Origin of the sequence: Enterococcus ratti (assembly GCF_001886195.1) — a bacterium.
Classification (GTDB): Bacteria; Bacillota; Bacilli; order Lactobacillales; family Enterococcaceae; genus Enterococcus_B; species Enterococcus_B ratti.
Genome location: NZ_JXLB01000008.1, coordinates 1 through 57,671, shown reverse-complemented (window position 1 = coordinate 57,671; position 57,671 = coordinate 1). Strand labels below are relative to the sequence as shown.

Sequence of the window (57,671 nt, the reverse complement as noted above, 5' to 3'; positions counted from 1 at the left end):
GCACCTTTTGCAGGGTGAATTAATTGCTTTTGCTGTTGTGCGGAAAGTCGAAACAAAGATGAAAGTTCATCAAGATCGCTTTTTGCTTGCTTTAACATAATAATAAATTCAGTGTTACTAAGCATTCTTCGTGCTTTATCTGAAAGCAATAACGTCTCCACGTTTTGTGTGATCCCCGTAGGAATTGCCCCCCATTTTCGAATACGACTCCATAACTCAAAAAAATAATTTTCACAGTAAGGGTCACTTAACATCAACTGCATTTCATCAATATAAATCCATGTTGTAATTCCTCTGTCCCGATTTCGCACCACGCGATTCCATACCTGTTCTAAAACGACCATCATTCCAAATGTTTTTAACTGACTGCCTAGTTGTTTCGTATTATATACGATAAACCGTTTATTTAATTCAATATTCGTTGTATGGGAAAAAACCGACAGTGAACCTTCAATGTATAACTCTAAATCTAATGCCAATGCTTGTGCTTCTTTTTCTGGCTGACTTTTCAATAAGCTAAACCATTCTTTTGCTAATGTCGGCATTTTCTTTTCTTGAGAGTTGAAATAGTTAAAATAAGTGAAACGAGTGACACGATCAATAATGGAACGTTGTGCAGAATTCAATCCAGATTGCCCGCCTATCAATGCTTCAAATGCAGTTAATAAAAAATCAGACTTTAATTTTACTGGATCTACTTCATTGCTTAAATCATCTGAAATATCTAATAAATTGATAAATGTGTCTGTGTTGGGTGCGATTTTAACAATCTGAGCATTGAAGGCTTGTCCTATCAGTGTATCTTCGTCTTCCGGATCAATAGAAAGGATTTCGTCGGCTGGATTTCCTAATAGTGTAGTAATTTCTTCATATTTTTTAGCTACGCCTTTTCCTGAACCCGAACTTCCTAAGATCATGCCACTAGGCGTATTTAACCGTTTTCGATTAATTCTTACAATATTTTTCGTTAACTCGTTCATACCATAGTATTTCCCATTTTTATGGTTAAGTTCTTGTGCAGTAAAAGGAAGAAAAATGGCCGTACTGGCTGTTGTTAAAGTTCGTCTTGTCGTCAACCAATTTTTTCCAAAAGGAAGAACCGAATTCATTCCTTCTAATTGTAAATAGTTTAAATAGTGAAAGCTACACCCGTTTTTTCTGCCGATACTTAAAATTTGCTCCGCAATATCGGTTAATTTTTCTTTTTTTTTAGTTCTAAAATAAAGAAAGAAGGAAACAAAAAATAATTTCTGTCCTTCTTTTATAAGAGCATCCAGCAATAAATTTGCTTCATTGATACTATTAGTTAATTCATATGGAATATTCGTATAAGGATCATATCCTTTTTGTGTCGCTTTTCGTTGTGCGGCTACTTTATCTCCTTCCATGTAGGCCTTTTTTGTTTGGACTAAATGGTTGGCTTTATCAGGATTAATTGGATCAATATGAAGAGACAGCGTAATTTCTTCAGGAATTTCCATCAGATCTGCCATGAGTTTATCAGTCAATTTTGCTGGGTAATCTTTTAAATAAATGACTTGTGCATATTCCTCACCGATTTCAAAATAGTTTTTCTTTTTGAAATTAAAACTAGAAGGTGCAATAATCGCTTTTGTTGATAACCCGCTATACACCAAATCTGCATAACTAAAATGAAAATTTTTTTCTGATTTCAATAATTGATTGATCATTTTTAGCCGACTTAAACCATCCATTTTCATGCCGATTGAACCAAGTTCGGAAAGATTTCCTAGCAGATTGTGTTCAATCCGTTCAAGTAACTGCTGTGCTTGTTCAAGATGATTTGCTTGGGTGGTAAATGTTAAATAATTTTCTTTCGTAAAACGATTTTCACCTTGATTTATTTTTTGAAAAAGCATCTGATTGATTTCTTCTCGATAAATATCAGAATGTTCTCCTCTTTTTTCATAGAAAAGTTTTTCAGTAATTTCCTCAATATCTATTTGTTTTTTTCGTAATGTAATCGTTAAATGAATGGTATCATCCAAGCTGTTCAACAGCTCACAATATTTATTGAATATCATTACTTGATCTTCTTGTTGTGCAATTTGATAATTGATATCTGAAAACTTAATGCTCTTTGAATAATGATTAGGAATCACTTCACAAATACCACTTTCAAACATTTTTTCGTAACACAATGCCTCTTGAACATTTTTTTTTGGCGCTTCTTTTTTTTGGTAATGTCTTCTTTTTTTCTTTTGCTTTTTCATTAAACGAATAATTTTTTTATGATTAGTTTCCATATTCATTTTGTTTTTTTTGATGCCTTTTTCTCTTTCCAGCAACCACACCATTTATTTTTGTCTCCTCCATCATGAGATAAGTATAATATTTTGGTAGTTTAAAATAATTCCATCGAATCTGTAAATACTTTTCCAAAGGTAAATGATTGGGTTTAAGCCACCCGATGGATAAAATAGGTGCACTGATTAACATAAAAAACAGTCCTATATCATCAACAGACATTTTCCAAATCATGTGATTTAAAATACCTAATGGAACTACAAAAATGAAAGATACTACACCAGATAGAAATTGTCTTAAAGAAAAACCAAAAAATAGTTTTTCTTGATAAGCTAAAATTTCTTTTCTAACAGGTACTTCAATACTCACATTTATTTCCTCCATACAAAACGATAACTAAGCAATCGCTATAATAGTTTTAGCCCACTTACTGGTATAAAATAAGCTAGCACATAGTATTATGCAATTGCCTGATATCCCACTAATCACAACAATCAATCCTTGCGCTTCATCAATTGAAAAAACAGCGTGAGTTAACAGTGGGTGAAAACTCAAAATAATAAATAATAAAATCCCCTGTAATGAAGAGGCACAAACTAATCGAAAAAAATTTTTACCTACTTGACTAATTTCTTCATGAAGAAAAGTAACAAGTGGCAACGGTGAAATACTAAAATACAAGTACATTTCAAAAAAACGCAAAAAAATCACTATTTTGGCTAATACACTTGTTAAAATAGATAGCATCAAAGGAATTAACAAAATAATCAATAATATGAGCTTTTCAAAAAATTCTAAATGATGAATTTCTTCCATTAATGAAAGAAATTCAATTGCTTCTCCTTTTCTTTCTTGAATGCCTATTTTGCTGATTCCTTGACTGATCATGGTACTAATTTCCATAATCGTATGAATAAATACCGTTAAATGGCGCATCACTAGCATACTTATTCCTAACTTTAGAGATAAAGGAAGAAATAAATCAATTCCACCAAAACCAGAATAGTTGCCATAAACTTTTTGAGCGATTTGTTGAAATTCCAATAATAATAAAAAACCTAATAAAGAATAAGCAACTGGTTTTATCACTATATTCATAATAAGTTCACTGTATTGATAAATATCTGGTAGATATGTTTCTAAGTTTTGCAATAAGCTATTTTTAGGATCATTTGAGAAATTTAATTGATCCGCAATTATATGCAATAAAAATTCAATTGCTTCATCCAGCTTAGTCACTTCCTTAAATTGAAATAGTTGCTACCCAAGCACCAGCTGCAATGATCACGCCCCCTCCAACAATTTGAAAAATAGCATTTTGCATTCCCGGACCATTGTGTTCTTTGATTGCTGTACCAAGTTGAATAATCCCCCATACAGTGAGCAAACTGCCAGAAGCAAGAACTCCTTTTGAAAATAATGCCATGGCTTGCTCAAAATAGTCCATCTTTTCTCTCCTTTTCTTTCATTTCTTGATTATCGGTGACGGTTAATTGATAACTAGTAGTAACTCGTTCAAAGGAATCATTTATACTCAAATTTATGGTATAAATTCCAGGAGTGTTAACATCAACTGTCTCAGTTACATCAACGTCAGTTAAAAACAACGATTCTTCTTTATCATAAATGCTGATTCCCGCCAAAGGATCAAATTTTTCTCCGATTGTTAATTTTCTGTCTACCACTCCGATAAATTTAGGAGACTCATTAACAATCGTTATTTCCCCGCTGCTGCTTGTTGTTTTGCCATTTGTATCTGTTACCTTAATAGGAATAACATGCCTTTGGCATTTAGTAGTATCCAATTGATTCCATGCAAATTCGTCTAATTCTATTTTTAAACGCTCTGCTGAATCTTCACGATCTGAAACAATCAACTGTGCAAGGTAATCTTCTTTTTTCAAAGAAGAAAAAACGTTGACTTGCATATTAGCCTGTTGTATTTTTGGTGCTTCATTTGTTATTTGTACAATAAACGTTCGTTCTTCTGCAAATTTTCCATGACTGTCTTTCACGTTACCAATTTTAAAAAAGTATTCCCCTTCTTTTTTTAAATTTAAATTTGTTTCTAAAAGATTGGATTCATCCAATTGAATATTCCCGTCTTCAGTATCTGATGCTTGAACATAATCAAAAACATTCAAAAACTGATTAATTTGGTGTTCAATTAGCTCTGATACATGAAGTACTGGTGCCTTATTTTCAATCTTAACGGTTCTATTTACTGACGTTTGTGCTCCATGGCGATCAATGATCGAATACATCACATCGTATGTTCCTTCTACTTGAATATCTAAATTTGTATTAATCTGAACTTTTGAAGTTAAGACACCATCTTCTTGATCAAAAGCCGAGACTCCTTTTAACAAATCAAGAGGTTTACCAATAGGATGATGTAAGCTGGAATCGTTTAGTGAAAGAATTGGAAGACTATTGATAAAAAAATGGATTATCTGATGAAAAACCGCACCTGAAGAATCCGTCATTTGAATAAAAAATTTCTGTTCACCTAATTTAGAAGTATCAATAAAATTATATGCTACTTTCGGTGAAGGATCGCTACCGGAGATGATTTTAAAATAATCTAAAGGATCAAAATGATCGTGCTGATTGATAATTATAGATGATGAAGCAATTACTAGTTGTGGATGACGCCAAATTTTTTGTTGGTTATGAAATGAATTTTCTTTTTCGGCCGAATCTACTGGGTGGAAATTTGAATGCTTTTTTTCAGATGTTGAAATTTTTTGAGAATTTTCTAAAGTAGTTACGGCTTCTTTTTTATTTTTTTCTTTTGCAAAAGTAACGACTAATTGATCTACTTCCTCTTCTAATTGTTGGATTGTTGCATCCATTGATTCATTTATTGAACTTGAATAATTAAATTGCTCACATACTAAAGCAGCCGGATCATGGTTAGCTTCTAAAAAATAGTTATTTTTTATTATTCGTTTTTCAGTGTCTTTTTCTAGTAAAATATTAGCTACTTGATGTTGTTTACTATTTTCTCTTTCTTCGTTTGGTTTATTCATATGATAGCTAATACTTCCTATGATCCCTCCACCTACAAGTAAAACAAAAAAACCATACGTGATTCTAGTTCTATTCTTTTTTAAAAAGTGTTCTTTAAAAATCAATTTTTTCATATTTGATCACGCCATCCTTTCTTCTCTCATTTAAATTGCCAAATACTTTCATTGATTGGGTATAATTTTTCTTTTATTCCTGTTTCTTTTTGTACAACGATAGATACCGCTAATGGCAAGAATAAATAAACTCAATCCTATACATATAATAACCATCGACTCTTTACTTCCGGTTTTTGGTAATTCTTGCTTTTGGATTGGTTGTACGGGTATTTTAAAGGTAACGGTCTGTTCTTTATTAGATAGGTCATCTTCACGCCCTGCTTCATTTTCTTGTTCTTCTTCATAGTACAAAATATGTGTGGCAGTCATCTGATCACCCTCTTTTAAAGTGTTCGCAGCCAAATTTAAAAAGACTTCAAATTCATCTTCTTTGCTCTTCGCTGTATAAGTGGATGTGTCTTCACTCACAACTTCTCCGGTTTTCGTGTTTTTGTACTGAGTAACTACGGTATAGGTATGGCCGATTTCAATGGCTTCACCTTTTACCCAAACCATGTCCTTCAAACGATGATCGATGGTTGGATCAATTTCTTTTTGTCCGTTCACATCCGCAAAGCAAGTGGTAATATCTAGCATTTCTCGTTCGTTATAAGCTTCTAGCACCAGCAATTTCCCATCATTTTCAACCTTCACAGAAAAATCAAGTGGTTTTTCCAAAGGTAAGTACCCCTCTAGTGGTTCTTTCTCAACAAATCTATATTCACCGTAAGGAAGAGCCTTAATGCTGATCTTTCCCTCTTGATCTGTCAAGTAGTCACCAACTAAGGTTTCCTTTTCTTTCCCCTGTTCCTCTTTTTCAATTTTGTATAGCTTAAATGGCACTTTCGCTAAGGGATACTCATTCAAATGATCTTTTTTAATTAATTGGATATCTTGACGAGCAAGACGATTCGGTACTTCTAGACGAATCAGTGCCCCGGCATCTTCTTCAGTCACACTAAAAACAAGCGGTTTTTCTAAAGGCACATAGCCTTCTGGTGCTTTGATTTCACGCAATTCATAGCGATCCACCCCCCATGGCAAGCTTTCCGTTGTGACGATTTCCCCTTTTTCATTGGTTTCAAAAACATCCGTACTTTCGGTATCATTCGGACGAGTCATGGAAACAAATGCCCCGTTTCCTTCATTAGCCCATCGATCAAAGATTTTAAACTGAGCACCGGCATAAGGAATACTTTTCCCCGTTTCCTCATCTACTTTTACAATGTGCAGCTTCGATTCAATGACCTTGTCTTCTAATAAAAAGAAGTGCGTATAACCTTCTTCAGTAATCGTGACCTCAAATGGTTCAATCAATAAATACCCATCGACGCCTTTTGTTTCTTCAATGGTATACGTATCATAAGGAAGGTTTTCAAATTTAAAGTACCCATTCTTTCCTGTTTCTTGTACGTATTTTCGCCCTGTTGTATGCGATGTAGCCGTTAACGCTATCCCTTCTAAAGGTGGCTTTGTATCGTGAGGTGTTTTTGTCGTTCGCTCAAGCATGTCAAAAACAGTAGACGGGATTAATGGACGTGAGCCAAATTTATAACCTTCAATGTTTCCTTTAATCACACGATCTTTTACTGTTTTACTATAAAGTGCGACGGTTTCATTTTGTCCGGCATAAGTAAGCTCTACCGTATATTTTGTTGGATCAAGATTGTAGCCTTCTGGCGCTTTAATTTCTTGTAACGTGTATGTTCCTAGCTTCAAGCCTTTCAGTTCTGCTTGCGCCACGCCTTTGATCTCTTTCATGGTGAATTGCCCCACGGATTTTCCATTCTGATCTGTTAACTCATAAACGGCTCCCACTAGTTGTGCCGCCCCTTGTGAGGTATTGCCTGTTTCTTCGTCTTCTTTGATGACTTTGAGATTGGCAAGTTGTTCTTGATTATCCAAAGTCACCGTTGTCGTTTCATTGGCTTTAATCGTAATCGTTTGAGGTGTCTGATTTAACACATAGCCATTTGGCGCTTTGATTTCTTGAATGGTGACTTTCGTATCCACTAATAAATCATTCCACGTGGCATAGCCATCTGAGTCAGTCGTGATTTCTTTGGATTGACCAGTAGAGGCGGTAAAACGAAAAACGGCACCTGCCAGTGGTTGCTTAGTCGTTTGATCGACTTTACGTACACGGGCATTGCCATTTTTTAGGACGTTAATATTTAAAGAAACCTTCTTGCGATCACTCACCCTACCCACCATCATATTTTGTGTATAAGGATTTTTATAAATCAAAGGAACGCCTTGAAAAGATGAAACGATATCATATTCAAATTCAAGTCTACTGAAAGATTCAGCATCTTTTGTTGCAAGAATGGTTAATTTGCTTCCTTCTTTGTGAATGTTTATCCCCCGAGAAATCATTGAAGGAGAATGCTTATAGTTACTGAAGGCTCCTGTTGTATCAGTAATTGTTATACTTTTACCTGCTTTTATGTCAACCGTTTGATTGGCAAAAGAAGGCGTTGTATAGAATTTATCTACATTAACCATGACATCAGATTTAAACGCTTGATAATCTGCCATTGAAAATTCACCGGAAATACTAGTAGGTGTAATTCCTTGTTGTTCCCATGCTAAAAGTTGAGTCATTAGTTCTTTATGGAGAGTATGTCCAGTGAGGATTATTCCATAATATTTAATCAACGAAATTTTTTTCATTTGCTCTGTATTATGTTCAGTAACAGCGTACCCATGATTATTTCCAATATTAAGAGCTGCGCCTTGCTCTATACATAGTGCAATTTCATTATTTACACGTTTACCGTACCAACCATACTCGCGCCCGCCATTGGACAAATAAATGTCAATATTTGCAATATGCGCATTGGGATCTACATAAATGGTTTGATTTGCTTCTTGATTCTTCGTGTTGAGCTTTCCAAAAATATGGGCTATTGATGCCTCAATATAATTAGAGGGAGTTGACGTATATAATTTTCCGTTTTCTTTTTGGATCATCTGATTTTCTTGAATAAACACTTTTTTCTGATCTTGAAGTGACACATTTAAATCTAGCGAAAAAACAGAAAAAGTAGTATTAAAAGAGGTAATTAATAAACTAATAATAAAAAATATTCGCATGAATTGCTTTTTTTTCTTCATAAAAATTCTCCTGTTTTTTAATAATAAGCTTTAGATTTTAACTATGAAAATTACTTCTTAAACGATTCCTTTTTTGAATGATTTTACCGAATTAATCGAATAATGTACTTGTGTTTACAACATTCGTAATGTAAGATGTCGCTCTTTTGTATTTGGTTGATCAATTTTGCTTTACTTTCATTTGTCCAGCCTTCTTTACGAACAAAGTATTCATATTCTTTCAACGTGATCTGTTTACGTTTGCCACTACGCATGAAATGAATTAGTTGCTGAATTTCTGACATTTAATACTCACTCCTTGAAAATTTTAAGGCATAAACACTTTGAGGATAAATGCGAACCTGCTTTTTTAGGAAAAAGCTACCCCGTAACGCTATAAAAATTTGAAAAAAGCAAACGTAAGAAATCCTTCTTTAAACAAATAGCTACATAATTAGCAATTACTTGTTCCGTCTTCACCAAATGAACTATAACGATACCTTTGCTGTTAACATGCCACTGTTAACAGGACTGTCATTTTTTGAGCGTAACATGAACAGACAGCAAATCATTCATATTTATCACTATCATGAATCAACAGTGATGCTCGTTTATCAAATTTTCAAAGAACATTTTTTAAGTTACCAAGTCTTTACTTTAATTGGATGTTCCACGTACTGTAATATTTGTTTGGCGTTCATTCTTTTGGCAAAAAGAATTCCACCAGAAGAAACAGCAGTTTTTATTTTGGGATAAATTTTATCGCTTGAGATTTCTTTCTTTGTTGTTTGATTAATAAATTGGCCATTTCCTAAATTTGCCCAAGTCGAACCATCAAATAAACGAATTGTCAACGCTTTACTTCTAATTGCTTTTTTCGAACAAATTCTAAACACTTCAATCCCTCCTCACTCTATAGTTACGATTTATTTGAAATTTTTCCAAAAAAAAAATGAAAGACAGTAAATGGCTTCCGCTCATTTCTGTCTTTCATTTTTTAAATAACTAGATCAATACGGTGATTGTAGCCGCAGCTAAAATCATTACTAATCCAATAATTGTTACAAGCATTTCTTTTTTGGTTTTCTTTTGTCCTAAGAACCAAATTCCTGTTAATGTAGCTAATACTACTGAAGTTTGAGAAAGAATAAAACCAGTAGCTAATCCGTTCATGTTGGGTTGAGCTGAGATAAGATAAGTTAAGGCAGCAAAAGCAAAGAAAATGCCTGAAAAAATATGTTTATATGAAACGATTTCTGCAAATGCTGATTTTTCATTTCCTTTGAAACTTAAAATTGCTGTATACATCATTGCCACTAAAACCATACCGAATGCTTGTGGTAAAAAAGCCTGCATTCCATCAATTGAAGTTGCTTGCGGTGCAGCAGAGTAAGCCCAGTACCCGATTTCTCCTACTGCTAACAAAAGTACGGCTTTTTTCAATAAACTGTTGTTTTCTTTGTCTTTCTTTTCAGACCATACCGTCATCCAAGCACCTAAAATAATTAATACTAAGGCAAAAGCACCTAAAATTTTTGCAGTTACTCCCGGCCAATTTCCTAAAGCAAGTACGCCCCATAACGAAGCACCTAATAATTGAAAAGCGGTAGTAATAGGCATTGCACGTGAAGAACCGATTAAAGTAAATGATTGAAAGGTAATAATTTGAGCGATTGCCCAGCCAACGCCTGATAGGATCGAAAAGATCAGGTCCGAACCTGTAGGAAGTTCAATTCCTTTAAATAAAACAAAACCAATAGCAAAAATCAACGTTCCTAATGTTGAACCTAAAATTTGATTTACTGGACGTCCACCTATTTTAGAGGCAATGGTTGGATATAGCCCCCAACCTAATAAGGGACCTAAACCAATTAATAATGCTGTTATATTCATCTTCTGACCTTCCTCCTTCAGCTCTTCTTAAAATACAACGCCACTTTCTAAAATAACATTTGCATAAGGTGTCATTTCACCCGTACGGATAAACGCATGACATTGTTTTAAATTCGTTTTCATTTCATGATGAGCGATAAAAGTAATTGGTGTTTTAGGTAAGCGTTGTTGAATGTTTGCTAATATTATAGGGTTTTCTGTTTTAATTTCTTCAGCTAAATAAATACGTTGAACTTCTAGTTCTTCCAAAACATTATTTAATACTTCCATAAAACTTGGTATTCCATTATCTACAGCTAAATCAATCTTTTCAGTAGACATTGGTACAGGCATCCCAGCATCACCAATACTTAACGTATCAAAATGCCCCATTTGTGCGATTACACGAGAAATATCCGAATTAATAACTTTTGTTTTTTTCACAATAAAAATCTCCTTTCTTTAGTCCAATTCCTTTTTATAAGGGATTGAAGGTTGTGCACCAAAGCGTTGAACAGCTAGTGACGAAGCTTTATTTCCGTATTGAATTGCTTCTTCTATATTGCTAAAATCCGTCGCCAATATACTACACATTGCTCCAATAAATGTGTCACCAGCAGCTGTTGTATCGACTGCATCGACTTTAAACGCGGGTATGATACCACTTTTCCCATTTTTGACGGCATAAAAAGCGCCTTCGCTGCCAATGGTAATGATTACAACCTCAATTCCTAGTTGATGGAATTTGTCTGCTGCTTTATTTAAACTTTCATGGTCCATAATCGCAACACCTGTCAAAATTTCTGTTTCTGTCTCATTTGGAATAATCATATCAGTGACTTTCAATAATTCTTCGGGTACATTTTCTAGTGCTGGCGCAGGATTTAAAATTGTTTTTCTTCCTGCTTTTTTGGCTAATGTAAATGCCATTAACGTACTTTCTATAGCGCTTTCAAACTGAGCAATAATAAAATCGCTATTTTCGATAAGCGCTTGGTTTTTTTTCACTTGATCCGGCGTAAAAGCATTATTAGCACCAGCATGAATCATGATACTATTTTCGCCTTGATCATCTACAATAATATAAGCTTGTCCAGTTGCTTGGTTTTTTAACGTTTTTACTCCTGATAAATCAACTCCTTCTTGCTTCAAAAGTTCAATCATTGTTTTTCCCGCTTCATCCGTACCAACTGCACCAATAAAGTGAGTATCGGCTTTTGAACGACTTGCGGCTACTGCTTGATTGGCTCCTTTTCCTCCACCTGCTGAAAAAGTTTCTCTTGTATGAATCGTTTCTCCCGGTTTGGGCATGTATTTGACTCGGATAGTCCGATCTAAATTAATGCTACCGATAACTGTGATAGTATTCATAGGTGAATCACTCCCAAATATTATTTATTAAACTAATCGTCCTATAATCTTTAATTAAAACGTTTTAACTCAATGATAAAAATATAGCATATATTGAAAACCATTACAAGAATCTACTTTGATTACTTTCACAACTTCATATAACCCACACCACCGATTTCTTATTGTAAATAATGATTAAAACAAAAAAACTGAGAAAATCTCAGTTTTTTTGTAGTTCAGAAAACTATTCAGTTGTTTACTTCTCATCTAAAAAAGTAAGAGATTTCTTCATTGAACTATTTCCCCGGCTCAGAAGCAATAATCGTTAATTCTCCTTGAATCGTCCATTTTTGGACGTCATCTGGTAAAATAAAGCTTGCTCCTTTGACCAATGAATAAGAGTGTTCATTAATGACTAATTCTCCCGCCCCTTCAATTACTGTTACTAAAGTATAAGGTGCTTGTTTTTTAAATAAGGTGATTCCTTTAATATCCCATTCATAAACATTAAAGAATTTGCTTTCTAAATAAGTAATAATAGATGAATTGCCCTTGCGTATTTCTTTCACTTGTATTTGTGGAGTTTTAGCTGGAACGGTTGTTACGTCAATAGACTGTTGAATATGCACTTCACGAGTATGACCGTTTGCATCTTTTCGATCATAATCGTATACTCGATAAGTTGTATCCGAACTTTGCTGAGTTTCTAAAATCATGATTCCTTTACCGATTGCATGGATGGTTCCACTTGGTACATAGAAAAAATCCCCTTTTTTAACAGGAACTTTTTTCAATAAATCATTCCAGCGCTCTTCATGGATCATTTCAATTAATTCTTCTCTTGTTTTCGCATGATGTCCATAAATAATTTCTGCGCCAGGTTCTGCATCAATAATATACCAGCACTCAGTCTTTCCTAATTCACCTTCATGCTTCATTCCATAAGCATCATCTGGATGAACTTGTACCGAAAGATCATCCTCTGCATCTAAGATTTTAATCAATAAGGGAAAAACTGGTTCAGTTGGATTGCCGAATAATTCTTTATGGTCTTTCCATAAATCATCTAATTTATATCCTTTAAATTGACCATTTTCTACGATACTTACCCCATGAGGATGCGCACTAATTGCCCAATCTTCACCGATTTTATCATTTGGAATATCAAATCCAAAAACAGATTTTAAACGGCTTCCCCCCCAAATTTTTTCTTGAAAAACTGGTTTTAAAAACATTGGCTCTTGCATAAATCAATCTCCTCTCGCTATTCGTAGTTATTATAGCATCTTTTTTTTAATAACGATTTTTCTTTCAAAAAATTTTCAACAATTTCGTCACGACAAGAAATATAAGCAACTCGATCATCTACTGGATGGATGCGATTTGATAAGAAAATAAATGCCTCCTGTTCGCTTACATCAATTAATAAAAACGTACCAGTATATCCTGTATGAAAAAGAATAGGTTGCTGTTGTTCTATTCCTTTTTTCAAGTCCCATCCTAATGAACGATTGCCAGCCTGATTTGGCGTTTGATCTTTTAAAAGCGATTGGATCGTTTTTTCTTCTAAAAATCGACCATTTTTGGTTTTTCCTAAATTTAAATACATTTTTGCAAACTTGATACTATCTTCTAAATCAATAAAAAGTCCTGCATTTCCTGCATGCTCTGCCAATATCCTTGCTTTTGGATCATGAGTAATACCACGTAAAATTTCACCTGAAGAAAGCTGTTGCGTAGGAACAATTTTTTTAGACGGATAAGGTAAAAAAGTACTATTCATCATTTCTAGAGGAGTTAACACTTGATCTTGGAATAAGTCAATTGCTGGTTCTTGAAAAATTTCTTCTAGCATGAATCCTAGCAAAATGGTTCCGGCGTCGGTGTATTTTACAATTTGTCCTAATTGTTCTCCAGGTTGAAGCTTTAGGTAGGCTTTAATCAATTGGTCTTGAGAAAGTTGGTCTCGGTTAGGAATCCATGTTTGGATGTTTGAAGTATGGGTTAATAGATGACGCAGGGTAATTTCACGATTTTCAAATGCAGGTAAATAGTGGTGCAAAGGCGCATCTAAAGCAATTTTCCCATCCTCCCACAAACGCAAGACTAAACTTGTCGTAGCAATTACTTTAGTTAACGAAGCGGCATCAAATAATAAATCTTTTTCCATCAGTTGAACTTCTGGTATGATTTGTGCGTATCCTGCTGAAAAAGTTTCTACTTGATCCTGATTGATAAAAGCACCAACGACTCCCGGATAATACCCTTCTTCAAGTTTAGCTAAAATTAACTGTTTCGTTTTTGGATACATTATTTTCTCCTTTTCTGTCGAAGAATTTACTTTCTTTTTGATTTTATTAAAGCAAAGCATATCGCTTTCTCTTAACAAATGCAAATGCTTCCTTATTTACTTTATTTAGAAAGTTTTCTTTTTCATTTTAAGTAAATAAAATCGCTGCAACAATCAAATGTCATTAAAAAAAGCCCCTAAATATACATTGTTTAGGAGCCATTTTTTATTCACTTATATTTCACTTTATTTTTTACTTTTTTAGTGTCAATGACAAACCACCACTCGACACCAATTGAATCATAGATGGTTAGTACAGTGTGCCTTTGATCAAGAAAAAAGTCAACTTTAAATGATTTCAAATGTTGGATCAAACGTTCCATACTTTCTTGAGTAATCACAAATTTCAAAAAGTCCAATCCAAGTACTTCATGAGTAGGTAATGCCATTGCTTTACTTTTGGTTTCTGTTATTCCTACTTGGAAAATTCCTTCATTTAAAACATATATATCATTTTTTTCATCGTAAATTTTTAATCCAAGCAAATCATTTAAGAAATGACGTTCTTTCAGGCGATCAAACACATGCAAATGAATTTTTTCAAAGTAGGTGTCGACTGATAATTTTTTATACGTTTCTTTTGACTTATGCAACAGCGATTCTTGATCCATCACCTTTAACTGATTTTGCTCTTTTGTTTCTTCATGATAAATCTCTAATTCATTTCCTTCCGGGTCTTTAAGAAAGATGCCCATTCGACCTTGATCTTCTAATGCCCCTTCAATAGGGTAATTCGTTTTTCGAATTCGGCAAAGAATATCCGCCATTTCTTCTACACTTGGAATAACAAGTGAAAGACGTCTAAGCTTCTTTATTTCTCCGAAATAATCATTTGCTCTAGGACTTTCTTCCAACAATAACATTTCACTGTCTTGTTCTTGTGTACCCAAAATAGCTAATTCATTTTCTTCGCGTTTCAAATCAAAACCAATTGTGTTCTTGTAAAAGTCAATCATTTTATTTCTGTCTTTTACACGGATTGCTATACTTTTTAAGTAAATAGCAGCCCCTAGTTTAAAATCTTTCATTTTTTCTTGCTCCCCTCTACGTCCAGCTTTATTTTAACGATGCTGCTCATTTCTTTCAAGCAATAAATGGTTTTTTATTAAAAAAAATGTGAGAATTTTCGCATTTTACATACGATTTATTAAATATATTTAAACAACTTTCGTTATAAATAATAAAACACATGGAAGATTCTCATAACGGCTTCCATGTGTTTTATTATTTCATTGAGTTTAAGAGACAGCTTCTTCTGAGAATTGGCTGTTGTATAAATCAGCATAAAAACCGTTTTTTTCCATCAGCGTGATGTGATTACCCGTTTCAACAATCGAGCCATGATTCATCACAATAATATTGTCAGCGTCTCGTATCGTTGACAGTCGGTGAGCAACAACAAAACTTGTCCGATTTTCTAATAAACGATTCATCGCTTTTTGAATCAATATTTCTGTACGTGTGTCTACACTGGAAGTCGCCTCATCAAGAATTAATACGTCAGGATTAGCTAAAAATGCACGAGCGATCGTAATCAATTGACGCTGTCCTTGTGAAATATTGCTGGCCTCTTCATTCAATACAGTGTGATACCCTTCAGGCAATTTGCGGACAAAGTCATCTACATGCGCAGCTTTTGCTGCTTCGATCACTTGTTCTTGGGTCGCATCATCATTCCCGTATTTTATGTTGTCGTAGATACTCCCCGTAAATAACCATGTATCTTGGAGAACCATTGAAAATTGTGCGCGTAAATCATCTCGTGATAGGTCTCTTGTATCTACACCGACATAACGGATACTACCGCCGGAAACATCATAGAAACGTTCTAATAAATTGATCAACGTCGTTTTCCCTGCACCGGTCGGACCAACGATGGCGACCATTTCTCCGGGTTTTACGTCCAGATTAAAATCAGTCATAAGTAAGTTATCTTTTGTATAACCAAATTGAACATTTTTAAAACGTACTTTATATGGTGTATTTTCCTCAACGGGAAGCCCAGATTTTTTCTCTGTCATTTCTTCTTCATCCAACACCTCAAAAACCCGTTCAGCCGAAGCTACAGTTGATTGAATAGTATTCATCAAACTGGCCAATTGAGTAATTGGCTGTGAAAATTGAGTCGTATATTGCAAGAATGCTTGAACATCACCAAGCGTCATATGCCCATTCGCAACTTTCACTCCACCTAAAACCGCGACAAAAACATAGCCTAAATTTTTAACAAAATTCATCAAAGGCATGATAATAGCAGAAATAAATTGAGCTTTCCATCCTGCTGCATATAGTTTTTGGTTTTCTTTTTCAAAAACTTCTTGGTCTTTTTCTGTATGATTAAATGTTTTAACAATGGTATGACCGCCATACGTTTCTTCTACTTGATTGTTTAAAAGACCTAAACTTCTTTGTTGATCTGCGAAAAACACCTGAGATTTTGGTGCAATGATCATCACAACAATTAAGCTCAATGGAATCATTAATAAAGCTACAAGCGTCAATTGCCAGCTAATCGAAAACATCATTATTATAACGCCAATTAACGTAACGGCGCTCGTAACAAATTGCGTTAAGTTTTGTTGAAGTGTGCTAGCGATGTTATCCATGTCATTGATTGCTCGCGACATGATGTCTCCGTTAGTGTGTGTATCATAATAAGAAATAGGAACACGATTCATTTTTGCCTCTAAGTCATGTCGCAACTCATATACCGTGCGCTGTGAGACTCTTGTCATAATAAATTGTTGTAAAAAGTTGAATACTGCCGCAATCAAATACATCACAACGACGGTTGCAATGATTTGCGCAATCTTATCAAAATTAATCGGAAATTTTGTTACCTGTTGTCCCGCCTGCATTTGTTTTGCACCCGCCATGACACCGTTAAATATTTCAGTCGTTGCTTTTCCTAGGACTTTTGGCGTTTGTATTTGAAAGATAACTGCCGCAATAGCAAGCACAAAGACGGCGATAATTGCTACTAGCCGTTTTGACATATAGCCAAACAAACGTCTGACTGTTCCCCAAAAATTTTTAGGTTTTTCTCCTTTAGCACCAATACCGCGTCCTGGACCGTGCCCTGCGCCCATTGGTCTATGAGAAGGTTTCGTATTTCCTGTATTCATGCTAGATCCTCCTCTCTTAGTTGCGAATGAACAATTTCTTGATATGTTTCATTCGTTTTAAGTAATTCTTTATGTGTACCTTTTCCAACTAATTTTCCTTCATCGAGGACTAAAATTATGTCTGCATCCATTACAGTACTTACTCGTTGAGCGACTAATACTGTCACACTTTCTTTCATGTTTTGTTTTAATGCTTGACGCAGTTTGGCATCTGTTTTAAAGTCCAAGGCTGAAAAGGAATCGTCGAATACGTAAATATCTGCGGGTTTTACTAACGCCCGTGCAATAGCTAACCGTTGCTTTTGCCCTCCAGAGAAATTTCCTCCGCCTTGTTCCACGTGGCTGTCTAAGCCGGCTTCCAATTCTGAAACAAAGTCTTTTGCTTGAGCAATTTCTAAAGTTTGCCAAATTCTTTCGTCCGTTGCATCGGCTTTTCCGTATTGCATGTTTTCTCTGATCGTACCAGAAAATAGCATTGCTTTTTGGGGAACGAATCCCATTAGTTCACGTAAATTATGCTGTGTCATCTCTGTAATACTTACACCATTGATTTTAATCGTTCCAGATTCCACATCATATAACCGGGGAATCAAATTAACTAATGTCGATTTACCTGACCCGGTTCCTCCGATAATTGCAACGATTTCACCAGATTTTGCTGAAAAGTCAATATCTTCCAATGCTAATTTTTCTGCACCGTGGTAGCGATAGTTGACATGATTGAAAGAAATGGAGGCGTCTTTTCCGGCTAAGGCAATTTCTTTGGGATTTTCAGGGTCCGCAATTCCCACTTTTTCATTCAATACTTCATTGATGCGATCTGCAGAAGCTTGTGCTCGAGGAACCATGATAAAAATAGCTGAAAGCATCATAAAACTGATTAAAATCTGCATGGCATAAGTCATAAATGCAATTAGATTTCCAACTTCTAATGTCATGTCTGCTATGTAGTGTCCGCCGAACCAAGTAATGGCCACGTTTGTTCCACTCATAATTAGCGTCATCATCGGCATCATTAATGCAACGATTGTATTTACTTTGATGGCTGTATTCGTGTAATCTTTATTGGCTAAATTAAAGCGATTTTCCTCAAAGCGTGTTTTGTCAAAAGCACGAATGACCCTCACCCCTGTTAATCCTTCACGAAATACTAAATTCAAGCGATCCGTCTTTTTTTGCATGCTTTTAAATAATGGCACTGCAAAATACATGATTCCGCCAATAACTACTAGCATGATTGGGATCACCACTAAGAAAATTTTGGTTAGTTCGTGATCCTTTTGATATGCTAAAAAACTCGCACCAATTAATGTAATGGGAGCGTTGATCATCATTCTTAAAAACATTTGTGTGACCATTTGAATTTGAGTAACGTCATTTGTGGTACGTGTAATTAAAGAAGCTGTACCGTATTTGTCAAAGGCGTCTTTTGTTAAACTTTCTGCTTTTTTATAAACATCCGTACGTAATTGCTTTCCTAATTTTTGTGACTCACGTGTAGCAAAAAAAGTATTCGCAATCGCTGCGAAAATACTCACTAAAGAAAATCCGATCATGATAAATCCTGTATGCCAAATATAATCGACATCGCCTTGTGCAACTCCTTTATCGATAATATTTGAAGTAAGTGTTGGTAAATAAAGATCTGACAAAACTTGAATCACCATGAAGAACGCAGCTGCAATAGCTGAAAATAGTGATATTCGTCTGACAATTTTTAGCATGTGATCCCCTTCTTTCTATTTATATACGCCATCTTTCAACCAAGATAATTTTAATTTAAATTCTTCGATTGTTTGATCTATGGAGTAATCTTTTGACTTTGAAAATGATTTATAGGCATGTGCAACAGTAGTAAACACGATATTCATAATCAACTGGACTAGTAATTCCATTTCATGATCTTCTTTGGCTTTAAGTGTTGTCCGATCAATCAATTCAATCAACTCTTTAGCATCTTGTTTTTGTTTTACATGCGGCTCACGTGAATAGTCTTTAACACGGGGAATCACTCTACGTGAAGCTCGATAATCCATATTCATGAACAAATTTCGATAAAACGAAGCATTTTCTCCAACTAGGATTTCATGAATCAATTTAGTAAAATAAAGTTCAAAACCCTGAAATAAATCCCCATTTACTTCTTTCATCAACTGAATCATATCTCTTGAACTATCCCGTCTAAGCGTTTCAAAATAATAATAGTAAAGGTCTTCTTTATTTTCAAAATACTGATAAAAACTTCCTCGAGGAATTTCTGCAATCTTTACAATATTAGCAATGGAAGCATCTTTTAACGGAACTCTGGAAAATTCAATTTTAGCAGCTTCTAACAACCGTTTCTTTTTTTCTTCTGGTAGATGAAAAAAAGTCTGTGTAGGCATGTTTATCCTCCTTTCTTTCTATAAATATGACAGACTGTCATATGACACCTTGTCATTATAACACTAAAAAGTTGTTTTGCAAGATAATTGCATGATATTTTCATAAATTTGTTGAAAAAATCTACCTTAAAAAAACTTGATACTCTTTTTTCTTTCAAGTAAACTAGCTATGTTAGTCACATAACAATAATGATTAAAGGAGAGAGAGTATCATGACATCAGTTTTAGTAGTAAAAGCACACCCTTTAACAGCAGAGGAATCTCGTTCAGTTAAAACATTATCTACATTTTTAACTAGTTACAAAGAAAATCATCCCGAAGACGAAGTGACTGTCTTAGAACTTTATCGTGAGGATCTTCCAGAAATTGACGAAGACTTACTTTTAGGATGGGAAGCCCTTCGTGCAGGCGCTGAATTCACCACTTTATCGGAAAATCAACGACAAAAAATTGCTCGTTTTAATGAATTAACGGATCAATTTCTTGCATCAGATAAAATTGTGATTGCCAATGCTTTGTGGAACTTAAATATTCCAACAAAATTAAAAGCATGGTTCGATACCGTCAACGTAGCCGGCAAAACATTCCGCTACACAGATCATGGTCCAAAAGGATTAGTTTCCGGTAAAAAAGCATTGCATATTCAATCAAATGGTGGTATCTACAATGGACAAGACTTTGCTTCTCAATATGTTAAAGAAATTTTAAATTTTGTGGGAATTGATCAAGTCGAGCAGTTATTTATTGAAGGCATTGACTATGCACCGGACCGTGCAGAAGAATTGATGCAAGCTGTCTTAGATAAAGCGACAGAATTAGGTAAAAATTTCTAGTTAAAGTAGGAAGAAAAAATGAAAGAATAAATATTTAACTACAACAGTCAAGAAGTATGCTATACACACGTGAACTTTTTATGTAAAAGGCTTATTCAATGCAAATCTGTTACAAAATCATAAAAGTCCAAAGCCGTCTATCACATGATCGTTGTGATAAACGGCTTCTTTTTTGTAAAAAATCGATGTTCCAGTAAGTGTAAAGCTTCGCGTTCAGAATACTTGCAAAGTATATAGGATAGATTGAGCTATATTGATAGCACTTATTTTCCTACTAAAAAAGAAATCAATCCATTTATGGTATTTCCTATTCTCTCTCTTTATTTTCTTTATTTTCTTTTTTTCGTCCATTATTCTATTTTTATTATATTAAAAAAACAAATCCTCCTGTCTTTTTTCTTTGATCCTTGAAAGACCAAAGTAACTAGAAATTCTACTTATTTTTGTCAACTTCTGACCTTTTCATTGAATTACTGATAAACAAAAGAAAATTTAAACGTTTTACATGATTGATACCATGACTCATTAAATTTCAATAACCATTCCATCGTAAGCAGTGATTAATTGATGTCTTTTTCCTAATTCCTGCATCTCTTGATACGTTAAACCGCCATTATGGGAAAAATGATTAGTAATATAAATCGTATCATTTTGACAAAGTGAACGTTTTTTCAACTCTGAAATCAACCGTAAGTTTTCATTAACATTCATATGAATAGTGCCAGCTTCTTTTTGTCCTTGTCCTGTACAATCAAGAGAAACGGCATCAAGTATTAAATTATTACTTTCTAGGTAATTCAAGACATCCTCCATAGGAAATCCTGTATCGTGCATATAAAACAAGCGTTTTTCTTCTCTTTCAATCACATAAATAAAACAATCACTAACTTTTCTTCCATGGACTGCTGGCAAAGCATGAACAGTGTAAGATCCAATTTTATAGCTTTTAAAAGGCGCTAACTCTTGAAATTCAATACGTGAAGCTTCTGTCATGTTTTCTAATTTGAACGCTCTATCAAAAAATTGATGGACTGTAGCATTTCCGTAAACAGTCATTTTTTTATCCAAGTCATTTCCATAAGGACTCATACGAAAAGCTAAATCTTCCGCATATAAATGATCGCTGTGCCAATGAGTAATCAACAAATGTTCAATCGTATTAAAACTCAATTGATGTTCGCGCAGATGAAAATAACTGTCCCCAGGAAAATCAATTAACAAATCCCCATCATCTACCAACGTTTGCGTTTGCGTCCGTAAGTCTTTTCCTCCATGTTGACGTGCGTAACGACAAATGCGACAATTGCAAAAAATTGCCGGTACTCTCTCTGCAGCAGCTGTTCCTAAATAATGTAATTTCATTGTTTCTCCTCCTACCAATAAGTTGACCAACTACGATCCAATCTTGTCAATGCTTCAAAATAAAAATAATCGCCCCATATTGTACATTCATCAATCCCATTTCCACTCGGCTTTGAATAAACGCCTTGAACTAATAATCCATTAGAATTAGGATAATTTTTTGTCGTATAATTTTTTATTAAGCTGCTCATGATTTCTTGTGCTGCTTCTTCATATCTTTTTTTCCTATTATCTGTTAACGGCAAATGCTTTGCTAGTTCCAATAAACCGCAGACGACAATTGCCGAAGCCGAAGTATCCCGTTCTTCTTTGGAACCTTGTTGGAAAATCAGATCCCAATAAGCAATTTTATCTACAGGCAAATGCGCTAAATAATAATCAGCTAATTGACAAGCCGAATCTAATAAAGTAGCATCCCCGGTATGAGTATAGTTAATAGCAAAACCGTAAATCCCCCATGCTTGTCCTCTCGACCAACAAGAATCATCTGAAAATCCTTGTGCTGTTGCCCCAAAACGAGGCTTTCCCGTCTCAACATCCATATAATATGTATGAAAAGTTGAATAGTCTTTTCGAATCAAATATTTTTGTGCTTTTTTTATATGCGCTTTTGCCGCTTTTCGATAAACAAGGTTTCCCGTCTCGTTTGAAGCAAAATAAAGCAGAGGCAAATTCATATTACAGTCGATAATCATTCTTCCTTGCTGCTTTTTATCTAAAATATCGCCCCATGCTTGAAAGATACCCGCATTTTCATTGTATCGACGCATTAAAATATCTGCAGCTTTTAATGCTAATTTTTTAGAAGTAACGGTTTTGTTTTCACGATAATCTGCCACTGCCGACAAAGAATATAAGAAACCAATGTCATGATGATTTAAAACAATTTCCTGATCTAAACGTTGTTTAAATACTTCCAATTGCTTTACAATTACTTGTTTGATTTTTTCATTTGGTTGATATCCTTGTGCTAAATGCAACATACCGATCCAAAAACCATCCGTCCAATCGGCATTTTCAACTGCTGGATAAATATAATTAGTGGATACAGCAGCAGGTACCAACGTTTCAAATAATTTTAAATTGTTATTAATCTTTTGATAAACATTGTCTATTTCTTTTTTTATTTGTGCCTTCGTTAACATGGTTTGCCTCCTAATCAGGTAAAATCAATTCTTTATTTTCTACAATCACTTTTCTATCTTTTACTAACATTATTTATTCGGGCGCCTTCTTTTTTACGTTCTCACTAACGCTTTTTTGTTGAAAGTGATGGTTTCTTTAATACTTTTAGCTCTTTTACGGAAATTTATCTAAACTTTTCAATGAGACTTTACAGGTCAAGAAGGCTGTCAGTCCAAAACTACGTATCTTCACTATAAATTTTTTGTCTCTTTTTGAATGTATCTATGTGATTGAAATTGCGCTTTATCCGGATTTATTCCATTATAGGAAGCTGAGTAAAACGTAATTCATCAATTGCTATGCCTTCTGTTTCAAAAATAATGACTTCATTGGCGCCTTCTTGCCAAAAATAATCGGGAATGTATAACGTTTTAACAGGACCTATACTCCAATAACGACCCATATTTTGGCCATTCACGAAGACTACCCCTTTACCGAAGCGGCTACAATCCAAAAACGTATTAACCACTTGAGGTAAATGAATGACTGTTTTATAAAAACTTGGTAATTTCTCATTGGCAGCCTTAGAAAAATCGATTTTTGCAAGCTGTTCTGAAGTAAATTCCAAACAGTAATGTGCCCAATCAGAGATATAATGGATATCTTCCATTACACCACTTCGTATTCCTTTTCTTTGGGTATCGGCTACTAATTTAGGTCCATAATTATTTCTTCCCATGTTTTCAACCAACAAACTTAACTCATTTTGCTCTTTTTTTAATTCAAAAGAAATTTCTTGTCCTAAAGTTTCTTGATATTGGGTCGCTACTGCTTCTTGATTGATAAAAAATTGTACTCGATCTGAAGCATTGACTATCTTTAGTTTTTCTATGTACCGTTTATTTACTAATGAGCTTCGATAAAGGATGTAACCAAAATTTTGACCTAGTTGTTCCATAGGTAACGTATAGTCATGAATGATTGGTGTAGTGATGTCTTCTAAAACGGCAAATAATCCAACACTTTCTTGAATGGAGTAAGTTCCTAAATTTATCACTTCTGGATAGATGGGTTCTGCTATTTTTGCAGTTGGTACTTCTTCTTTGATTACTTTTTGAATGGCAAAATATTTGTCAGTAGGTGCCCCCCATTCAGTAAGCGGTGCATCATAATCGTAAGAAGTAATTTGGGGGTCATTGTCTCTTCCCGCATCTGAACAGCCATTGTAAAAACCGTAGTTAGTGCCGCCTTGAAACATATAAAAATTAATACTTCCTTTTTGCAAAACTGCACGTACTTCTTCGGCAGTTTCCTGCGGATTTCTACGAATAATTGGTTTTTGCCAAGAGTTAAACCAACCGTTCCAAAACTCCATACACATTAAAGGCTGCACCAACCCATTTTTTTTCTGATAAGCTTGCAAACTAGCGAAATTTCCTGCTGCATCTGAACCAAAATTAACAGTCGCTAAAAGATTTTCTTCGGTTAATGTGCCTGCTTCTAATGCCTCTTTCCAACCGCCATCCGACGTAAATAAAGGAACATTAAGAAATTTACGAAGCTCTTCTACTAAGAATTTCAAATAGACTTTATCCTCACTGTAAGAACCATATTCATTTTCTACTTGAACCATTAATAGTTTCCCCCCTTTTGTAAATTGATAAGGGACGAGTTTCGGTAAAAGTACCGCATAATAATCAGTAATTGCTTGCAGATAAAGAGGATGTTGGCTACGAACTCGCATATTCCCATCTCTTAAAAGCCAAGCAGGTAAACCACCAAAATCCCACTCCCCACAAATATAAGGACTGGGGCGAACAATGATAAATAATCCTAATTCTTCAGCGATTCCTAGAAATTTTATGACATCTGCAAGACCAGAAAAATTAAATTGTCCTTTCATGGGTTCATGTAAATTCCAAGGGATGTAGGTTTCTACACAGTTACAGCCCATGGCTTGTAAATTTTTCAGTGTTTGTCGCCATTGAGTGGGTGGAATCCTAAAATAATGAACTGCTCCAGAAATTAGCTTTACTGGCTGTCCATCAACATAAAATTTCTCTTTAATTTTAAAATCCATTTTATTGCTCCTCCTAAAAAATTTTATTTAATAGCTGAATCTAATCCATTTGATTTAAACTTTGATTGTAAAAACATGTACAATAAAACAATTGGAATGACTGATGTAGCTAAAATTGCCATTAGGGACCCATAATTTAATGGATCATAATTGTTTTGTGTCATATTTTGAATAATTAGTGGCACCGTAAATTTTTTAGAGTCAGACAATACAATCAATGGAATTAAATAAGAATTCCAATACCCCATAAATGTAAGCAGAGCCGTAGTAATAATGCTAGGAGTTAAAACGGGAACAGCAATCTTTAAAAAAATAGTCCACTCGCTTGCCCCATCAATTCTAGAAGCTTCCATTAATTCATTGGGAAATTTTTTCGCATATTGACGCATCATGAATACAGATGTAGTGGAAGCCATGCTAGGAATGATAACGCCTGTAAAGGTATTAGTTAACCCGAATTTACTTAAAATATAAAAAGTTGGAATCAAAGTGGCAAAACTGGGAATCATTCGAGAAACCATTACGAGGTTGAAAATCAAACGACTGCCTTTAAAACGATACTTTGCCATAACATATCCAGCTAGTGTAGTGACAAAAGTAGAAAGAGCTGTTCCGACAAAAGTAATAATAGCTGAATTAATTAATATGCGGATGTAATCATATTTTTCTTGAACTTCTTTGAGATTAGTTAAAAAATGTGGTCCAACCATAAAATTAATTTTTTCTCCCAAAATCACTTCATTGGTTTGGGTGGAAGCAATTAGCATATAAATATACGGCAATGCAAAAATGATGAGCCCAACTAATAAAACAACATAGATTAGGCAGGGACTTAATTTATGCTTCATTGTTTTTTCCCCCTATGATAAATTGAATAATTGACAATATTGCTGCAATAATTACCATTGTCCAAGAGATGGCTGAGGCTTTCCCAAAATCAACCATTTCAAAACTGGTTTTATATAGGTTAACTCCAACTGTTGCTGCTGAAGAATCCGGTCCAAAACCGTTTTTAAATAAAATGTTAGGGACTTCAAATGCGCCTAAACCATTAATGGTAGACAAAATCATGCCCATTAGCACCACTGGTTTTAATAAAGGGATTGTAATTTTAAAAAACTTCTGCATGCTATTTGCGCCATCGATATCCGCACTTTCATAAATTTCAATTGAAATATTTTGTAATCCTGCTAAAAATAAAACGGTGTAATAGCCAACGTTTAGCCAAATAGAAATAATGATGATGGATACTCGTGCCCAAAAAGGATCCGTTAACCAAGGAATAGGTGATAAGCCAATTGTTGTTAAAATTGTATTAAACAGCCCTGTAGGATTATAAAAAGTTAAAAAAACTGAAGATACGGCGACAATTGAAGTAATGGCTGGTAAGTAATACACGGTTCGAAAAAAACCTTTGCCTTTAATGGTCGGTTGATTCAAGAGCACAGCAAAAGTTAATGCAAAAAAGATGGTGATGGGTATTGAGAAAAACATAAAAATAAAAACATTAAAATAAGATTTAAAAAATAATGGATCCTTAAAAATAGTGATAAAATTATCTAATCCAACAAAATCAAGAGAAGTTGATACTTTAGCAAAACTAAAGCCAAATGACATTATAGCTGGAATAAGTAAAGTAACAACAAATAATATGAGAAACGGCAACAGCATAATATATGCTGTTCGGGAGTAATTGGTGTTTGCTTTTTTCTTTTTAGGTGATTCCATGTGTCTACTCCTTTTCAGTTTTAAAATAGACTAGGACTTTTATCCATCCTAGTCATTTATTGGCTATTTATTCACTTTTACGCCATATTTTGAAGAAAAATCCTCTGCTTGTTTTTTTAGAGCTTCTTTAATGGGAACGCCTTTGTTTTTTATATCATAACTAGCGGCTTCAATATAGTTGTCTAGATCGGCTGAATAAGGGAATACATAACCTTCAATACTGTTTTGACTGATTTCATTTAACGTTAACAAAATTTTTTGTTTGCCATAATAAGAAAATTCTTTTTGTGCAATTATACTGGTGTAAGCGGCCATATTTGCTGGCAATCCGCTTAATTCCATATAAACATCTAAAGCATCTTTATCTGTTAACGCAAAGGTAATAAATTGCAATGCAGCTAAAGCATGGTCTGAATTTTTTGGAACATAGTAGCTTGATCCTCCACTCATAGGAGCAAAGTTATTGACTGAATCAACCACAGGAATCGCTCTAATTCTCCATTTTCCTTCATCGGCTGGATGATCTACTGCTTGATAAGAAGCGAGCCAGCCACCAGCCAACATGATGCCGCAATCCTGACCAATAATGGAATAATCTTTTGAATTGCCGTAAGAAACTAAATCTTCCTTTTGGAGTTTTTGAATGATTTTATACGATTTTTCGACTGCTGGATCTAAAAGATTTAAATTGCCGCCTTTATCAAATAAGGAAATACCTTGCTGATCAGTTAAATATTTCACTAAGTCCAACTCACCTGTGTCTCGCATAAATAATAATTTTTTACCGGTTTTTTCTTTTAATTTTTTACCTGCTTCAATCAACTCATCCCAAGTCTTAATATGTATCATATCCACGTCTGCTTCTTTAAATGCTGCTTCGTTGTAAAACATTGCAGCGTTGCCCCAATCATTAGGAAAACCATAAATCTTTTTTGAGGAAGCAATATTTTCTAACATGTTCATTTTCGCTGAATAAAAGTTCTTCCCATATTTTTTTACAAACCCAAAATCTTCTGCAGAATAAAAACGATCTTCAAATTTATCAAAAAGTGATCCTGCATTACTGTCTTGCAAAAAAATTAAATCCGGCATTTTTTCATTTGCCACTAACTTAGGGGTTACTTTTTGAACCATTGGAATAGCCGGTGCAACATCAACGGGGGTTAGTTTTAATTTTGTATGGTACTTTTGGTTATAAAGTTCCATTGCTTTTTGTAAATAATCTGTATTCTTTCCTTTGGGAACGTATGCTTCAATAGTTGCTTTTTTCACCCGCTTTTTTGTTGCTAATTCTTTTGCTGAGGCCGCAGTTTCCTTTGCTTTAGAAGGACTATTTCCACAAGCGACCAAACTAACTAACACTATTAATCCTAAAGCTAAGTTTAACCATCTTCGAACCTTCATTTAATTTCCTCCTTTTTGTAAACGCTTTTTTCAAAACATAGAATACACCTTAGTGAACAAAATGTCAATAATTTTAGTGAATATTTTTATTTTATTTACTAAAAATATAACTATAAAAATTACTCTATTTTACTTTCCATATTACGTTTTAAATATAAAAGATAGCGAATATTCACCTTCATTAGTCTTTCTTTGCAATATGAGAAATTATTTTTTCTTCCAAATCGCTGTTTTCTATCTTAATCAAATAAAAAAATCGGAAGAGTTTATAAAAAAAATAAGCAGGCACTTCTAAAAATTTAAAAGATAAATTTTAGAATTGTCTGCTAAGTAAGGTTCAGGTTTATTTTTTTCATTGTTAAAAGAGATTTATCGACCGTTAAGGAATTCCCACTCAATTTTTAAAAGGCTTCATCTCATTAACTGTACTTCCTCGTAACATTAATTCTGTAGCAATTATCAATTTTTTAGCCACTTTGCATTCTGTTTCTAAGCGTTCTAACAGTAACTCAATACTTGAAGCCCCCATAATTTCTGTATGAATTCTTACTGAACTTAATGTGGGGAAAACATGTTTGGCTACACTTGTATCATTAAATCCAATTAAAGAAACTCTTTCAGGTACTTGAATGTCTTTTTCTAATAGAGCCCGCAAGGCACCGACAGCCAATGGATCATTGGCTGTAAAAAAAGCAGTTGGTAGCTGTTTGTCGAATTGATTAATTGCTTCTTTCATCATTTCATAGCCGCTTTCAACATCAAACGAAGACTGAAAAACATTTTCCGGCTTATAAATCCCCATTAAACACATATATTTTTCAAAGGCAATCGTCCGTTTATCTTTTCCAACTGGATGATTGGGTAATGTTTTTCCGTAATCAATTCCACCGATAAATCCAATATCCGTATGGCCGGTTTTAATAAAAAAATCAATCACACTGTGAACTGCTTGGTCAAAATCTAATGAAACGGAATCATAGTTTGCCGAAAGAATGTCCATTCCTACAAAAACCACATGATCAGTAAAATTTATGAGAATTTGTTGCTGTTCTGGTGTACATTCGCCTATAGAAATTATTCCAATGACTCCTTTGCCAAAATACATTTCATCGTCGCAAAAATAGCGAGCAATTTCATAGCCTTCATCTAATATTTTTTTTTCAGCACTCATTCTAAGAGAAAGATAGTACACATCATCCAATTCATCTTTTTCCGTCATCCACTGAACGATAGCAATTTTGCCTTTATCAATTACACGTTTTCTCTTATATTTCTTGTATTCTAATTTTTCTGCGGCTTCAAAAATACGTTTTCTCGTGTCATCACTTACTGATAATGTCTGATCAAAATTTAAAACCCTAGAAACTGTTGTTTTAGACACTCCAGCTAAATTTGCAATGTCTTTAATTGTTGCCATACTAGCACCTCGTTTTCCATCCATTCCTGTCTATTTTAATTTGGTTTGCTTTAACAGAAAACCTAAAATATAAGAATTTACTAAACTAAATAAAAAACCAATCACTACTGATTTTAACCCATATGTCATCAAACCTAAAGCCAAAACAAAAAAATTAATCGAACGGATTCCACGAGCAATACTAAACTTTGGGTGTTTTTTGTGAATCGCTAAAGCAATTACATCCATTCCTACAGTAGAAGCATTTGCTGAAATACAACAGTAATAGCCAATTGCTATAAAAAAACTAGCAAATAAAAAATCGACACCGACATTTACTTGAACATTGATATTCGACAAATAAAAAAAAGTAAAAAAAGTGTTATAACAAATACTACTGACAATTGATTTGAAAAAATTAGCCTTCCCTAAAAACAACCAGCAAAAAACTAATAAAAGAATCGTCACGCCTGATGTCAAATAAACAATCGACACCCCAGTTATCCTTTCCAAAATCATGGCAATACTCGTCACTCCGCCATTAATAATGTTATTGGGTTTCATCCATTTGGCATAAGCTAATCCTAATAAGACATTTCCGATGATAATTTTTAGGATGGCCTTTAATTCTATTAGAGCCGTCTTATTGGTTATTACTGATTTTTTCATTTTTTATCCTCCTAGTCGCGATAGGAATCCGATTTCATTGTAGTATAATATACCATCAATGTCGTTATTTTGGCAAATAGTTCAGTAAAATTTTAGTGAATAATCAATGATAAAAGTAAACCTTAAGCGCTAAAATATTTTCTGTCTAAAAATGTTTCTTGGACGCCTCTTCAAAAGCAAACGTTTTGTATCCTCGCTATCTCAACGGTTAGTGAGATCCTCGAATAGTATTCTTTGTGCCCTAGCTGAAATAACAATCAAACAGCAAATTTAATTTAAGCTACTTTTCTTTTTTATCTATTTTCTAAAAAATTAGAGAGAAAAAGCTAATACATTACTTTCTCTCCCTAATCTTTTATATTTTTACACTTACTTTTTGCTTTTTTCCTCATATAAAGTTGAAATGGTCGTATACCATTCAAAAATGTGGGAAATCACTACTTTTGCTGCTGCATAGACGGGAATGCCTAAAATAACTCCCACAATCCCAAACAATTTCCCAGAAGTTAGCAAGACCAAAAGAATCGTTACTGGGTGAATGGCTAGTTGATTGCCTAAAACTAACGGTGAAATTAAACGACCTTCAATTGTTTGTTCTAAAGCAAATACAATCAACACTTTGATTAACATGACAGGACCAGCGACAATTCCTAAAAACACTGCTGGTATCATCGCTAAAAATGAGCCTAAGTATGGAATCAAATTTAAAAAACCAGCAATAATTCCTAAAGTAACTGCATAATCCAAGCCAATAACGGTAAAGCCAATGATAAACATGATTGCTACAGCAAAAGCAACCGTTAACTGACCACGAATATAAGAAGAAACTTGATCGTTCATTTCACTTAATACTTTTAAGGTTGGCTTACGCATGCGAGTCGGCAAAAAACTAACAAAGTAAGGAGCCAATTGTTTCCCATCCTTCAATAAATAAAAAAGAATAAAAGGCATGGTAAGTAAGGCTACGATGATTGTAGCAACAGCTCCTACAAAACTTCCTAAACTTTGAACGGTGCTTTTTGAAATATCTTGTAACATTTCTCCGGTAGAACTCATAAATTTACCGCCAGCTGATTCTAACTGTTCTCTAAATTGATTGAATAATGGATCTCTTAATATTTCTGTCAATTTCGTATCAATGGTATCAATGTACTTAGGAAAGTTATTGATAAAACTAATTGTCTGTTCTTGGATTTTTGGAATAATGACTACAGATCCCCAAACAATTAAAGCGATTACTAAGATAAACAAACCTATGATACTGTATAATCTTGGAATTTGACGCTTTTCCAGATAATCAACAACTGGATTCATCAGGTAATATAAAATTCCCGCTAAAATGATCGGCAACCCGACAATCGCTAAAAATTGCCAGATTGGTGCAAATAAATAAGAGACTTTTGTAAATAAAAAGACGATCAATAAAATTAAGAGTACAACTAGCAAAGCAGTAACTACTTGATTATTTAAAAACCATCGCCAAAACCAAGAAATTGATTTTGATCGCTTACTCTTTCCTTCCATAACCTTCACCTACCTATATTCAATTTGTGTACCGATCTTAATCTTAGGCAAATGATAGGGGGTTAAATAAATGCCATTAGCAATACTGTTTTCTTTAGAATAACGATCAAAAATCAATGTGACATGCCCAACTGTATTTAAATTTTCATTGGCCATCGTTCCGACATGTTCAATCGTATATTCTTGTTGATCAAAAGAGAGAATGCCACCTTTTTTTAGAGAAAATCGTTCGTTTGAGGTAATTTCTTGGATCACTGAATAATTACGTAAAATAGAAGTTGCTGTTTGATCAAATAAAATCAAAATGGGTTCTTTTTCACTCACAGCTTCTTTTCCTATTTCTTTTATGGTTGCATGAATCATTTTTATTCGCTCCTTTGCTATAGAAATCTTTCTTTAAACCTATAATAAGTATAACATATTCTCTTTGTTTCACTGTCATGAATCAATATGTGCTAAAATAAAAAAGAAACGATTTATACATTTTAGGAGGGATAAAATGAAAGAACAACTCATTTTAGGAACATACACTAGACGCGTAAGTGAAGGTATCTATACCATTGAACTAGATACTGAAAAAGAAGAAATTTCAGGATTAAAATTAGTTGCAAAAGAAAACAGTCCAACATATCTAGCTAAAAGTAAAGCCAAAAATCTTTATAACGTAACGAGTATTGATGGCTTAGGAGGTATTGGTGCTTATGACAAAAACTTTCATTTTTTGAATGCGGTAACAGAAGCTGGCGCTCCTTTATGCTACGTTGCAGTTGATGAAGCACGCCAGCTCGTTTATGGAGCCAATTATCATAAAGGAGAGATTAATGTTTATCGAATATTAGAAGATGGCGGTTTAGAAGCTGCTGACGCTGTTTTTCATCAGGAAAGGACGGGGCCACACAAAAATCAAGACCATTCGCATGTTCATTACACAGATTTAACTCCTGATAATCGTTTAGTGGTTTGTGATTTAGGTACAGATCTTGTCTATACGTATGATGTTTCTGACGAAGGTAAGTTATCGCTTGTCTCCAAATTTGCGGTAGAACCGGGTGCCGGTCCTCGTCATCTCGTTTTTCATCCTATAAATAAAACAGTCGCTTATTTATTTGGGGAGTTAGATAGTACATTACGCGTACTTTTGTATAATAAAGAAACAGGCACATTTAAGGAATGTCAAAAAATTAGTACGTTACCTGACACCTTTCAAGGCGAAAACGGCGGTGCTGCTATCCGTATATCAAAAGACGGTCGTTTCGTCTACGCTTCCAATCGTGGCCATAATTCCATTGCTGCATTTGCCGTCTGTCAAAAGGAGTATACATTGAATCGAATCCAGCTCATTGCCACACAAGGTGATTTTCCGAGAGATTTCGCTTTAAATTCTGACAATCATTATGTTGTCTGTGCCAATCAAAATACTGATAATCTTTCCCTCTACTACCGCCATGAAGATACCGGTTTACTGGAATTACGGCAAAAAGACATTTATGCACCAGAATGCGTCTGTGTTTATTTCAATTAAAAAGGAGGAACAACATGAAAAAAGAAGAAGTCTTAGATCGTTTGAGAGCAGATTTAAACATTCCCTTTTTTCAAGGAAAACTTGAAAATAAAGAATACAGTGAAGAAGAGTATCAAAAATTAAAACAAGATCTGATAAAATATTTTGATGACTACGTAAGAAACGTTGAAAACTAAAGACTCAGTCATTTATTCTATTCAAAATAACAAATAATTACCCTACTTAACTAAAAACAAAAAATAAGGCGAGAAAGTATCATTCTTTTAACAAAGCAACTCTCTCGCCTTGTCATGCAGTGCTAACTAATAAATACTTGACCAAATACTAAATAGATTCCTGCATTTATTCTATTGATTTTTTAAACCATACCGACCTGTTTAAACTGCGGAAGATATTTTTTAGTGATGGTGATTGATCATTCAAGCAAGCCTATTCTTTACAAAAATAAAAACCGCCAAGTCAGAAAAACTTGACGGCAACGTTATAAATGTAATTAAAACAGATGATTCTTACCGTCTCCTCACAAAGACAATTTAGCATAAACAGTGATTAAAAACCTCCTGCAATCAGGTAACTTTCTACTTCCTTATTTTATTTATTTTTTAACAATACTTTCGTCATTTTTTGGATAGATGCAGAAATATTGTCAGTCGCTCTATCTTGTTTTTCTTCAGAAGCATCAAATAAAGCACTATCTATACCTGCCGTTGACTGAAGACTTTGAATCATCTCCTCACAGCCGTCAATATATGAAAGATACGCTTTTTCAAAAGTTTTATGAATTCCCATCACTTTTGCTGGCGGACGAAGTCGACTAATTTTTTTCATTATCGTATGATATTTTTTTGTCCCTTCTTCAAATAAACAGATAATTTCCGCTAATTCTTCGGCAGTGATTTCAGCCGTCTTCTTTTGATCAATAGCCTCTCTGATTACTTGATATTTTGGGTGCATCTTCTCGCCAATTTTTTCTGTTTCTTTCACCATTCGATCAACTGATTGCACATAATAGCCTACGTTAGGTACCATTTTTATTTCCTACTTTCTCACTATATTTCTATTTTTATTTTACTTTCTTTTCAAGAAAAATAAATAGACTTTCATAATTTTTAAACTAGTTAGCTTTATATTCAAAAAATGATTTCTTTAAGCTATATTTTTCTCCTGAAATAATATCGTATTGAATCATTTCGTAAGCTCGATATACTTCTTCTTGTTTTTTATTTAATTGGGCTTCTTTTCGCCATTGTCCGTCCTGATAGTATAATTCCTTTTCAAAAGCAGGCACTTCTTTTTCAAGTGCTAACAACAATTGATAAAAGCCGGTTGTTTTCTGACCTGCTTGTTCCATTAGATTAGCCGTAAAATAAAAGGGACTAGTTACCGTTTCTTGGACGTTTTTTTTGGCTAACTTCCTTTGGCTATCAAACATCAGAAATTGCGTTTCGTGTAATGTTTGTTTCGCATTTTTTCCTTGAATTTCATCTGAATAAATACCAGGAAGATGGTCTCCCCAAAAAACAACTAAAGTTCTTCTAGATAACTGCTTCAATTCTTCCGTGAATGTTTTTAGCGCTTGACTACTATACGCAATGTCTTGCAGATAATTTTCTAAACTGCTTTTTTCACTTTCATCCATTAGATTGACCGAGTAAGTCAAATGAGTATATTTATTCTCGTAAGGCATGTGTGTTTGCATCGTTACAAGGTGAATAAATTGTGGCTTCTGCTTATTTTTTAACAGACGCATGACTTCTTTATACGCAGCTGCATCAGAAATATAAGGATTATCCTCAACAGTATCCGTATAAGTCATCGTCCATTCACTGATAAATTTATTAAAGCCTAAAACAGCATACACGTCTTTTCGTTTATACATAGAGGTGTTGTAAGGATGAATAGCCGTTGTCTGATAATTTTGCTTATTTAACGTGGAAACAATGGAAGGCAACTGATCCATTTTAGGAACGAGCATGGTATATGGCGTGGTTAACTGAGAATTAAATAGTGCCATCGAAAAACCCGTTAGTGCTTCAAACTCAATATTAGCTGTTCCGCCACCATAATTTTGGGATAACATCTTTCCACTATACGTCTGATTAGCAATTGAATAATAATCTGCTAAAGGATCACCCGAAACCTTCACTCCATTTAATCGTCTTGGGTCAGAAAAACTTTCACTCATAACATAAATAATATTTGGCTGCTCATCTAAAGCGTTTTTATTTTTTACATCTGCTAGTTTCTGATATTTAGCTGTAATTTTATTGATCTTTTCTTGCGAATATCCTTTTGGCTTTTCCATTGGATCAATTTTTAAGTTGTATAAAAAGCCACCAATAAAGCCGGTATTATAGTAATTCATTTTTTGACTATAAGGAATCCATAAAGCCGTTTTATTATAAGCTTTGCGAAGTAAATTATTAGGTTGATTGAACTGACTAATATAAATCAACGTTAAAAGTGTTGTAATAAAGGTAATTAGTCTGACAGCTTGAATATTTCTATTTTTTTTAAAGCTGCGATAGATAACCCAAATTCCACCTGCTAAAACTATTACGATCAATCCTAATAACAGATAAAACAATGATTGGCCTACCACGTCTTTTAATAAATCAAATTCTTTGAGCATTCTTAAATCGTCAGGATAAATGGGCTCTTGTCGATAATGCATCTTTAAATAATCAGCATAGCCAAGAATTCCTATACTAATCAAGTAAAAACATACACCAAAAAGAAAAGAACCGACTACCGACACAATGAAAAGAAAAACAGCAAGCAAAACAAAACAAGCTAAAAAAAATTTTTCAGTATGCCACGAAAAAGCAAACTTTAACGCTAAATCAAATGAAAAATTATTTTGACACCATTGCAGATATAAATTACTCCATACAATGATACACACCGTGCTCACAGCATACAACGTAAAATTTAAATAATTCTTCTGTTTGGAAGAACACTTACTAAAAAAATAATTTACATATCTTTTCAAATGAATACCCCTTTAAATTCATTTCCATTTGTTTTTTCTTATCACTTTTATATTTAGCAGTGTAAAAACAGCATGTATGCAGGACAAAAGCAATTTTTACTTTTGTCCTACATTTTAAAACGAGTAAACAACAAGAACTCTTTTTTCAAAAATCAACTAAAATACACAAGAATTTGACGAATGACTCGCATAAATTCCAATCCGTTTATTGAAGCTAAATCCTTTCCAACTTCTTAGTTACCGTTTAAAAAATTTAGACTTACACTAATGCTCAATACTCGCTTCCTTACTTCCAAAAATCATCTAACACAGATATTGGCAAATGGCGCTTATGTTGTGTTTTCTGCCACCAATCTTCAATTTTTTGTTGCGCATCTACAGAAATTTTTTTTCCTTCTAAATAATCATCAATTTCCTCGTAAGTTACACCTAAAGCAACTTCATCTGAAACTAATGGTTTATCGTCTTCTAAGTCAGCCGTAGGAATTTTAGTGTATAATTTCTCTGGTGCACCTAATTCTTGCAGCAATTGTTTTCCTTGACGTTTATTTAACCGAAACAATGGAAGTATATCTGCCCCGCCATCACCAAATTTAGTAAAGAAACCTGTAATATTCTCAGCCGCATGATCTGTACCTAATACAGCACCTGCTCGTTCGCCTGCTATCGCATATTGGGTAATCATTCGCTGCCGAGCTTTAATATTTCCTTTATTAAAATCGCTAATTTTTATCCCCGCTTCTTCTAAGGCTTTTGTCTGTGCATCAACAGCAGGTTGAATATTTACGCATAAACGTATATCAGGTTGGATAAACTCTAGCGCTGCTTTGGCATCTTCTTCATCTGCTTGTTCTCCGTAAGGCAAACGAACCGCGATAAATTGATAACGCTCGCCCTTCGTTTCTTGACGCATTTCTTCCATCGCTAATTGAGCTAAACGCCCAGCTAACGTAGAATCTTGTCCTCCACTAATGCCTAAAACAAAAGCTTTCAAGAAAGAATACTTTTTTAAATAAGCTTTCATAAAATCAATACTGACTCGAATCTCATGTTGGGGATCAATGATTGGCTTAACTCCTAATTTTTGGATAATCTCTTCTTGTAAGCTCATTATCTGTCCTCCTTAATATTCATTATGCAAATCCTTTACATTTTTCTTCATGCGCTCCATAATAGCCATTTTATGATTCCAGCATTCTGTTGATAAGTCTACAGGATATTTTTGTGGATTAAGATCGCGCTTATATTCCTCCCAAAGTGATTCAAGATTACTACAAGTATACTCTTTTATTTCATTTAAAGAAGGCAATTCATATACTCGTTTTCCTTGCACAAAAATATCTTGCAAAATAGGCCGAGCGGTAAAATCACGAACCGTTTTATTGATGAATGTATGAACTGGATGGAACATGAAAATCTCATCTTCTTCTCTTGGATCTTCTTCCCAAAGCGTGACATAATCACCTTCTGATTTTCCATCAAAATTACGAGTAATGCGCCAAACTTGCTTTTTACCGGGCGTCGTTACTTTTTCCGCATTGCTGGAAAGTTTGATGGTATCGATCATCTGCCCGTTCTTGTCTTCTATTGATACCAATTTAAAAACGGCACCTAACGCAGGCTGATCGTAAGCAGTAATCAGTTTTGTACCTACGCCCCAGACATCAATTTTTGCTTTTTGCATTTTTAAATTTAAAATAGTCGCTTCATCTAAATCATTGGAAGCATAAATTTTCGCTTCGGTAAATCCAGCCGCATCTAATTGTTCACGTACTCTTTTAGAAATATAAGCCATGTCACCGCTATCGATACGAACTCCTTGGAAATCAATTTTGTTTCCTAGTTCTTTTGCAACTCGAATAGCACTTGGCACCCCCGATTTTAACGTATCATAAGTATCTACTAAGAAAACACATTCCTTATGTGTTTTCGCATATGCCATAAATGCATCATAATCATTTCCATAAGATTGTACAAGAGAATGAGCATGCGTTCCACTTGCAGGAATACCAAATATTTTTCCTGCTCGAACATTGCTTGTAGCGTCAGCACCGCCAATGTAAGCAGCTCGAGTCCCCCATATAGCCGCATCAAGTTCTTGGGCTCTTCTCGTTCCAAACTCTAATAACGGATCATCCCCAATCACTGATTTAATTCGTGCTGCTTTTGTAGCAATTAAAGTTTGAAAATTTACTATATTTAACAAAGCCGTTTCAATCAATTGACAATGAGCTAATGGACCTTCTACTTGAATCAATGGTTCATTTGAAAAAACTAGTTCTCCTTCACAAGCCGAACGTACAGTCGCTTCAAATTTAAATTTTTTTAAATAAGTTAAAAAATCTTCTGGGTAAATCTCCATTTGACGTAAATATTCAATATCGGATTCACTAAACGTTAGACTTTCTAAATACTTTACAAGATGTTCTAATCCCGCAAATACAGCATAACCATGTTTAAATGGCATTTCACGAAAATAGCATTCAAAAACAGCATGTAAATCTGCACGACCTAGTTCCCAGTACGTTTGCATCATATTGATCTGATATAAATCGGTATGCAACGTCAAACTATCATCTGGGTAAATTTTATTCATTTTTTATTACTCCTCTTGGCAAGTTTTCATTTCTTCCCCATTATAACAAAAATTTCCTTGAGTAGAAGAAAAGTTGATTATTTTCTGAAAAAGAGCAAATAAAGAAAGTGTAGACAAAAGTACAACCAACTTTTGCCTGACACCTTTACTAAATATAGGAAATAGTTACTTTGAAAAATCAATTAAACTCCATAAAGTATGAACCGTATTTTCGTAACTTCTTGCTTTTTTATCAAAGCAAAACATTACTTTTTCACATAATTAGCAGAACTCATTTTTGTTCGATAATGACAATATCTTTATTTGGTCGCTTAAATTGGATTCCGGCTTGTTCTAATTTATATTTTATGTCAATATGTATCTTAACTGCTTCACGTTCTGTATTTAAAATTCGACGAATCGCAAAATCAATTTCTTGCTTTGTGATTTTTTTCTTTGTATTGATCATCAACAATTGAATCTTATCATAGGTATCAATAAATAGAATTTGTGTCCGATCAAGTGAATAAAATTTATAATAGTTGATCGCCACTCCTCCAAAGAAAAATTTTACTATTTTGGGATAAAAAGTTTTAATATTTAAATATTTGGTAACTGGTGTTTCAATTAATTTCATCACATTCCTCTTTTCGTTTGTTTTTTATAACAATTCCACTTAAGAAAGGAATCGTTTTCAAATGCAAAAAATCTTAAAAAAACTATTTTCTCCTATATCTATTATAGCATAAAAAAACAAAAAAAAATATTCAAATTTTCTTGACCTTCCAGTTACGTTAAGGAATAAGATAAATTCATGAGGAGGGAAAAATGGAATACACAATAAAAAAAATGGCTGAAATTTCTGGTATCAGTCCTCGAACTCTACGTTTTTATGATCAAATTAATTTATTAAAGCCTGCAAGAATTACTTCTTCTGGCTACCGTATTTACAGCAGCAAAGAAGTAGATCGCTTGCAACACATTTTATTTTATCGTTCCCTTGAATTTAAATTAGAGCAAATACGGGAAATTTTAGATAATCCGACGTTTGATCATCAAAAAGCATTGGTTCAACATCAACAAATGTTACAAAAAAAAAGAAAGCAGATTGATCGACTACTCACAACCATTCAATACACTTTAGATAGTTATAAAAGAGGGGAAAAAATGCAAGATTATGAAAAATTTGAAGGATTCAAAAAACAAAAATTAGCAGAAAACGAGGCCATCTATGGACAAGAATTGCGTGAAAAATATGGAGAGGATACAATTGATGAAGCCCATCAAGCATGGTAAAAAATGACAGAAAAAACATTTAAAGAAATGCAAATCACCGAAAAGCAATTGCTAGCTGATTTAACGACTTATTTACAAGATCAAACCAATCAAAAATTAGCACTTAAAATATTTGAAGCTCATAAAAAATGGCTATCTTTCAGCTGGCCTTCTTATAGCACAGAAGCTCACAGCGGATTAGGATTATTGTACGTATCGGATAAACGATTTGCTTCTTATTATGACGAACGCTGCGGAGCCGGCGCAGTACAAGCATTGCATGCGATTATTCAAAGATATACTTCTATGTAAACTAGTCTTTGCTAAATAATAAAAAACTAAGAAGCAAGGAGAATTAGATTGATTCGTTCTCCTTTTTTCTTAGTTTTAAATTGGCCATTAAAAAATCCTTTTCCTTTCTCAGTTATTTACTTAAACTAGATAGCTAAAATAGTGGTTAACTCCCATAAAAGTCAAGAAAAGCTCTTTAACTTTGAACTATTTGATCATTTCTTGTTGTAACAACAAAACGACCAAACTCACAATAAATTTTTCTTCATTTATTCATTCTTCTACATGAAAATAATCTGCCATCCATTATATTCATGTTTTGATCGCGATATTTCATAAAATATTTTATTTTTTTTTTAAGGAAAAACTAGTTCTTCTTCAAACTCAAATATTAGTTATTCTATTAGTACAAATAAATTAAAAATAAAGGAGTTTTATTATGAAAACACATTTATTGAAACCAAAAGAGCAAGAAATAAACCGCTCAAAAGCCCCTTCAGTTGGAGAAAGTGTTCGTGTCATTCTTTCCGCACTAGCAAACACTTTCAAAAAAAAATGCTCTATTTCATGCCTTCAAAAAAATACTCTTGAAAGAAGCGATAGTTTCGTTTACAACAAATTTACTAATGAGTCAACTAAAAATGAAAAACAACCTCAAAGTACTTGCACAACGGATTCTACAAAATTTCATGCAGACAAAACAAAGCTACCAATGGATAAGAAAAAAATTCGTCAAATGCTAGCTGCTTATGTTTCTGAACAGCAAAAAAAAGATGCAAATAACCGAAATAGCTTTTCCTCTCTTGAAACGGCTCATGATCAAAAATACAATAATGGGTTGATTAGATAAAGTTGTTATTCATTCTGTGTGTCTTAAAAATAGTTGAGAGGAAAAATTTCTAGTATTCCTCTACTTTACAAAATCTATTTATTTGTTCGATTTGTTATTGCATCAACTCATGTAAAAAGAAGTTCCTACTATACAAAATAATCGAGCTGGCACACATACATATACCTTTAACCTAAATAAAGAAAGAACCCCATCAACAAGGGGTTCTTTCTTTATTCCTACATCATGCCGCCCATCATTGATGGATCCATTGCGGGAGCTGCGGGAGCTGCAGGTTCTGGTTTATCTGCCACTACTGCTTCAGTTGTTAATAATAATGCGGAAACAGATGCTGCATTTTGTAACGCAGAACGCGTAACTTTTGTTGGGTCAACAATTCCTGCTTCAACCATGTTTACCCATTCGCCTGTCGCAGCGTTGAAACCTGTACCTAATTCAACATTTTTCAATTTGTCAACAATTACTGAGCCTTCATAACCTGCGTTTTCTGCAATTTGACGAATTGGTTCTTCTAACGCACGAACAACGATCTTAATTCCTGTAGCTACATCGCCTTCCGCTTCAATAGCTATAACTTTGTTGATCACGTTCACTAGTGCGGTACCACCGCCAGAAACCATGCCTTCTTCTACTGCTGCACGTGTAGCATTTAATGCATCTTCAATACGTAATTTCAATTCTTTTAATTCTGTTTCAGTAGCAGCTCCAACTTTAACGACTGCAACTCCGCCAGCAAGTTTTGCTAAGCGTTCTTGTAATTTTTCACGATCAAAATCTGATGTCGTTTCCGTAATTTGGTTCTTGATTAATTGAACACGCGCATCAATTGCTGTCTTATCACCAGATCCTTCAACGATCGTTGTATTGTCTTTATCAACAACAACTTTTGAAGCATTTCCTAAGTTTTCGATCGTTGTATCTTTTAACTCTAATCCTAAGTCATCTGTGATAACTGTTGCGCCTGTTAAAATTGCAATGTCTTCAAGCATTGCTTTACGTCGATCACCAAATCCAGGGGCTTTAACTGCTACGACATTAAATGTTCCACGAATTTTATTCAATACTAACGTTGGAAGTGCTTCGCCGTCCACATCATCGGCAATGATTAACAATGGACGTGACTGTTGTAAAATTTGCTCTAACAATGGCAAAATTTCTTGAATGTTAGAGATTTTCTTATCTGTAATTAAGATATATGGATTTTCTAAAACGGCTTCCATTTTATCATTGTCAGTCACCATATATTGTGACAAGTAGCCACGGTCAAATTGCATCCCTTCAACTACATCTAATTCTGTTTCGATTCCTTTTGATTCTTCAATTGTGATGACTCCATCATTTCCGACTTTTTCCATTGCATCGGCAATCAAGTGTCCTACTTTATCTGAGCCAGAAGAAACAGCGGCTACTTGAGCAATCGCTTCTTTAGAGTTTACTACAGTTGAGATATTATGCAATTCTTCTACTGCTGCTTTTGTTGCTAGCTCAATTCCACGGCGAATGCCTAGAGGATTTGCGCCTGCTGTTACATTTTTTAAACCTTCACGAACGATTGCTTGAGTTAAAACAGTCGCAGTTGTTGTTCCATCTCCTGCAATATCATTCGTTTTTGAAGCTACTTCTGAAACTAATTTGGCACCCATATTCTCAAAATGATCTTCAAGTTCGATTTCTTTCGCAATCGTTACACCATCATTAGTAATTAGTGGTGAACCATATGATTTTTCTAATACAACATTCCGGCCTTTTGGTCCTAATGTTACTTTTACTGTATCTGCTAATTTATCCACTCCACGTAACATTGCTGCACGAGCATCTTCTGCAAACTTCAATTCTTTTGCCATGTCTATTCACCTCATTAAATTTTTTTTATTTACTCAACGATCGCTATAATATCTTTACCTGAAACGATCAAATATTCTTTTCCTTCAAATTTTACTTCTGTACCGGCATATTTTTCAAACATCACTTGGTCGCCGACTTTGACAGCGACAGGAACTTTTTCTCCGTTTTCTAACAAACGGCCTTCACCAACGGCTACAACTGTTCCTGTTTGTGGTTTTTCCTTAGCTGATGAAGCTAAAACAATTCCCCCAACAGTTGTTTCTTCTTCTTGTGCGACTTCGATAATGACGCGATCACCTAATGGTTTTAACACGATAAATCCCTCCGATAACTCTTTTTTTAGATTCGTTAGCACTCTTATATACCGAGTGCTAACCTATATTCTTAATAATACTCATTCTTTGATTTTTTTGCAAGCTTTTTAAATAAAAGTTCACGAATTTTATTTTTGTTCCTGTAAAATTCCTTAGATAACCTAAAATAAATCTATGTTATAATGAATGCCTATTCTTAATCATCTACCTTTTCTGTCCATTTTTAAGGAGGAGTTTTATGTCACTAAAAAAATATAGTTTATTTAGTATCTTTTGTTATGGGCTCGTTTTTCTTTCTCCATTAATTCTTTCGACGCTGGGGATTGTTCATACATTTACAGGAGTCATTACTGCAACAACGGTTACGTATATTTTAGGCGCACTCATTTTAACTGTCTTTTATTTCATCCAAAATGAGCCATTATCAATTGAAGCTGCCATGCCCAAAGCTTCCTTAACAAAAATTATTTTGTATGGCGTAGTTGGAATCTTTGTTGCTTTGATCTTGCAAGCTTTCGCTGTTGTTTTAGAAACCTTTTTATTCGGGAACAGCGCTCCATCAAAAAACACCCAAGATATTATTCAAACAATCCTTGATACTCCAGCATTTATTTTAGCTACAACAATTGCCGGACCGGTGATGGAGGAATTTGTTTTTCGTCGTAGTCTTTTAGGCATCGTCGGAAAATACACGAATTTTTGGATAGGTGCGATCGTCAGTTCATTGTTTTTTGCTTTTGCCCATAATGATGGTCACCTCATAATTTATTTTCTCTTAGGCTTTTTCTTTAGCTTACAATACAAAGTTACTGGACGAATCTGGACATCAATGCTCACGCATGTCGGTATGAATACATTAGTAGTTATAGTACAAATGGCGATTCAAAAAGGTCTAATTTCTTCTTAACAGCTATGAAATTAATTACTTCACCTTTTTCCGCTGCTCTTACCAATGAATGGTTTTGTTAATAATTTATAGCTCTATAAGAAATAAACCAGCAATCAAGAAAATTGAAAAAAACAATTTTCTTGATTGCTGGTTTATTTCTTAAAACTAGTCCTTTCTATCCTACCCTTTTCTTAAACAAAATACCTGTAACAAACCGTTTATATCCCACAATCTTTTACTAAATAGAAAATAGTTCGGTAGCTTCGGATGGGTCTGTATCGTATATGTTAAAATCATGACCAACGCCTAAACCTTTTTCCTTTAATACATTCTCCATTGTCAAATGTGCAAGTTCTTTTAGATTGTTTTCTTTACTCAAATGACCAAGATAAATTCGTTTAGTTCGATCACCAATAACGTCTGTCATGACTAAAGCTCCATCTTCATTAGAAAGGTGGCCGAGATCACCTAAAATACGTTGTTTTAAGTTCCATGGATAAGGCCCCATACGTAACATTTCTATATCATGATTACTTTCCATCAAATAGCCATCTGCATTTTTGATGATCCCTCGCATATTATCACTGCAATAGCCAGTATCTGTTAACATAACAAATGAACGATTTTCTTTATGAAAACAATAAAACTGTGGTGCTGCAGCATCATGGGAAACCCCAAAGCTTTCAACATCTAAATCACCAAACGTTTGAACTTTTCCCATTTCAAATAGATGCTTTTGTTCGTTAGGAATATTACCAATTAGCGGCGACATGGCTTCCCAAGTTTTTTCATTTGCAAAGATATCTAAATGATATTTTCTTGCTAAGACACCTACTCCATGGATATGATCGCGGTGTTCATGTGTTACCAAAATCCCGTCTAACTGGTCAGGCGTTCGATCAATTTGAGCCATCAAAGAAGTCATTTTTTTCCCGCTAAGACCAGCATCCACTAGAAGTTTTTTTTGGTCACTTTCAATATAGAGTGAATTTCCAGAACTTCCACTGGCTAAAATACTGATTTTAAAAGCTGGTTTTTCTTCAGCCATTTGACTACTTCCCTTCTTACTTCGTAAACTTTTTTCATTATACCTACTTTTTTAATGATCTTCCACCTTTGGAATCGTATTATTTGTTATAATCGTGTTACTAAATGCATTGACGGATTCCACTTGAATCGTTTTGTCTGGGGTTTCTATCGCAACATACCATACTGGAACATATACATTTTTTTCACGTACTTTCAAAATACAAGAATATGCTAGCTGTCGCCAAAGAATTTTAGAACCTCGAGAAATTTTGTTATTCACATACAATGTTTTAATGGCATCTTCTTCTGTGTGCAATTCCATTTTTTCACGCAGTTGTTCGATTCCTGATAAATGGGTTTGTGTATATTTCGTCACTACGTATTCTTTTTCTTGCATTTTCAATGAAAAAACGATCTTAGCCGTATCATCGTAAAAAGGAAGTCCATTGTATTTTTGACTTGCTTGAATTTCTAGTGAGGAACTATCCAAATTAGAAAAATTTTTCATATACATATAATCATTGCCAAAAAGAACATTTCCCTTTTTATTTAAAAAATTATTGACTGAATCTCCTATTTTATTAGAATAAAAAATACTATCTTTTGCTTCTGTTTCAGATAAAGTTTTTGTCAAGACGCTATCATTTACGACAACACCGCTCGTGAGCATTGTCTTTTGGTCTAAATTACGACGTTCTTTCGCAAGTATTTTACCAAAAGTTGTTTCTTCCGCACTTAAATAATACCCTTGACGACTTTCAGAGGAAATCTTACCTGTATATGAGATATCATCACTGGCAAGACGCTGCTGAATAGATTCTGTTTGATCGGAACGAATTACATTATTTCCTTGATTAACGGATTCTTGATAGCTACTGAATAAAAAAACATTCAATCCCAAAAAAGCAACAAAAAAAATCCATTCAATTTTTTTGAAATCCATTTAATTCGCCTCCTTTTCAGGTAGATGCTTCAATAAATCATTAACAGAATACCATTTACTTTGATACTTCACATACCATTCTGGCAGCAAATTAACTACCCGATTGGTTTCTTTAATATTCTGCCATGTATAACCCACAATGAGAGATGCTAATTTTCCTTTGTCTGCACCTTTATCTACAAGACGTTGAACGACCATTTCCGTACTTGGCAATTCTACCTCTTCGTCTGAGGGAATCGGCACTTGAATCGTATTTAGGCTTGTTTGTATTTTTATTTGCGAATCAATTTGATCAACACCTACTTCAATTTCCACTTTTCCTTTGCTATCTGCACCAAAAACTGGAAATCCTTCTACAAAAATTCGATAATCAATCTGATTTCTTTCTTGATCAAAATAACGCATATTTCCTAACGAACTACCTAATTTGCTAATATATGGAAAACTTTGAGCAAAAATATTAGGTGCCTCGTTTTCTTGAAGAAGCTCTCCACGAAAGTCAACGATTTGTGTTTCTGAATGAATAGTCATTGTTTCGTTTCCACCATAAAAAAACAATTCATTACTTTCATTATTAGTTTTGACTTCATCTGGTTTTTGAAAAAAAGCATTTCTAAATAATGTATAAGGTTGTTGAGACAAGATGTAACTATACTTTTTTAATTTAATCTTGTTTTTTGTATCATATTGAGTTTCTATAAGTGAAGAAGCTTGCTTCATTTCAATCCATACTGCATCCGTCACACTTAGTTCATCTTCTAAAGTCGTCCAATCCATTAAAAGACTCGCTTCATAAATCGAGTAATCAAAATAATTAATAAAACGTACTTTGTTATTTTTTTCATCAAACTGGATGCGAGTAAAATAAAGAGAATCCTTTTGATTCGGAAGATCTGAAAAATCTAAGTTTAGATGAAAGGCACTTTGATATTCACTAAGAAGAAGAGGCGCATTATAAGTCAGCTCAATTCCTTCCTCAATCTTTTTTACTTTATTGAATTTTTCTTTGTCGCCCTCGACGATTTCTGAGATTTTCCCAAATCGGGCACTTTCGATGACCGTTTGCAAGCGAGAAACAAGATTTTCACTATTTGTTTCTTTAATCGAACCGGCATGTAACCAAGTTACATGCAAAGGTAAAAATACTTCCGAAGCTTTTCGGTCATTGTGCGAGTCAAGCATTTGTGGACTTGATTCACCAAAACTGATAAAAGTTTTCCCCGCTGGACTTAACCAAATGGCATAGGAGAAATAGATACTTAGAGCAACCATTAGAATTAACCCAATTCGAATAATTTTTTCAGAAATTTTCATTCCCACCATTCCTCCTCATAAGGTTCATATGGCAAGGAGATGTAGAAAGTCGAGCCTTGCCCTTCCTTACTTTCCGCCCAAATTGCCCCACGGTGTGCTTTCACTACTTCCCTAGAGATGGCAAGTCCTAATCCTGTACCACCTTGTGCTCTTGCGCGCGCTTTATCTACTCGATAGAAACGTTCAAATACTCGGTTCAAATCCTTCTTTGGTATACCTAATCCTTGGTCGGTAATGCTTAAAATTACATTGTTGTGCGTCTCCAACAAATGACAAGTAATTGTGCCACCATCAGGAGAATATTTGATGGCATTATTCATAATATTGTCAATTACTTGAATCACTTTATCCGTATCAATTTCCACCCAAAGGTCTCTTTGAGTAAATTCACGTTTGATTGTATAATTTTTTTCCTGATTTCCAACCATCATATCAAATCGGTCAAGAACAAAATCAACTAATTCATTAAAATTAACATATTCTAATTGCAGTTGAGTATTTCCTGTATCCATTCGTGAAAGATTTAAAAGGTCATTAATCATTCGAATCATTCGGTCTGTTTCATCTAATGTTACTTTCAAAAAATTAGGCGCCACGTCTTTATCCTTCCAAGCGCCTTCACTTAATGCTTCAATGTAACTGCGCATACTCGTTAGCGGTGTACGAAGTTCATGAGAAACATTTGATACAAATTCTCGTCGTTCTCTTTCAGTTTTTTCTTGTTCTGTAACATCATGAAGCACTGCTACTAATCCACTGATAAATCCTGATTCTCTACGAATCATTGAAAAATCTACCCGTAAAATCATTTGATCGCTTTCTGTTACTCCGGTTGAACGATCCAGCACTATTTCATTTGGATTTTCTAAAAGTTTTCGTAAAGTATACTCTTCTTCAATATCTAATAATGTTAAAATAGATTGCCCAATAGCTTCTTCATGTTTGACATCCAATAAAGAAATTGCCATGTCGTTGATCGTAATCACTTTTCCTCTTCGATCAGTTGCAATGACACCATCTGTCATATGAGAAAGAACGCTATCTAATCGATTTCTTTCGGCTTCCATTGTATCTTGTGCCTCTTCAATTCTTTCTGCTAGCTGATTGAATGTATCGGCCAGCTGTCCCAATTCATCCTGTCCATGAACTTTAACTTTACGACTGTAATCCCCACGCGCAATCCGAATTGCCTGCTCGCGCATTTCACCAATCGGTTGAGTGATTGATCGCGCCACCAAAACTGATACAACCATTGAGATAAGCGCAGCAATTAAAGAGGCTGTGAAAAAAATGAAGGCTGTATTATTAATTTCTGAATATTTTTGCTCAATATTACTCTTGACGTAAAGAGCCCCGATGACGGCATCGCCGGTCGGGGACAGGATAGGTTGAATATTGATATTCACTCGCTTATCGTCACTATCTAATGCTACGTAGCGTTTTGTTGTAAAATCATTGATGTCGACATAATCATTTTTCTTTCCAACAGAACTTTGATCGCTCACATCCGTTGTGCCTCGTATAATTCCTTTTTCATCAACTACTCGAATCTCAATAATGTCACTGGACGCACTATTTTCAATAAATCGCTTAATGTTGGCATTTGCTTCCTCGATATCTGCATTATCTTTACGATTGAGTTCTGGACTAATTGTTGTTGCTAACGATTCAACTGTCTGATTCATATCTTTGATAAACGTATTGATCGTTGAGCGCTCTAAACCTCTTATAAAATAAGCACCAATAATTTCAATAGAGATCAATAAAATTAAAATAAACGTAATCGCAATTTTAAAATTGACTGATCGAAAAAAGCGAACTTTCTTTTTCATCTATTACTCCTGTTCTTGGTTACGTAAATAGTAGCCAACACCCCGGCGAGTAACTAAATAATTAGGATGACTTGGATTGTCTTCAATTTTTTCACGTAAACGTCTAACCGTTACATCAACAGTTCGTACGTCACCAAAATAATCATAGCCCCACACCGTTTGAAGCAAATGTTCCCGCGTCATCACTTGACCAATATGTTTAGCCAAATAAAAAAGCAATTCAAATTCACGATGTGTAAGTTCAATCGTTTTTCCTCGTTTAGTGACCATGTAGGCATCAGGATGAATCGTAAGATCACCGATCACCAGTTCAGAAGGCGTTGCTTCTTCTACTTCTTTTGCAGCTGTAGCACCACGGCGAAGGTTGGCTTTTACGCGGGCCACTAATTCACGATTAGAAAAAGGCTTTGTTACATAATCATCTGCGCCTAATTCAAGACCCAATACTTTATCAATTTCAGAATCTTTTGCAGTAACCATAATGATCGGCATGTCGTAAGTTTTGCGTACTTCACGAGCTACTTCCAGCCCATCCATTTTTGGCAACATTAAATCTAATAAAATCAAATCGGGCTCCACCTCAGTTACTTTTTCTAAGGCTTCTTCCCCGTCATAAGCAGTATAAACATCGTAGCCTTCCTTAGCTAAATTAAATTTGACGATATCCGAAATCGGCTTTTCATCATCGACAACTAAAATCTTTTTCATAAAGAGCCACCTCTTTTTTATTATTGTCATGCTCTTTTATTATACCGTATTTCTTGAGATGTTTCACCTTTGTAAAAAAGATAGAAAAGTATGTTGTTTTCTTTCCAATAAAAAATCCGTATTATAATTTAATGAATAGTCGTTTTTTCTTTAGAAAATTTCTGATTTTTTGATAAACAACAGAACAAACAATTGAATTTGTTTTATTTATTCTGTTTCTAACACTTGCACTCCTATCCCCAATAAACCGGGGCCCGTATGAACGACTAACGCTGGGGAAATTTGTCCAAAATAAATTTGGCGTGCTTGTGGAAACTCTTCTTTTAGTTTTGCCGCTATGGCTACGGCTTCTTCTTTTGCATCTCCATGAGCTATAGCTAAATGAAAGTTTTTTGCTGTTCCTATTCTTTCCTTTACGTAAGAAACCGTTCGATCCAAACTTTTTTTACGTCCTCTGGCTTTTCCTACTGTATAATAAACACCTTCTTCATTACAAGAAATAATCGGATTTAGCTTTAGCGCATTTCCTAATAGCGAGGCAACTAAACCGATGCGCCCCCCTTTTTTCAAGTATTCAAGAGTAGCAACATTAAAGAAGACTTTTGTTTGTTTGATTAATTCACTAAGTTTTTCAATTAGCGTTTCCCACTCCATTCCTTCTTCTAGCCATTTGGCCGCTTGGATTGCTGAAAATCCAGCGCCGATGCCAATATTTTTTGTATCTAATACATGCGCTTTCAATTCTTTTTGTTGCTGCGCAATCAAGCGAACAATATTGTACGTGCCGCTTAGCCCGCTTGAGATGGTAATTGCTAAAACTTTATCGTAGCCGTCTTGTTTGATTTGTTCAAAAATTTTAGTGATTGATTCTCCATCGGGCAAAGAAGTTCCCGGAATTTCTTGAGGCAGTCGTTGGTAAATCTCTTCTGGTGTAATATCAACTTTATCAGTATATATTTTATCTTTGTAAATAATTTTTAATGGAATAACATACATGTGATGTTTTTCAATTAGCTCTTGGGGAACGTCTGTACCCGAATCTACTAAAATTGCTACTTTATTTTTCATTTTTTTTCTCCTTATTTAAATACTTTGTTTCTAGGCTAATTGTTTTTTCCGTCAATAATTTCATCGCAAATGATAAAGTTGCTGCTCTGACCGCAATATATTCCACGGGTGTCTTTTGATCAAGTATAGGAGAAAACATTTCTCCTTGAGCCAACTGACTAACCATTTTAATCGCTTTTTCTTGTTCGTGACAAAATAAGTTGTACGCTTCACGAATACCGATTGTTTTTCCTTGAAATAAAATTCCTTCTTTTATCTCCGGAATGGTTAAAACTTGTTTTAACGTCGTAATGGCAATTAAAAATGCCACATGTTCTTTGTTGTATCTTTTTTTTATTGGAGCTGGTATCAATCCTAATTTCACATAATTATTTACCATTGATGAAGTAAGTAGCGGGTGCTTTTCTCCTTGAATAACAGGTGAAAGGTAACGATCAACTAGTGTCTTTACTTGATCCATATAGAGGTCTAAATCAGGCAGTTCATCCCACTGAGGCAAATGAAAATCTACTAATTCTTTTCCCCATTCTATTAATTGCTGACGCATATTTTCCATGAGTTGATCTCCTTTTTTGTTTTCTTGAACTCTTAGAAAAAGTTATTGAAAACATTCAATCTGGTTTCTTTAACTAGTTAATTTCATTATAATAAATTTTATTATAAAATGAAATACAACTTTTAAAAAAACCACAAATCGTGAAATCGATCGCTGCTTGTTAAATTTGGCAAAAAAAGAAGACTATGTTTACAATTTCCTAAATTTCTCTTAGTATCTCTCTACCCAAAATTGAAGGCGGCCAAAATTATATTTCAAATTTGTTTGTCGACGACCATGCCTTTTAGATATCTCCCTCAAAGCGCTTATTTTAGGTGAAATATTTAATCATAGATGGAGACATATTCCAACATCATAGGTTCAATTATTCCTGCTTCTTTATAACTGCATAGGTGATCGCTTGCTTCTTGCAAATGAACTTTGGATTGATGATAATTTTTTTCTATATGTCGGAGTGGATACAGTAGGATATTTATATAAACATTTTATATGGGAAAAGCGACTGGATTGATTCGCCTATAAATCTCTTTTTTTATCATCACGTGATCTGAGCAGCTACATTTTCACGTATTAAAAGAGATTTTTCAGTAGAACTTTCTACTATTCTCCCACATAGCAGGTGTTTTTTTGTTTCATTCACTTCCAAAGCTAAACTGGGTCTAAAAACATATTAAAAAAAGGCTGGGATAGAAGTGTGTAGAGCGTGAAGTAAAAATATTTTTTACTTCACGCTCTACAGTCTGAAAGATATAAGAGTTATCGTCTCTCTTTTTTATTTAAATGATGAAAATTTTTTAGTTTCAGTATTTTTTCTATTAAAAAGGGTTAAACTTGTGTACGAGAAAAAGCTTTCATATAACTGGGGTTGCTGTTGCTGCTAACACAGCATTTAGCTCTTCGATATTTTTTTTACCTTGTGTACGCAGCCACTTAATTGTCGCTTCTTTTCCTTTTTGAATAAATACTTTTACACCTTCTGCCCAAGTCGCACGACCACATAATACCCCATTAAAAGAAGAGCCTGCATCTTTAGCAAATCGCAAAGTATCAAAAAATAATGCTGTAGAAACGCCTGCACTTAAAAACACAAATGGCAAATCGGTTGCTTGTGATTGCTCCATATAATGTCTAGCTGCTTCTTTTTTTGTATAAGCAATCGATCCTTTTGCATATCCTTCAACAAAATTCATGTTAACGGGAACTTCTACCTTTAATACATCTACATGATATATCCTCTCAGAAAAAATTTTCATCGTATCATTCACCTTGTGTGGTTTTACTCTTGCATAATCTATACTATCCGTTGTTCGGCCTGCTGAATCATATGAAACTAATTCTAAAAAAAACGGTATTTCTTCTGCCTTGCATTCTGAACCGATTCGTTCAATTAATGCTTGTTTTTGATTATTAATTTCTAAATTCTCATCAATATCGTAATAAAGTAGAAATTTACATGCGTCTGCTCCAGCTGCTTTTAAGCGGTGAACAGACCAGTCAGTTAAAATATCCGGTAGTCTTCCTCGAATACTTGCGTCATAACCTGTTTTCTCGTATGCTAAAAGCAAGCCACTTTCTGGATCTTTCTGTTTGGCGGCAGACAATCCATATTCAGGGTCTAGTAAGATGGAAGAGGCATAGGGTGTTAGTTCTTGAGAAACCAATCTTTTAAATGCTACTATATCTTCCATCGTGGCTTTATCTTGATATTTTTCCATCATTTTCTTCATGGCGCCTCGCTGGTCAATCGCTAGATCCGCAATAATTCCGTTACAGTTTAACATTTTTTGTAAGCGCTCTTTATATATTCTACTCACTTACTCTCCTCCAATTTCATATAGTACTTTTACTTCTTTTGAATCTTTTCCCCGCATTCTTTCAAAAGGGAGGGCTAAATCCTTTAAAGAATAAATTCCCGTAATTAATGAGGAGGTGTCAATCGCACCAGTGGCTAAATAGCGCAACGCAGCAGACCATTCAAATCCCGGAAAAGGAGCGGAATACGACATCCATGAACCAGTTAGTTCTAATTCGCGCCGCAAAATTAGTTCAAACTCTTTTGCGTCAAATTGTACGGCTTGGGTACAAGTTCCGATAAAAACTACTTGAGCCCGACGATTGGCATATTTCACAGCTTGAACTTGTGTGACATGATTTCCAGCAGTTTCAAAAACGATAGAAGCAAGTTTATGTTCTTTAAAGTAGCTCTTTGATACAATTAGCAGCCACAGTAGATGTAGCGATGGCACCGCCGCATGCAACAATAATTCGTTTTTTCATTCCACTTCCTCCTCTCCTAGTTTTATAAATACGTGTGGACAACAGTCTTGAATTCTTCAAGAGTTTTTGTATGAAGCGATTTTTCGACCAGTTCACCTCCTTGTATTTTTGTTATAAGTTTTTGCAATTGAGTCAAATGCGTCGTTCCTTCTGAAAAAACTAACATAAAGAATACTTTGGGACGAACAACGCCCTCTCCTCCCATCTCATTGAAAGCGACTTCATTTTTATTGACAATACAAAGAATCGTCTCATTTTTTACAAACGTTCCATCGGTATGCGGAATAGCTACAGGTGGGACAGTAGGCAATCCTGTTGGAAATGCTTGCTCTCTTTTATTTAACGCTTCTTCAAACTCTTTTGATACGTAGTGATAGTGTACTAAAAATTTTGTTGCACCTTTAAATAAGTCCTCTTTTGTTTTAAAAGACGTCTCAAATAAAAATTCTTTATTCATCCGCTCGCTCATCCCCTTTTGTCTTAACAATTTCAAAATCATATTTTGAAAACTCTTCTTCTATTTCTAATTCTTTAATATCCGTCGTAATGACAATATCTAAGTCTTCTAGACTAGATGTTTTATAGAGAGCCGATTTACCAAATTTTGTATTATCTGCTAATAAAATCGCTGTTTTACTATGATGAATCATCACTTTAGAAATTTCAATTTCTCCCATATGATAGTTTGTCACACCTGATTTTACATCAATTCCCGCACAACCAAAAAAACCTAAGTCTACAAATATTTCCTTTGCGTTATTCAAGCCAAACGTTCCGAATAATGAATCTTCATTTTTTCGAACATTTCCACCTAAAATAATAAGTTGAATCTTCGGAGAATGAATTAATAAATTAACGATTGGAATACTATTCGTAACAACAGTCAATTCTTCAAAATCAACTAATTTTTTCGCTAGAGCAAACGTGCTTGTTCCATAGTCTAAATAGATGGTATCCCCCGGTTCAATGAACTGATAAGCACGAGCAGCAATACTTTCTTTTTGCGTCTTATTTTCTGCACGTCTTCGTTCGTAATCTGTTTCCGTATTCGCCTCATCAAGTACAGCTCCACCATATGTTTTTTTTATCAGTCCTTCTTCTTCCATCTCCATAAGATCTTTTCGAATCGTCTCTCTAGAAACTTTCAACTGCTTACTTAAATCAAGAATCCGAACAGATTTTTGTTCTTTTAATCGCGTTAAAATTAGCTCTTTACGATTTTCTGTCATATTTCCACCGCCTTTGTAATCGTTACCAATATCTTACTACAATTATTGCAAGTTGCAACCTTTTTATTTGCTACTTGCAATTTTTTTTATATTTTGCAAAAATTATGCAAATTTTTTAATGGTTAATTGCATACATTAAACAAAAGAGTGTGAATATAACTCCATTAATTGGCTCTAATTCAACGATTCATTAAGTCTATCGTCATCAAGTCAAAAAACAACGAGTGAAGCAAAAGACAATAAGAAGTAGTTCAAGAAAATTCCCTGAAAAAATGTAAAATAAACTCTCTTTATTCGCAAAAAACTAAAAACAGAAAAGGTCTCTTTTCCTCTTACTTTAGGAAAAGAAAGCATCGTTGGAAAATGTATCACGTTTTTTCGTTTTATTGAGCATAAAAAAACATCGTAAACAAGTTTTACGATGTTCAAAATATATATTGGATAATTTGATCAATTTTAGCCATATCTCGTAAAATTAAATTTTCTATCTTTTTTAGTTTTCTTCCTTTATGATCGAACGATTTCAAGTGAGAAATCTTAGCCTTTTGTGTCTAAATTTTCTGGAAGAAAGTAGCGTGATTGCTACAGAACTACTCTGTAATCTAGAATGCGCGACAAGTGTATATATTATTCCTTTTTACTTATGTTCCTATGTAGCACCAAGTAACGCAAAATTTTTTCAATCTATTTATTTGTAGTTTAAAGGCTTTAGTTGTAGCATACGGATCACCTCTTCAATAATTTTTACATTATTATCATCAACAATTTGCTTCAAGCGCTATTTAACAGCCCTGTCTATTTGACCAAACAAAACATCCTGTCTGTATTTTACACACTAACAAGTGGATAACTGAATAGAATAGACGTAACCACGTCCATAATGAATTTTCGACATCCAAAAAACACTTCTTAAAAATTTTAACAGACGTTTTGGGCATATCCATTTAAGTAGATATTTTAATAATATGTCAATGAGATTGATAAAACTATACCTCAACCGAAGCTGATGCCTCTACACGACTAAATTCGCAAATACTCTCGGCTTTTTGATAAAATCAAAAAATTATAGACATATAAACATATGTAAAATTACACAGCATGAACGATCGTAGGGATATTCGCTTCCTACAATTATTTTTCTTAAAATAATTAGTTTTGACAAACTACAAAATTGGCTGTTCGTAGCAAAGACTCTTTTTAAACAAAAAAAAGATAGCCTAAACGTTTTCGAAATGCTTTCGCACCAACGCTTACCTATCTTGTGGGTTTGGCACCCAATGGGCCGTGAGGGGCTCGAACCCGCGACCCGCTGATTAAGAGTCAGCTGCTCTACCAACTGAGCTAACGGCCCAATAAATATTACTTTATAATAGTAGCATTATGAATACTAAATTGCAAGACTCGATTTAAAAAAAATCATAAAAAACTTTATTCCTTTATAGCAATTCATTCATAGATTATTCACAAAAGTCTCCTATGATAGAAACATACCAACCAACAAAAGTTCTTGTATAAGAACAACCCTAACACTTTTTCATTTTTACTCCTGCCCATCGTTTAAACCGATGGGCTCCTTTTTCTAACTGCCTCTTTTTTAAACCTTCTACTAGCGTTAAAGCCTTTTTAATTTTTAACAAAAATAACCTTTCAACCAAGCTTATACTTATCACTAACTGTCACTTCCTTATGAGTTAACCATTCAAAAATATAAGCCATTCTCTTCACAAATAATCAAAAACTATTTCTATAAAAGAATCCAACAAAGTTAGCCAAAATACACATAACAAAAACGTGAGAATAAAATGGATGTTTTTTTATATTTATTTTTTAAATACTCTATACACCATTTGTTATTTATAAAATAATATTTTTGTAAAAAGATACAAGAAAGGAGGATCAGTAGTTGTTAATTGCTTGAATAAATAAAAAAGGAAAAAAAGAATTTGTTTGGTTACTACATTATTGCTGTTTTTGTCTTTTGTCATCTCTACTTTACCAAGTTATACCCAAGACGTGCCTGAATCAACGTCCGCTTTATCCGCAACATCCTCCACGTTGATCCAGCCGCTTCCTTTAAAACCGTTGCCGCAACCTCTCAATCGTTTGCCGCTCCTGTCACTTTGTTTAATAACCTCTCATTATCATAATACGCTACCGCTTTACCCGGTATTGAGGCGAAAAACAAAAAAGACCTCGTCAAACAGGCCTTAGGTGCCATTTGGATCGTACTTAGCATGCAGCAATTATATGGAAAAATCAATGAAATCAAAGGATCCAATCAAGAAAAAGACGAGTAAAATTGGTACACGCCTCTTAACTTATATTAGGATGAATTTTTTGTCAACGGAGGAAAAGGGCATACCATTGAACGCCATATCGGTAAAACAGAAATGGAATTAAAAAACCGTTTTACTGATAATAAATATTTACAGTATACTTCTACTTTTGGTACAATCGTTCAAGCC

51 protein-coding genes, 1 tRNA gene and 2 pseudogenes (1 of these 54 running past the window's edge) are annotated in these 57,671 nt (G+C 34.3%); 7 read left to right on the top strand and 47 right to left on the bottom strand.

Going from position 1 to position 57,671, the window contains the following annotated elements; genetic code table 11:
* The 17 genes from RV14_RS05175 to RV14_RS05095 form a co-directional block, all read right to left on the bottom strand.
* Positions 1–2,318, bottom strand: partial view of a VirB4-like conjugal transfer ATPase, CD1110 family gene (locus tag RV14_RS05175; RefSeq protein WP_071855236.1) — the 5' portion only. 139 nt of this gene lie to the left of the window's left edge; only the first 2,318 of its 2,457 coding nucleotides appear in the window; its start codon is at positions 2,316–2,318; the stop codon falls past the left edge of the window.
* Entirely contained in the window at positions 2,257–2,637 is a 381-nt protein-coding gene (locus tag RV14_RS05170; protein ID WP_245785471.1) for a PrgI family protein, read from the bottom strand. Before RV14_RS05170 ends, RV14_RS05175 begins: the two co-directional genes overlap by 62 nt.
* A 27-nt stretch (positions 2,638–2,664) precedes the next feature.
* Positions 2,665–3,507 (bottom strand): VirB6/TrbL-like conjugal transfer protein, CD1112 family, encoded by an 843-nt coding sequence (locus RV14_RS05165; protein WP_084650293.1) that lies wholly within the window; start codon positions 3,505–3,507, stop codon positions 2,665–2,667.
* A gap of 4 nt (positions 3,508–3,511) precedes the next feature.
* On the bottom strand, positions 3,512–3,715 hold the full coding sequence (locus tag RV14_RS05160) for a hypothetical protein (protein ID WP_071855234.1): 204 nt from the start codon (positions 3,713–3,715) through the stop codon (positions 3,512–3,514).
* Positions 3,702–5,414 (bottom strand): immunoglobulin-like domain-containing protein, encoded by a 1,713-nt coding sequence (locus RV14_RS05155; RefSeq protein ID WP_071855233.1) that lies wholly within the window; start codon positions 5,412–5,414, stop codon positions 3,702–3,704. Before RV14_RS05155 ends, RV14_RS05160 begins: the two co-directional genes overlap by 14 nt.
* A gap of 48 nt (positions 5,415–5,462) precedes the next feature.
* A complete protein-coding gene (locus RV14_RS05150; RefSeq protein WP_071855232.1) occupies positions 5,463–8,513 on the bottom strand; it encodes a SpaA isopeptide-forming pilin-related protein in 3,051 nt (1,016 codons plus the stop codon).
* 83 nt (positions 8,514–8,596) lie between these two features.
* Entirely contained in the window at positions 8,597–8,797 is a 201-nt protein-coding gene (locus RV14_RS05145; RefSeq protein ID WP_071855231.1) for a TetR family transcriptional regulator, read from the bottom strand.
* Between the two features lie 336 nt (positions 8,798–9,133).
* A complete protein-coding gene (locus RV14_RS05140) occupies positions 9,134–9,388 on the bottom strand; it encodes a hypothetical protein (protein WP_071855230.1) in 255 nt (84 codons plus the stop codon).
* A gap of 109 nt (positions 9,389–9,497) precedes the next feature.
* On the bottom strand, positions 9,498–10,385 hold the full coding sequence (rbsU, locus tag RV14_RS05135; RefSeq protein ID WP_071855229.1) for a ribose/proton symporter RbsU: 888 nt from the start codon (positions 10,383–10,385) through the stop codon (positions 9,498–9,500).
* A 27-nt stretch (positions 10,386–10,412) separates the two neighbouring features.
* On the bottom strand, positions 10,413–10,808 hold the full coding sequence (rbsD, locus tag RV14_RS05130) for a D-ribose pyranase (RefSeq protein ID WP_071855228.1): 396 nt from the start codon (positions 10,806–10,808) through the stop codon (positions 10,413–10,415).
* An 18-nt stretch (positions 10,809–10,826) separates the two neighbouring features.
* Entirely contained in the window at positions 10,827–11,735 is a 909-nt protein-coding gene (rbsK, locus tag RV14_RS05125; RefSeq protein ID WP_071855227.1) for a ribokinase, read from the bottom strand.
* Between the two features lie 278 nt (positions 11,736–12,013).
* Positions 12,014–12,964, bottom strand: a complete 951-nt coding sequence (gene manA / locus RV14_RS05120) for a mannose-6-phosphate isomerase, class I (protein WP_071855226.1) — start codon at positions 12,962–12,964, stop codon at positions 12,014–12,016.
* 17 nt (positions 12,965–12,981) lie between these two features.
* Positions 12,982–14,028 (bottom strand): serine hydrolase domain-containing protein, encoded by a 1,047-nt coding sequence (locus RV14_RS05115; RefSeq protein ID WP_071855225.1) that lies wholly within the window; start codon positions 14,026–14,028, stop codon positions 12,982–12,984.
* Positions 14,029–14,237: 209 nt separating this feature from the next.
* Positions 14,238–15,095 (bottom strand): CppA N-terminal domain-containing protein, encoded by an 858-nt coding sequence (locus tag RV14_RS05110; RefSeq protein WP_071855224.1) that lies wholly within the window; start codon positions 15,093–15,095, stop codon positions 14,238–14,240.
* Positions 15,096–15,305: 210 nt separating this feature from the next.
* A complete protein-coding gene (locus RV14_RS05105; RefSeq protein WP_071855223.1) occupies positions 15,306–17,192 on the bottom strand; it encodes an ABC transporter ATP-binding protein in 1,887 nt (628 codons plus the stop codon).
* Entirely contained in the window at positions 17,189–18,916 is a 1,728-nt protein-coding gene (locus RV14_RS05100; protein ID WP_071855222.1) for an ABC transporter ATP-binding protein, read from the bottom strand. The genes RV14_RS05105 and RV14_RS05100 overlap by 4 nt, the downstream gene beginning before the upstream one ends.
* A 15-nt stretch (positions 18,917–18,931) precedes the next feature.
* A complete protein-coding gene (locus RV14_RS05095) occupies positions 18,932–19,576 on the bottom strand; it encodes a TetR/AcrR family transcriptional regulator (RefSeq protein WP_071855221.1) in 645 nt (214 codons plus the stop codon).
* Positions 19,577–19,788: 212 nt separating this feature from the next.
* Between RV14_RS05095 and RV14_RS05090 the strand changes: the two genes are divergently transcribed.
* Entirely contained in the window at positions 19,789–20,409 is a 621-nt protein-coding gene (locus RV14_RS05090) for an NAD(P)H-dependent oxidoreductase (RefSeq protein WP_071855220.1), read from the top strand.
* Positions 20,410–20,934: 525 nt separating this feature from the next.
* Here the strand turns inward: RV14_RS05090 and RV14_RS05085 are convergent.
* From RV14_RS05085 to RV14_RS05040, 10 genes are all read right to left on the bottom strand, one after another.
* On the bottom strand, positions 20,935–21,771 hold the full coding sequence (locus RV14_RS05085) for an MBL fold metallo-hydrolase (protein ID WP_071855219.1): 837 nt from the start codon (positions 21,769–21,771) through the stop codon (positions 20,935–20,937).
* 11 nt (positions 21,772–21,782) lie between these two features.
* Positions 21,783–22,916 carry a glycoside hydrolase family 88 protein gene (locus RV14_RS05080; RefSeq protein WP_071855218.1) on the bottom strand — a complete coding sequence of 378 codons (1,134 nt, stop codon included), beginning with the start codon at positions 22,914–22,916 and terminating at the stop codon, positions 21,783–21,785.
* Between the two features lie 293 nt (positions 22,917–23,209).
* On the bottom strand, positions 23,210–24,976 hold the full coding sequence (locus tag RV14_RS05075) for a glycoside hydrolase family 35 protein (protein WP_071855217.1): 1,767 nt from the start codon (positions 24,974–24,976) through the stop codon (positions 23,210–23,212).
* A 23-nt stretch (positions 24,977–24,999) separates the two neighbouring features.
* Positions 25,000–25,824, bottom strand: a complete 825-nt coding sequence (locus RV14_RS05070) for a carbohydrate ABC transporter permease (RefSeq protein ID WP_071855216.1) — start codon at positions 25,822–25,824, stop codon at positions 25,000–25,002.
* Positions 25,814–26,704 (bottom strand): carbohydrate ABC transporter permease, encoded by an 891-nt coding sequence (locus RV14_RS05065; RefSeq protein ID WP_071855215.1) that lies wholly within the window; start codon positions 26,702–26,704, stop codon positions 25,814–25,816. The genes RV14_RS05070 and RV14_RS05065 overlap by 11 nt, the downstream gene beginning before the upstream one ends.
* A gap of 63 nt (positions 26,705–26,767) precedes the next feature.
* Complete coding sequence (locus RV14_RS05060; RefSeq protein WP_071855214.1) at positions 26,768–28,108, bottom strand: ABC transporter substrate-binding protein; 1,341 nt, start codon at positions 28,106–28,108, stop codon at positions 26,768–26,770.
* 394 nt (positions 28,109–28,502) lie between these two features.
* Positions 28,503–29,525 (bottom strand): LacI family DNA-binding transcriptional regulator, encoded by a 1,023-nt coding sequence (locus RV14_RS05055; protein ID WP_071855213.1) that lies wholly within the window; start codon positions 29,523–29,525, stop codon positions 28,503–28,505.
* A gap of 30 nt (positions 29,526–29,555) precedes the next feature.
* Positions 29,556–30,173: a YitT family protein gene (locus tag RV14_RS05050; protein ID WP_071855212.1), complete on the bottom strand. Its 618-nt coding sequence runs from the start codon at positions 30,171–30,173 to the stop codon at positions 29,556–29,558.
* A gap of 369 nt (positions 30,174–30,542) precedes the next feature.
* Entirely contained in the window at positions 30,543–31,697 is a 1,155-nt protein-coding gene (locus RV14_RS05045) for an AI-2E family transporter (protein WP_071855211.1), read from the bottom strand.
* Between the two features lie 9 nt (positions 31,698–31,706).
* A complete protein-coding gene (locus RV14_RS05040) occupies positions 31,707–32,060 on the bottom strand; it encodes a PTS glucitol/sorbitol transporter subunit IIA (protein WP_071855210.1) in 354 nt (117 codons plus the stop codon).
* Positions 32,061–32,196: 136 nt separating this feature from the next.
* On the opposite strand from RV14_RS05040, the gene RV14_RS05035 reads away from it, so the two are divergent.
* Entirely contained in the window at positions 32,197–33,219 is a 1,023-nt protein-coding gene (locus RV14_RS05035; protein WP_071855209.1) for a lactonase family protein, read from the top strand.
* A gap of 14 nt (positions 33,220–33,233) precedes the next feature.
* Entirely contained in the window at positions 33,234–33,395 is a 162-nt protein-coding gene (locus RV14_RS12225; RefSeq protein ID WP_167359841.1) for a hypothetical protein, read from the top strand.
* A gap of 415 nt (positions 33,396–33,810) precedes the next feature.
* Here RV14_RS12225 and RV14_RS05030 read toward each other — a convergent pair whose 3' ends face one another.
* From RV14_RS05030 to RV14_RS05010, 5 genes are all read right to left on the bottom strand, one after another.
* Complete coding sequence (locus RV14_RS05030) at positions 33,811–34,248, bottom strand: hypothetical protein (RefSeq protein ID WP_071855208.1); 438 nt, start codon at positions 34,246–34,248, stop codon at positions 33,811–33,813.
* Between the two features lie 85 nt (positions 34,249–34,333).
* Positions 34,334–36,211 (bottom strand): LTA synthase family protein, encoded by a 1,878-nt coding sequence (locus RV14_RS05025; protein WP_071855207.1) that lies wholly within the window; start codon positions 36,209–36,211, stop codon positions 34,334–34,336.
* Between the two features lie 286 nt (positions 36,212–36,497).
* Complete coding sequence (nadE, locus tag RV14_RS05020; RefSeq protein WP_071855206.1) at positions 36,498–37,322, bottom strand: ammonia-dependent NAD(+) synthetase; 825 nt, start codon at positions 37,320–37,322, stop codon at positions 36,498–36,500.
* Positions 37,323–37,334: 12 nt separating this feature from the next.
* Positions 37,335–38,807 carry a nicotinate phosphoribosyltransferase gene (locus tag RV14_RS05015; protein ID WP_071855205.1) on the bottom strand — a complete coding sequence of 491 codons (1,473 nt, stop codon included), beginning with the start codon at positions 38,805–38,807 and terminating at the stop codon, positions 37,335–37,337.
* A gap of 271 nt (positions 38,808–39,078) precedes the next feature.
* Positions 39,079–39,423 carry a DUF1827 family protein gene (locus tag RV14_RS05010; RefSeq protein ID WP_071855204.1) on the bottom strand — a complete coding sequence of 115 codons (345 nt, stop codon included), beginning with the start codon at positions 39,421–39,423 and terminating at the stop codon, positions 39,079–39,081.
* A gap of 191 nt (positions 39,424–39,614) precedes the next feature.
* Here RV14_RS05010 and RV14_RS12905 point away from each other — a divergent pair.
* A pseudogene (locus RV14_RS12905) lies at positions 39,615–40,373 on the top strand (MerR family transcriptional regulator).
* A gap of 418 nt (positions 40,374–40,791) precedes the next feature.
* Positions 40,792–41,202, top strand: a complete 411-nt coding sequence (locus RV14_RS05000) for a hypothetical protein (RefSeq protein ID WP_071855203.1) — start codon at positions 40,792–40,794, stop codon at positions 41,200–41,202.
* Positions 41,203–41,420: 218 nt separating this feature from the next.
* Here the strand turns inward: RV14_RS05000 and groL are convergent, their stop codons facing one another.
* Complete coding sequence (groL, locus tag RV14_RS04995; protein WP_071855202.1) at positions 41,421–43,046, bottom strand: chaperonin GroEL; 1,626 nt, start codon at positions 43,044–43,046, stop codon at positions 41,421–41,423.
* 29 nt (positions 43,047–43,075) lie between these two features.
* Positions 43,076–43,360 carry a co-chaperone GroES gene (gene groES, locus RV14_RS04990; RefSeq protein WP_071855201.1) on the bottom strand — a complete coding sequence of 95 codons (285 nt, stop codon included), beginning with the start codon at positions 43,358–43,360 and terminating at the stop codon, positions 43,076–43,078.
* 239 nt (positions 43,361–43,599) lie between these two features.
* Here groES and RV14_RS04985 point away from each other — a divergent pair, with 239 nt between their 5' ends.
* Entirely contained in the window at positions 43,600–44,268 is a 669-nt protein-coding gene (locus RV14_RS04985; protein ID WP_071855200.1) for a CPBP family intramembrane glutamic endopeptidase, read from the top strand.
* A gap of 220 nt (positions 44,269–44,488) precedes the next feature.
* Here RV14_RS04985 and RV14_RS04980 read toward each other — a convergent pair whose 3' ends face one another.
* The 13 genes and pseudogenes from RV14_RS04980 to RV14_RS04920 all read right to left on the bottom strand — a co-directional run bounded on the left by RV14_RS04980 (position 44,489) and on the right by RV14_RS04920 (position 56,557).
* On the bottom strand, positions 44,489–45,298 hold the full coding sequence (locus RV14_RS04980; RefSeq protein WP_071855199.1) for an MBL fold metallo-hydrolase: 810 nt from the start codon (positions 45,296–45,298) through the stop codon (positions 44,489–44,491).
* 51 nt (positions 45,299–45,349) lie between these two features.
* On the bottom strand, positions 45,350–46,222 hold the full coding sequence (locus RV14_RS04975; RefSeq protein ID WP_071855198.1) for a two-component system regulatory protein YycI: 873 nt from the start codon (positions 46,220–46,222) through the stop codon (positions 45,350–45,352).
* The gene (locus RV14_RS04970; protein ID WP_071855197.1) at positions 46,223–47,536 is read right to left on the bottom strand and encodes a YycH family regulatory protein; all 1,314 of its coding nucleotides are present in this window, start codon (positions 47,534–47,536) and stop codon (positions 46,223–46,225) included. It lies immediately after the preceding gene.
* Positions 47,533–49,368 carry a cell wall metabolism sensor histidine kinase WalK gene (gene walK, locus RV14_RS04965; RefSeq protein WP_071855196.1) on the bottom strand — a complete coding sequence of 612 codons (1,836 nt, stop codon included), beginning with the start codon at positions 49,366–49,368 and terminating at the stop codon, positions 47,533–47,535. Before walK ends, RV14_RS04970 begins: the two co-directional genes overlap by 4 nt.
* 3 nt (positions 49,369–49,371) lie before the next feature.
* On the bottom strand, positions 49,372–50,076 hold the full coding sequence (gene yycF, locus RV14_RS04960; protein ID WP_071855195.1) for a response regulator YycF: 705 nt from the start codon (positions 50,074–50,076) through the stop codon (positions 49,372–49,374).
* 207 nt (positions 50,077–50,283) lie between these two features.
* Positions 50,284–51,144: a DegV family protein gene (locus tag RV14_RS04955; protein WP_071855194.1), complete on the bottom strand. Its 861-nt coding sequence runs from the start codon at positions 51,142–51,144 to the stop codon at positions 50,284–50,286.
* Complete coding sequence (locus RV14_RS04950) at positions 51,134–51,700, bottom strand: DUF1836 domain-containing protein (protein ID WP_071855193.1); 567 nt, start codon at positions 51,698–51,700, stop codon at positions 51,134–51,136. The genes RV14_RS04955 and RV14_RS04950 overlap by 11 nt, the downstream gene beginning before the upstream one ends.
* Positions 51,701–52,551: 851 nt before the next feature.
* A complete protein-coding gene (gene lacD, locus RV14_RS04945) occupies positions 52,552–53,514 on the bottom strand; it encodes a tagatose-bisphosphate aldolase (RefSeq protein WP_071855192.1) in 963 nt (320 codons plus the stop codon).
* Entirely contained in the window at positions 53,515–53,961 is a 447-nt protein-coding gene (locus RV14_RS04940; protein WP_174544636.1) for an MDR/zinc-dependent alcohol dehydrogenase-like family protein, read from the bottom strand.
* Between the two features lie 38 nt (positions 53,962–53,999).
* Positions 54,000–54,434, bottom strand: a complete 435-nt coding sequence (locus tag RV14_RS04935) for a PTS sugar transporter subunit IIA (protein ID WP_071855191.1) — start codon at positions 54,432–54,434, stop codon at positions 54,000–54,002.
* Positions 54,427–55,206: a DeoR/GlpR family DNA-binding transcription regulator gene (locus RV14_RS04930; RefSeq protein ID WP_071855190.1), complete on the bottom strand. Its 780-nt coding sequence runs from the start codon at positions 55,204–55,206 to the stop codon at positions 54,427–54,429. The genes RV14_RS04935 and RV14_RS04930 overlap by 8 nt, the downstream gene beginning before the upstream one ends.
* A 425-nt stretch (positions 55,207–55,631) precedes the next feature.
* Positions 55,632–55,785 (bottom strand): annotated as a pseudogene (locus RV14_RS04925) (type II toxin-antitoxin system PemK/MazF family toxin); the annotation flags it as partial.
* Between the two features lie 699 nt (positions 55,786–56,484).
* Positions 56,485–56,557, bottom strand: a tRNA-Lys gene (locus tag RV14_RS04920).
* A gap of 1,012 nt (positions 56,558–57,569) precedes the next feature.
* Between RV14_RS04920 and RV14_RS13025 the strand changes: the two genes are divergently transcribed.
* Positions 57,570–57,671 (top strand): hypothetical protein (locus RV14_RS13025; RefSeq protein WP_167359842.1); only part of this gene is annotated, 102 nt, incomplete at its 3' end.

Excerpts from the sequence above, each read along its gene's own strand:
- RV14_RS05055 (WP_071855213.1), bottom strand. The coding sequence starts at position 29,525 with ATGGCAACAATTAAAGACATTGCAAATTTAGCTGGAGTGTCTAAAACA.
- RV14_RS05085 (WP_071855219.1), bottom strand. The coding sequence starts at position 21,771 with ATGAAATTACATTATTTAGGAACAGCTGCTGCAGAGAGAGTACCGGCA.
- nadE (WP_071855206.1), bottom strand. The coding sequence starts at position 37,322 with ATGAGCTTACAAGAAGAGATTATCCAAAAATTAGGAGTTAAGCCAATC.
- RV14_RS05030 (WP_071855208.1), bottom strand. The coding sequence starts at position 34,248 with ATGGTACCTAACGTAGGCTATTATGTGCAATCAGTTGATCGAATGGTG.
- groL (WP_071855202.1), bottom strand. The coding sequence starts at position 43,046 with ATGGCAAAAGAATTGAAGTTTGCAGAAGATGCTCGTGCAGCAATGTTA.
- RV14_RS05010 (WP_071855204.1), bottom strand. The coding sequence starts at position 39,423 with ATGAAATTAATTGAAACACCAGTTACCAAATATTTAAATATTAAAACT.
- RV14_RS04980 (WP_071855199.1), bottom strand. The coding sequence starts at position 45,298 with ATGGCTGAAGAAAAACCAGCTTTTAAAATCAGTATTTTAGCCAGTGGA.
- RV14_RS05035 (WP_071855209.1), top strand. The coding sequence starts at position 32,197 with ATGAAAGAACAACTCATTTTAGGAACATACACTAGACGCGTAAGTGAA.
- RV14_RS05060 (WP_071855214.1), bottom strand. The coding sequence starts at position 28,108 with ATGAAGGTTCGAAGATGGTTAAACTTAGCTTTAGGATTAATAGTGTTA.
- RV14_RS05145 (WP_071855231.1), bottom strand. The coding sequence starts at position 8,797 with ATGTCAGAAATTCAGCAACTAATTCATTTCATGCGTAGTGGCAAACGT.
- RV14_RS05075 (WP_071855217.1), bottom strand. The coding sequence starts at position 24,976 with ATGGATTTTAAAATTAAAGAGAAATTTTATGTTGATGGACAGCCAGTA.
- rbsK (WP_071855227.1), bottom strand. The coding sequence starts at position 11,735 with ATGAATACTATCACAGTTATCGGTAGCATTAATTTAGATCGGACTATC.
- RV14_RS05110 (WP_071855224.1), bottom strand. The coding sequence starts at position 15,095 with ATGAAAGATTTTAAACTAGGGGCTGCTATTTACTTAAAAAGTATAGCA.
- RV14_RS05100 (WP_071855222.1), bottom strand. The coding sequence starts at position 18,916 with ATGCTAAAAATTGTCAGACGAATATCACTATTTTCAGCTATTGCAGCT.
- manA (WP_071855226.1), bottom strand. The coding sequence starts at position 12,964 with ATGCAAGAGCCAATGTTTTTAAAACCAGTTTTTCAAGAAAAAATTTGG.
- rbsU (WP_071855229.1), bottom strand. The coding sequence starts at position 10,385 with ATGAATATAACAGCATTATTAATTGGTTTAGGTCCCTTATTAGGTTGG.
- RV14_RS12225 (WP_167359841.1), top strand. The coding sequence starts at position 33,234 with ATGAAAAAAGAAGAAGTCTTAGATCGTTTGAGAGCAGATTTAAACATT.
- RV14_RS05115 (WP_071855225.1), bottom strand. The coding sequence starts at position 14,028 with ATGTATCCAAAAACGAAACAGTTAATTTTAGCTAAACTTGAAGAAGGG.
- RV14_RS05070 (WP_071855216.1), bottom strand. The coding sequence starts at position 25,824 with ATGAAGCATAAATTAAGTCCCTGCCTAATCTATGTTGTTTTATTAGTT.
- RV14_RS05105 (WP_071855223.1), bottom strand. The coding sequence starts at position 17,192 with ATGAATACAGGAAATACGAAACCTTCTCATAGACCAATGGGCGCAGGG.
- RV14_RS04930 (WP_071855190.1), bottom strand. The coding sequence starts at position 55,206 with ATGACAGAAAATCGTAAAGAGCTAATTTTAACGCGATTAAAAGAACAA.
- RV14_RS05050 (WP_071855212.1), bottom strand. The coding sequence starts at position 30,173 with ATGAAAAAATCAGTAATAACCAATAAGACGGCTCTAATAGAATTAAAG.
- RV14_RS05000 (WP_071855203.1), top strand. The coding sequence starts at position 40,792 with ATGAAAACACATTTATTGAAACCAAAAGAGCAAGAAATAAACCGCTCA.
- RV14_RS04950 (WP_071855193.1), bottom strand. The coding sequence starts at position 51,700 with ATGGAAAATATGCGTCAGCAATTAATAGAATGGGGAAAAGAATTAGTA.
- RV14_RS04970 (WP_071855197.1), bottom strand. The coding sequence starts at position 47,536 with ATGAAAATTTCTGAAAAAATTATTCGAATTGGGTTAATTCTAATGGTT.
- RV14_RS05040 (WP_071855210.1), bottom strand. The coding sequence starts at position 32,060 with ATGATTCATGCAACCATAAAAGAAATAGGAAAAGAAGCTGTGAGTGAA.
- RV14_RS04975 (WP_071855198.1), bottom strand. The coding sequence starts at position 46,222 with ATGGATTTCAAAAAAATTGAATGGATTTTTTTTGTTGCTTTTTTGGGA.
- RV14_RS04955 (WP_071855194.1), bottom strand. The coding sequence starts at position 51,144 with ATGAAAAATAAAGTAGCAATTTTAGTAGATTCGGGTACAGACGTTCCC.
- RV14_RS05045 (WP_071855211.1), bottom strand. The coding sequence starts at position 31,697 with ATGGAAGGAAAGAGTAAGCGATCAAAATCAATTTCTTGGTTTTGGCGA.
- RV14_RS05160 (WP_071855234.1), bottom strand. The coding sequence starts at position 3,715 with ATGGACTATTTTGAGCAAGCCATGGCATTATTTTCAAAAGGAGTTCTT.
- RV14_RS05065 (WP_071855215.1), bottom strand. The coding sequence starts at position 26,704 with ATGGAATCACCTAAAAAGAAAAAAGCAAACACCAATTACTCCCGAACA.
- RV14_RS05155 (WP_071855233.1), bottom strand. The coding sequence starts at position 5,414 with ATGAAAAAATTGATTTTTAAAGAACACTTTTTAAAAAAGAATAGAACT.
- RV14_RS05080 (WP_071855218.1), bottom strand. The coding sequence starts at position 22,916 with ATGTTAACGAAGGCACAAATAAAAAAAGAAATAGACAATGTTTATCAA.
- RV14_RS05090 (WP_071855220.1), top strand. The coding sequence starts at position 19,789 with ATGACATCAGTTTTAGTAGTAAAAGCACACCCTTTAACAGCAGAGGAA.
- RV14_RS04985 (WP_071855200.1), top strand. The coding sequence starts at position 43,600 with ATGTCACTAAAAAAATATAGTTTATTTAGTATCTTTTGTTATGGGCTC.
- RV14_RS05150 (WP_071855232.1), bottom strand. The coding sequence starts at position 8,513 with ATGAAGAAAAAAAAGCAATTCATGCGAATATTTTTTATTATTAGTTTA.
- yycF (WP_071855195.1), bottom strand. The coding sequence starts at position 50,076 with ATGAAAAAGATTTTAGTTGTCGATGATGAAAAGCCGATTTCGGATATC.
- walK (WP_071855196.1), bottom strand. The coding sequence starts at position 49,368 with ATGAAAAAGAAAGTTCGCTTTTTTCGATCAGTCAATTTTAAAATTGCG.
- RV14_RS05015 (WP_071855205.1), bottom strand. The coding sequence starts at position 38,807 with ATGAATAAAATTTACCCAGATGATAGTTTGACGTTGCATACCGATTTA.
- RV14_RS05095 (WP_071855221.1), bottom strand. The coding sequence starts at position 19,576 with ATGCCTACACAGACTTTTTTTCATCTACCAGAAGAAAAAAAGAAACGG.
- RV14_RS04935 (WP_071855191.1), bottom strand. The coding sequence starts at position 54,434 with ATGAATAAAGAATTTTTATTTGAGACGTCTTTTAAAACAAAAGAGGAC.